Raw genomic sequence first — 57,671 nt, forward strand, 5'->3', positions numbered from 1 at the left:
TAAGATGCTCTTAGATTATGAAAGCCCATTTATCATAAATTTCTCTGAGGTAGATTTTCATAAATCCTTTGAGAAGGATGAAGATATTTATGAATTTATTTGTCAAAGGCTTAACATTAAGCTGGATAAAAAATTTTTATTTAAAACTATTAAAGAGCATATGCTAAAATATGGTGGTTATGTCCTACTTTTAAATACAAAAAAATGTGCCGTTATAACAATTATAAAGGGGGATAAATATGAGGGGAAAATTTACCGTTAGTGAAATGATTTTAATTTCTTTAATTGCAGCTATTTCTATAGTTACAAAGCCTTATCTAAAGGCATTGGCGGCACCACTCCCAATTGCAGGAGTTGTTATGGGAGCTTTTTATATGATGTGGGTAGTGTTTATTGCCCTTTTGATTAATAAAAGGTATTCAGCTACTCTATTTTCCCTTCTTCAAGCAGTTCTTGCATTAGCATTAGGGGTAGCAGGAAAATGGGGATTATGGGTATTTGTGGGTTATACTATTCCTGGCCTTGCAGTGGATTTTATTTTTATGAGCAGAACTTCCAAACTTGTAAAGTCAATATTATCGGGTGCTGCAGCAAATTTTATTGGAAGTTTTATTGCTATGTTAATTTTTACGCCTAATATTGGTAATAAAATATTTTTGCTTGCTCCTTCTATTTTTCAGGGGCAATTGGTGGCTTTTTAGCTTTAAGCTTACATAAATTTATTGATAGAATAGGTTATTACAAAGCAAAAGAATATGGGGAGTGATATAATGTTAAAAGTTAATATTCCGGGATGGAAAGAGATAGAGATTAAAAATGTCGTATTTGATTATAATGGAACAATTGCTGAAGATGGAATAATAAGAAGCGAAGTCAAAGAAAAAATAGAAAAATTGCATGAAATAGGATTAAATATTTTTGTTCTAACAGCAGATACTTATGGATGTGCAAAACAAAGATTAGAAGGCTTACCAATTGATTTAAAGATTTTTGATAATCATAATGCAGCAATAAACAAGAAAAAAATAGTAGATGAAATAGGAGGTAATTTAACTGTTGCTATTGGGAATGGAATGAATGATGTTGAGATGTTTAAAGTAAGTGCACTATCAATAGCTGTTATAGGAAAGGAAGGATGCTGCGTAAAAGCACTATTCGAAGCAGATATAGCAGTTAATGATATATTAGATGCCATTGAACTTTTGCTAAAGCCTGAAAGAATAGTTGCTACTTTAAGAAGATAAAGAAATATATATAGCCATTCTAAATGAAAGGCTGGTTTGGCAATTAGTATGTTCTTTGGTGCAGCAAAGCTAAATTCGGACTTATTAAAGGAGGATCCGATGAGATTACTAGGAACAGCAGCCATTTTATGTGGTGGGAAAAGCACAAGAATGGGATTTGATAAATGTAGCATTAAAGTAAAAGACAGGCTATTATTAGATATAATAATTGAAAAGCTTTCACAAGCCTTTGAAGAAGTTATATTAGTAACTAATGATAAGAGTAGGTTTCCTAATTATAAAAATGTTTATGTGGATGAATATAAAGATTGTGGTCCGGCGGGAGGAATTTATACAGCTCTATTATACTCAAAATCAAAATATTTGTTTGCTATAGGCTGTGACATGCCATTTGTTAATTTAGAATATATAAGTTACATGAAGGGATTGATAAAGGAAAATAAATATGATTGTATTTTAACACAAAAGGGGAATTGGGTAGAACCGTTATATGCCTTTTATTCTGATGATATGATTCCTTTGTTTAAAAGGAGTTTAGAGGAAGGTAGATATAAACTTATTGATATAATAAGCAAATCAAACTATTTCATAGTAGAAGAAAAAATAGCACGAAGTTTTTCAAAATATCTTGAGATATTCAGCAATTTGAATTTTATTAGTGACCTTGAAATATTGAAAAAAGTTTAAAGCATGGAGGTAGAATAAAAGGCTGCTGAGCAGCCTTTTATTCTACAAGGGAAATAAATTCTTCTATTTCTTCTTTAATCATTTCTAAAGATTTTCTCCAGAAATCTTTAGAATGAAGATCAAAGCCCATTATTTTGCCAAGGTCATATAGATTATTTTTACCTGTTAAGGACAAAAGCTTATTATAATCATCAACAAAGCTATTACCGCGACTTCTGTATTCTGCAATCAGTCCCCTTACGAAAAGTTCACCAAAGGCATAAGGGAAATTGTAGTAGTTAGCGTCAGCATAGTAGTAATGGGGTTTGTTTACCCACATATATGGATGTAGATAATTATGATCAAGACCGTCTCCATAGGCTTTTTTCTGGGCGTCTAACATTATTTCTTTTAATTCATTAACGGACAAGGAATGATCTTCTCTTCTTCTGAAAAGTTCATCTTCAAATAAAAATCTTGAGTATATATCAACTATTGTTTGGGTGGAGCTTTGAATAGAATTTTCTAGTATAACTATTTTCTCCTCCTTTGTTGCAACTTTAAGGGCAGCCTCTATAATTAGATTCTCGCAAAAGATAGAAGCAGTTTCAGCAATTGGCATTGGATAGTGTGAATTTGCAAAGGTTTCATTCATTAGGCAGTTGCCATGATAAGCATGACCAAGTTCATGGGCAAGGGTAGTTACATTTGAAAAGCTGCCATCGAAATTAGCAAGTATTCTACTTTCCTTTATAGGATGAAGATTATAACAGAATGCTCCACCGCGTTTTCCTTCCCTTGGTTCTGCATCTATCCATTTGTTTTCAAAGGCGTTATCTGCAAATTCAGATAGTTCTTCGCTAAAGTTTCTAAAGTTATCTACGATGAATTTTCTTGCCTCATCATAACTAAATTTCATATTTACTTTGCCAATAGGTGCAAAAATATCATAGAAGGGTAATCCGTTTTTATGGCCTAATAATTCAGCCTTCTTTCTTAGGTATTTTCTAAAGTAAGGGAGATATTCTTTTATAGTTTCAAGCATTGCATTTAATGTTTCAAGATCCATCCTGCTGCTATCTAAGGTCATTTCAAGAGGTGAAGCATATCCTCTAAGTTTTGCTAAGGTTATAACTTCTCCCTTTATGCCGTTAAGGGCTGCTGCGGAGGAATTTTCTATTTTCTGATATGATTTTAATTCAGCATAATATGCAGTTTTTCTTATATAAGGATCCTCACTGAAGGCCATATTTCTAACGACAGGAAGTGGAAGTTTTTGTCTTCACCGTTTAAGCTGATTTCCACAAGATGGGTTGATGTTAAAAATTCTTGAAGTTTTGCCCAGGCATTTGAACCAGTATTTTTCATTTTAGCGATGATTATTTCTTCCTGTTCTGATAACATATGTTTTGATTGATTGAGTAACTCCTTTAAATGGAATTCATGTTCCTTTATAAATTCTGATGAATTAATGACATCATCTAAATTATCTATCGTTTTTAGCCATCTTTTAAATATTACTTCAGGTTCTGTAGCTTCAGTAATGATCCTTTCAATTTTTTCAAGGGAATTTAATGCGGATTGATTTTTGCATCAACGCTTAGAGAAAGTTCAGCATAGGCCATTATTTTGTATACAAGATCTCCCAGCGTATTGGAATGTTTTAAGTAGTGCTCAATTTTTTCTTTAGCATTTTCTGAAGAGTTCAAGTTATTTTTGCCCATTCCTTTAAATCTTCGATCATTGAAACGACAATTTCATTATCCCGTAAAAATTCGTGGGATTCAAAGGAAGTATAAAGATTATCCAAAGACCACCTCATGTTTATCCCCTCTCTTTTTAGAAAATTATTACAATATCATTGTAAAATATTGGACAAATATGGTCAACAATAAAAAAGTTTTTATTATTTTTGTTATATGTTATAATATAAATGCAAACGATTGCAAAGGAGGATTATTATGCAAGTAAATTGGATGGATAGCGTTTTTCAGATGGTTCAATAAGGTTTGTTAGCAATCCTTTACTTAAGTTGAATGAAAAGATAACTATTTCAATTAGGATGCTCAAGGATTCACCTGTAGAGAAGGCTTACATAAGGTATACTTTAAATGGAGAGGAAAGAGTTGTTGAATTAGAAGAAAAAGATATAAAGGGTAATTTTATTTATTATTGGACAAGAATAAAAATAGAGGAGCCGGTTTTAAAATACCATTTTATCTTATGCACGAGGGATAATGTTTACTATTATAATCAAATGGGGTTATTTGAACATTTTATAACGGAAGATTATGATTTTAAATTAATTGCTGATTTTGAGAAGCCAAGCTGGGTTGATGATGCTATATTTTATCAAATATTTGTTGATAGATTTTATAATGGAAACACTGAAAACGATGTAAAGGATGGAGAATATACATATAGAGGTTTTAGTTCAAAAAGATGAATTGGCAAGACAAGCCAGGTAAATATGAAATATATGGTAACTTAGACTTTTTGGTGGGGATCTTGAAGGTATTGCACAAAAATAGATTATTTGAAGGAGCTTGGTGTAAATGCTCTTTATTTAAACCCCATATTTGAAGCACCATCAAATCATAAATACGATTGTGCCGATTATTTTAGCGTAGATAAACACTTTGGGGGTAATAGGGCTCTAGAGCAATTAAATAAAAACTTCATGAGGAAGACATGAAGATAATATTAGATATATCTATAAATCATACCGGTGATACCCATCATTGGTTTAAAGAAAAAAGGGATTTTTATTATTTTTATGATGATGAAAACTATGAATCATGGTGTGGAGTAAAAAGCTTACCGGTTTTAAAATATGAAAATCCTGAAGTCAGGAATGCGATATATAAAGATGAAAAAAGCGTCTTGAAGTATTGGCTAACGGAGCCCTATTGTATCGATGGATGGAGATTTGATGTTGGACACTATACTGCAAAAGTCAAAGGAAGCACGATTTATAGGGAAATCTGGAGGGAAATAAGAAGGGAATTAAAAACCTTAAACAAAGATGCATATTTGATTGCTGAACATTGGACGGATGCAGAGGAGTATTTACAGGGGGATATGTGGGACTCTATCATGAATTATTTTGGATTCTTTAGACCGGTTAGAAAATATTTAGGGGAAAATGATCTTTTTACAGGCTGGAAAATAAAAAATCCTATGAAGACTAAAAATGGAATCAATTTTTCAAAGGAGGTTATGCAGCATTTTGCAAGGCTTCCTTATATAATACAAGGCATGCAATTTAATCTTTTATCCAGCCATGATGTTCACAGGTTCCACAATTCTCCTACTATAAGTAGAAAAAATATATTAACGGGTATAGTTATGCTTCTTACCTTTATAGGAATACCTTGTATATATTATGGTGATGAAATTGGACTTGAAGGGGATTTAGGGGATCTTAGCAATTGCAGATATCCATTTAATTGGGATGAGAAAAAATGGGATAAGGAAATTTATGAAACATATAAAAGGCTAATCGCATTAAGAAGAAAAGAAAAAGTTTTAATTGATGGATCCTTTAAAATTTTAACAGCCGATGACTCTTCAATATCCTATGCAAGATTTAACGAAGATGAAGCTATAATTTTTATAAATTCCCAAGACAAAGAGGAAAGAACCATTTATATTCCATTATTAACAATTGGAGATTTTAATAATTTTGAGGTTATTTTTAATAATGGAGAAGAAAGTGAAATTGCTTATGAAAATGGTTTAATAGTTGTAAATTTAAAACCAGAACAGACTTATTTAATTAAATTTTATAGATAACAAGGTAAATTATTCTTTTGCCAACCACCTTCCAGTTATATTAAAATATGATTGGAGGGTGGTTTTATGTTGGAAAGAGTTATTCAAGCGGTGAAAAATGGTAAAAGGGCAATTTATCTTGCACCATCAAGGGAAGTTATTTCTTCTGTTAGAGAAAGTATAATTGAAATATTAGGTGGTTTATTTTACATAGATGTTATAACCTTTGATGACCTTGCAAGAAATATAGCAAAGGATAAATTAACATCCAAGGAGCTGATTTCAACAGATTCATCTATTGTTATTTTAGAGGAGATATTAAAAAGCAATTCAGATATTGTTCAGTATTATAAAAAGGTATCAGACAAAAAGGGTTTGTTGTCAGCATTTATAATACTATAAGGCAAATAAAGAAGGCAAATCTAACATCTGAAGAATTTCTAGAAAAGGTTAATAAAATCGATGATGAGATAATAAAGCTAAAATCGAAGGATGTATATGAGGTTTATAAAACTTATAATTCAAAACTTAAAGAGCTGAATCTTTATGACATGGATGATGTAATAAAGGAGGCTATAGACAATATACCCTATTCAAATTATTTAAGGGATATTGACGTTATATTTTTAGACGGATATTTAGATATTTTTAAAAATGAAGAAATGCTATTAAAAGCAATAAAGAAGAATTATCCGTCCATTGAGTTCTATGGGAAAATTCCCTGAAAACTAATACTATAGAAACATTTATTAATGATGAAATCTTGAGGGTTTATAGAGAAATAGGAGCAAATGTTTATTATAACGATGCGCAGAATAAATTTACTAAGTTGGCAAAATCTTTATTTACCTTTGAAAAAACCAACATAGAAATAGATTCATTTAAATTAATAAATGCACCCTGTATAGAAGATGAGATAAGACAGGTTGCAAAAATGATAAAAGATATTTTATTAAATGAAAGGGTGGATTTGGATAAAATAGCTTTAATAACTAATGATATGGAAGACTATGAAGATTATATTATAGAAATATTTGATGAATATGAAATTCCTGTAATGTTATCTGTTCATGAAAAGCTATCTAATGTTCCTCTTATTAGAAATATTTTAAATTTAATAAGTTTAAAAATTGAATTTTATGATGCAAATAAGTTAGAGGATATTCTTTTATCTCCTTATATCTTTGATATAGATGATAAACAAGTTTTAAGGCAAATCCTAAAGGAGGTTTTTAAGGGAGAAAACATAGCTGAATACATTGATAAGCTTATTGAAAATGATGCCGAAAATAAAGAAAAGCTTATACAATTAAGGGCTCTGTTAGATGACATTGCAAATTTAATTAATTTTAATGATGAGGGATATTTTAAGGAATTTAAAGATAATATAGTTGATTTAATTGACAAGCTTAAAATAAAACACAGAATAATAAATGCATATAATAGCGGATTAATCGATCTTGATATTATGACAAGGGATCTAAAAGCCCTGCTAGGCTTTTTAGAATTATTAGAGGACCTTCAAAATGTTTATAAATTCGTAGAAAATAAAATAAATTTTGAGGATTTTTAGAAATAATTAAAGAGAATATAATAAATTCAACAGTAACGATCAAAACGAAACCAAGCTATGGTGTAAAGGTATTATCTCCAGACCTTATTAGAGGAACAAATTATGATTATGTATTTATATTAGGGCTTAATGAAGGAATTTTTCCAAAGGCTATTAATCCTATAGGTATTTATACAACAAAGGAAAAGGAAATGCTAAGTAGCATTGGAGTTAATTTGGGGACAAAGTCCTTTGAACAGGAGAAGGAGAAAATAAGATTTATTTTATCTATCGCTTCAGCTAAAAGGGACTTGTTTTGAGTTATAGAACATCAAAAGAGGATGGCTCCTATACTATAAAATCTCAATATTTAGATGAAATAATATTTGTATTAGACTTAAACAAGAAATTAAATGGAATAAGAGCAAGATGCATGAGGGACAGATTTAGATTTAAAGCAACTGATATTTATACAAAAAAGAACTTATCAGCAGTTATTCTATTGGTTTAAATATAAAAGAAATTGAAGATGTTTTAGCAGGACCTTTCGATTTACATCATATTAAAGCTCATATCGATAAAGGAAGATATATTGAAAGATTAAGATGGATAGAAAAAGTTTTTCTAATTTTGATGGTTTGATTGGAAGGGAAAAGGCTAGTATTTTTAATGAAGAATATCCCTTTAATGCATCAAAAATAAATTATTATTCTAACTGTCCATTCAAATTTTATGTTGAAAATTTACTTCAAATAGAGAACGAAGAGGAGGATGATTTATTTTCAAGCATATCGGAAGGTAATATTTTTCATGAGGTTTTAAAGGAATATTATAAATATTTTATTGATAGAAACTATGAGATTGAATATGATGAAGATTTCATTGAGGATATAATTGAAATATTGATGAACAAAAAGGATTTTTGAAGAAAACATTTTATATAAAAGAAAAAAGCAAGAAATATTAGATGTAATTAAAAACTTTTTAAAAACTGATATAGAATTTATAAATTCTGCTAATTTAAGGCCTATTTTATTAGAACATTCCTTTATTTCAAACGATATTATAAATGGAGTAAAGATAAAGGGGAGAATAGACAGAATTGATATGGAAATAATTAACAGTGAACCTACAGGATATTTCGTTATATATGATTATAAAACAGGGGATGTTTCAAAGAAGAATTTACCTGGGCTTTTAAAGGGAACTGATGTTCAAATTGCAATTTATTCCTATGTCGTTGAAAAAATATTAAGAGAAAAAGGATTTAATCCAAAATTTATAGCTCTTTTATATTACAGCATAAGCAAAACGGCTAAGGACGGTAAACCAAGATTCAGCGGGATCATTATTGAAGAGACTAAGAAGAAAATAAATGTTGCTGGTTCTACTGCCACTTTAATACATGAAAATCTCGATGTAGTCCTTGAACATATAATGAAAAATTTTATTGAAGCAAGAATTGAAAAAATAAGAGATGGGGACTTTATTCTTCCACTTGATTGCCCTAACAATAGAGAATATAGTAAATTCAACTGCCCCTTTGAAGGTGTGTGTAGATTTGATTTTGATAGAATAGCACAAAAGGTTAGGTGATGTTATGGATATTAATTTTATAAAAGAAGTTTATGAGGTAAATGATGAACAGGCAAGGGCTCTTGATATAAACAAAAACATAGCCCTCCATGCCGGGGCAGGATCTGGAAAAACAAGAGTTTTAACAAGGAGATTTTTAAGGATTTTATTAGAAGAAAACTGTGGAGTAGACGATATAGTTGCTATTACCTTTACGAAAAAGGCAGCCCTTGAGATGAAGGAGAGGATATTAGATTTAGTTAATCAGTTTCTAATGAAGGGTGAGGATAGTTTAAAAAATAAATTAAAAAGAATCAAAGAAAATTTGGATGGAGCAAATATTTCAACCTTTCACAGCTTTTGTGACAAGATTATAAGGGAATATTATTATAAAATTGGTCTTGAACCGATGTATCAGATAATCGAAGAGGTTGATTCAGAAACAATTTTATCGAAATTAACGGGTGAAATTCTAGAGGAGTTTTTAAGGGATAAAAGATATTTTGAAAACTTTGATTTTTTATTTGATGAATTTGGAGTAGATTATGTTTCGAGTGGGGCTTTGGGTTTTGAAGTTAGAAAAATATATAAAAAATTAGAGAAAAGGCAGATGATATTGAAACAAAGGTAAGGAAAATAACCTGTGATAATTTAATTAGGTTTTATGGAATTAATAATGAAACTTTGGATAAATATCAAAAGATTCAAGGCCTATTTTTGGAACTAATTAATGAGCTTGATAAAAGATATACGGCTTTTAAGCTTCAGGAGGGACTTGTGGATTTTAATGATTTGGAAATATTTACTTTAAAACTTTTGACGGATTATAAAGAAGTTAGGGAAGCTTTAAGAAAAAGATATAAATATTTCTTAGTAGATGAATTTCAAGATACAAATGATATTCAGTTAAATATTCTTTATAATCTTGTGGCTGATGATGAAGGAAAAATTGAAAATGGAAAGCTATTTGTCGTTGGGGATATAAAACAGTCCATATATGGTTTTAGAGGAACTAACTATAAAGTATTTGATAAAATAACTAAGAAAATTCAGGAGAATGGGGATAAGCTCCTTTTATCGACTAATTATAGATCCCATGATAGTTTAGTTAAAATAATCAATGAACTTTTTAATGATTTGCTACCTAATTATGATTCATTGATTGCTTCTGGAAATATTGATGGGGAGGCCTTGTTTGATTTTTGCTTTTTGAAAAGGAGGAAACGACTTCTAATCAAAAGAGCAATGAGGCTGATATTATAAAGAAAAAATTAAAATCAGAAAAGGTTACATTAGATGAACTTAAGGTTTTTGTGAAAACGACAATATATGTGCAAGAGGTAGAAATGAAGAACTAAGTTATATTATCCAAAAGATAAGGGAACTTATTGAGAAAGGGTTTGAATATAAGGAAATTGCTATCCTTTTAAGGGATAGGAGCAATATAGATGAGTTTGAAAGGGAACTTAAAAAGAACAATATCCCATATACTTTAGTTGGTGGGATTGGATATTTTGAAAGGCAAGAAATAATGGATATTATAAATATCATAAAATACTTTTATAATCCTAATGATGAAGTTGCCCTTTTAGGTTTTCTAAGGAGTCCATATGTAGGAATATCAGATGATCTTGTTGTTGAGGTAATAGATGAAATTAGAAAAGGTAATGATTTAGCTAAGATATCAACAAGGGAAATTTTTGATGATGTAACGAAAACAATTTTAAAACAAATAGATTACATTAAAAAGTTGGTTCCTTTTTATACTACAACCAGATTAGTAAAAACTGTCATAGAAGAGTTTAAAATTAAAGAGATACTTTTAGCACAAGAGGGAGGAATTCAAAAATACAGAAATATTGAAAAGTTCGTTGAGATAGTAAGAGATTTTGACAGCAAGGGCATTTTTACTCCCTTTGATTTTATAGACTATATAAACAATCTAAAAACCATATCTACAAAGGAGGGGAAGCCTTTTTAGATACTGAAGAAAGCGATGCGGTAAAGATTATGACTATCCATGCATCAAAGGGTCTGGAGTTTGAAGTAGTTTTTGTTCCTGGACTTGATAGAAAGTTAAAAAGGAGTATAAAGGAAATTTTGTTTACGATGATGAGTATGGAATAATAGTTAATCATGAATTAAAGGATGTAGAAGATAATTTATTTAAAAAATAAAGCAAAGGATTGATGAAGATGAAACGTATGAAGAGTTAAGGATTCTTTATGTTTCAGCAACAAGGGCAGTAAGGGTTTTAGCTCTTTCAGGATATAAAAAGGATGAAAAAACAGTAACTTACATAAGTAAATTAGCAGAAAAAATTTAGATGAATTTAAAAATCTAACAAGCCAATTTGAAAATTTTAAAAAAGTAAAAGAAAAAATGCCAGTCGAAGAAACAGAAGAAAAGATAGATTTATGTAAAAAGTTAAGTTTTAAAATAGATTTTTCATCTAAGGCTACGATTAGTATTTCGAGATATATGACATATAAAGAGTGCCCAAGAAAGTATTACTTTAAATATATAGCCAAGATAGACCAAGATGATTTATTAGATTATTATGAGGATCTAAGTGAAAAGAGGGGATAAAACTGATTAATTCCATGAAAAAGGGGACTTTAATTCACGGTATTTTAGAAGATTTAAATAAAAATGCAGAATATAATATTCATAAAAAAATTAAAGAGGTATTAGGGGCTGAAAGCCAAGAAGTAAAAGAAGAAGTTGAAAGATATATTGATAATTTTCTAAAAATAGAGGAAGAATACAAGTCTTTATGTCGTGGTAATAAAGTGAAAAGCGATGCAGAATTGAGCTTTAAAGTTCCCCTACCAAACAGTAGCTTATCCGTTTTTGGGATAATAGATAGGGTAGATATTTTTGAGGAGGACGGTAGCTTAAATATTAATATAATTGATTATAAGACTAACAAGATAAAGAGGGATGAGGACATAAATAAAATAATTGAACATTACAGGCCACAATTTATGATTTATTCCTATGCTTATAATGCTTTTTTAAATAACTTATCGATAGGATTAAAGAAAATAAATAATTATTTATACTTACTTGATATAGGTAAAATAGTTAAGATTGATTATAGTCAAGAAGATTTAGAGTTTATTTTAAATGACATTAAGAATATATTTTCAAACATAGAAAAATCAAATTTTAATGATTTAAAATCTTTAGGATGCATTGGAAATTGCAAATATAATGTTTTTGTGGTCTAAAATAAAAATTGAATATGAATAAAAAATAAAGTATAATTTTGAATAGGTTTGTTTTTTTAATCTATATTGAAAGGAGAATAATATGGAAAAACGAATGTTAACTCCACCTGAAATAGTGGATGAGGCAATCAATGTAGGCGTGAAAAAATCTAAAGGAAGCTTTTATACTACTCTTTTAGGTGCAATTTTGGCAGGGGCATATGTAGCCCTTGGAGCAGTTTCGGCTGCAGCAGCATCCCATAGTATAGAAAATTATGGACTTGCAAAATTTGTTGCAGGAGCGATATTCCCTGTTGGCCTTATGATGATTATTTTTAACGGTGCAGAATTGTTTACCGGAAACACGTTATTGCTTGTTGGACATAAGGATGGGAAGATACCCTTTACTAAAGTTTTAAGAAACTGGGGAATCGTTTATTTAGGTAATATCATAGGCTCTATCTTAATTGCATATTTAGCCTATGCAGGTGGGGTATTTGATGCTAACGGAGGGAAGCTTGGAGGCTATTTTATTAAGATTGCTGCATATAAAGGAGGACTTAAATTTTCCACTGCCTTCTTCAGCGGTATTTTGTGTAATATAGTTGTTTGTCTTGCTGTTTGGGCTCAATATGCAGCAAAGGATATAATATCCAAGGTATTTGCAATATGGTTCCCTATTATGGCCTTTGTAGTTGCTGGATTCGAACACAGCGTTGCCAACATGTTCTATTTTACTGCAGGTATTTTGGCAAAATTAAACCCTGTTTATGCAGAAGCATTACAACTTCATTCGGACAAGCTTGCTAAGGTAGATATAGCTCATGCAATTTCAAATATCATTCCAGTAACATTAGGGAATATTGTTGGTGGAGGAGTAATAGTTGGTTTATCATATTATTATTTATATAAAAAGTCATCAGTAAAAGTTGAAAATGTCCAAAAGGCGGTGTAGTTTGTAAAAAATATTTTAAGCAGAGGGTAAAATCCCTCTGCTTACATTTTGTAGAGTTTTGGGCAGACTATAAAAACAGGGAGGTGACAAAATGGATAAAGATAGAACTAATGAAGTTTTTATAAGCAACACCTATCCGCCAATAGCCTTTCATGTAAACGACATAAATAACAGCAAAATTCAGCATGATTCCTATGAGGTTTATGTAGATGGTGAGTATATAGGAGAGAAAATTTTATTTGCCCAAAACGAAAAACCTGAAGATATACCTGCATATTTAACAAAAGAAGGATATAAAGATTTTCAATTCCAGATAGAAGGTAATAAAATATTTATAAATACTATTAATAGAAAAATCTCAGAAGAAATGAGAAATCACTTGGAGGTATATTTGAATATTAAATAATAAGAATGAGGAAAATTATGTTGAATAGTGTCGCATTTTATAATATTTTTTAGTTTTTTCATCCTAAATTACAACAAATTTTTAAGGGGATAAATGATAAAATTTATTCAAAAGAAAATTATGTGGGGTGGGGAGAATGCAAATTAAAACAGAGCTTTATCACTGTTATGTGGTTGATGATAATTTTAGAAACATATTGTTTAGATATTACTTAGTTGAAACCAGCAAGCTAATAAATTTTAAGGAATATTATGTTAATGTTGTTGGATATGGTGTAAGTATAACATCAGAAGAAGTAGTAGAGGAGACTGGAGAAATTTTATATGAGGAAACAATAGAATTTGTTACTCCATACAAGGAAAAAATGGTAAAGCTTATTGATGAACTTGCAAGAAATCAAGTATCGCCGATTCATTTGATTGATGTAATTGGAGAAATATGCGATAATTGGTCCTCTGACTTTGAGGAGGATTTGAAACAAAAATATATTAAATATGCAATAGCTTAAATATGGAGAATTTTCTCCATATTTTTGCTTTTGCAACAATTTATTTTATAATTTAAGTAAGGAGAAGGTGAGTATGATAATTGGGGTTGGAGTAGATATAATTGAAATAAAAAGAATCGAAAGGGCTATAGAAAGGAATAAAAGATTTTTACTAAAGATATATTCTGAAAGAGAATTAGAAGAGTTAAAGGGAAAAAATATTGAAAGCTATGCAGGTTACTTTTCAGCAAAGGAAGCCGTGTCCAAGGCTTTAGGAACAGGTATTTTAAATTTTAAGTGGACTGACATAGAAATAGTAAAGGAAAATTCAGTTCCAAAGGTTGTTTTGAATAATAATGCAAAAAAGATTTCAGAACAAAAAGGGATAAAAAGGATCCATATATCGATATCACATTCTAGAGAATATGCTACTGCTTTTGCAGTTGCGGAGGGATAAGATGAAGGTTGTTAATGCAAATGAGATGAGGGAAATAGATAAAAGGGCAATAGAAAAATATAAAATACCTGGGATTATATTAATGGAAAATGCAGCTTATGGTCTTTTGGAGGAAATAGAAAGATTAAATGGAAAAAGAATAACAATTGTTTGTGGAACGGGTAATAATGGTGGAGATGGTTTTGCCCTTGCAAGACTTTTACTTATAAGAGGTTATGATGTAGAAGTTTTTGTTTTCCAGACCTTGAAAAGGTAAAAGGGGATGCTAGGATAAATTTAGATATTTTATTAAATATGGGGATAAAAATTTATAATGATTTAAACAAACTGGAAAATAGCATACGATATTCTGACGTTATTGTAGATGCTCTTTTAGGAACAGGACTATCAGGAGATGTTAAAGAGGAATTAAAAAAGTTATTGATGCCATTAATAAAGGTAGGTTGAAACTTTCAGTGGATATCCCATCAGGAATAAATAGCGATACAGGAAGTATTATGGGAACTTGTGTATTTGCAGATATTACAGTAACTTTTGAATGCTTAAAATTAGGCCATATCCTATTAGAAGGTAAAGAAGCCTCTGGAAAGGTTATAGTTAAAAAAATTGGTATTCCTGTTAGTTGTATTGAAGAGCAAAGTATTAAAATATTTACAAGTGATAAAGAATATCCAATATCTCTAATTAAAAAAGAAGGTTGGATACTAATAAAGGTGATTATGGAAAGGTTGCAATTATTGGTGGTAATTATAAAATGTCAGGAGCCATAATACTTGCTTTAAAGTCTGCCTTGAGAAGTGGTGCAGGACTTGTTTACGGGGTTTTTCCAAAAACTATTTTGGATAGAGTAGGGGCATTAGTTACAGAGGCAGTATATTTTCCATGTGAAGAGAAACATGAACATATATTTTTAGACGATTACAGTTTAAATATTTTATTTCAAAAGTCAAGTGCTATTGGATTTGGAGTTGGCATAGGGAACTTTGATGAACTTTTACATCCACTTCAATATATTTTAGAACATTATGAAGGCCCTTTAGTGATTGATGCGGATGGACTTAACGTCCTATCAAGAAATAAAACTATATTAAAATCGGCAAAATCTAAAGTTATATTAACTCCACACCCAGGTGAAATGGCAAGATTAACTGGTTATGATATCGATTATATAAACAAAAATAGGATAAATGTAGCAAAAAGTTTTGCAAAGGAGTATAATTCAATTGTTCTTTTAAAAGGCTCTAGCACTAGTTGTTACTGATGGAGAGCTTATATATATAAATAGAACTGGTAATCCTGGTATGGCAACGGCAGGAAGTGGAGATGTGTTAACTGGAGTTTTAGTTTCACTTTTAGGGCAGGGATATAGTCCCTTTGAAGCTGCAATATTAGGTAGTTTTATTCATGGAATATCTGGAGACAGGGCATATCAGAAGCATGGCTATGGATTAACGGCTATGGATTTGGTTGATAATTTGGGATTTTTATTTAAAAAGACATAGGCAGTATAAAATTAGAATAATATTTTATTGAAATAAGATTTATGGTGATTTTGTGTTCTATAAAAAAGTTATCTTTTTGGTTATAATTATTTTTGTTTTTTACATCTTGTTCGAGAAAAATTGCCTATGAAGACGTAAAAAGAGATTACAAGATATGAAAAGCTATGCAACACAAGCAGATATAGATATATATGGTAACAAAGGTGTATCACATTATAAAGTGGTTCAGTATTTTAAAGAACCCAATCTTATTAGAATTGAAACAATTGTTCCATCCTTTTTGAAGGGGAAAATATTGGTATATGATGGAAAAAGATATACAATCTACCACCCGATAATTGAACAAAGGTATTTTCTTGAAAATTTAAAAGATGATGATGTTTTTATATTTTTAGGGGTTATCGACAAAAGGATTTTTTAAAGGAAAATTCGATCTTTAGCAGTAAAAGGGTTGATGGAAAAGAATATATTACGATAAAAAGTGAGCTTGATGAATCGAGTGCTTATCGTAAATATGTAGAGATATATTTTAATTCTGTAAATTTAATACCTGAGATAATGACCTTTTATGATGAAAAGGAAAACATAAGGGTAAATATCGTTTACAAAGAGTTTAAATATAATCCTACAATTCAAGAGGGGTTATTTAAAATACAATAGACAAAGCAGGGGGAAGGGTATGTTTGACAACGTAAGACCATATTATGCAGAAATAAACCTTGATAATTTTAGGCATAACTTCAGGGAGGTTAAAAGGTTAGTTAAGGACAGAAAAATATTTGGAGTTATTAAAGCAGATGGATATGGACATGGTGCTGTGGAACTTGCAAGGGTTTTAGAAGAGGAAGGTGCTGACTTTTTGCAGTTGCAGTAATAACAGAGGCCATTGAACTTAGAAAAAATGGCTTTAAAAGGCCTATTTTAGTTATGGGATTTACACCTCCAACCTTTGCAAAAGAAATTGTAGAGTATGATATTACACAGGCAGTATTCAGTTTTGAGTTAGCAAAGGCATTATCAGATGAGGCTGTAAAGCAAAATAAAGTGGCAAAGATTCATATTAAGATTGACACAGGAATGGGAAGAGTAGGGTTTATTCCTAACGAAAAGGCTTTAGATGAGATAGAAAAAATTAATAATCTGCCCAACTTAAAATTAGAAGGAATTTTTAGTCATTTTTCATCCGCAGATGAAAAGGATAAGTCCTTTACTAATTTGCAACTAGATCGTTTCATAAAGACCATAAAAGCTTTAGAGGAAAGAGGTATTACATTTGAATTAAAGCATCTAGCTAATAGTGCCGGGATTATAGATGTAGAGGAGGCTTATTTTGATGCCGTAAGGCCGGGAATTATGCTTTATGGTTATTATCCTTCAAATGAAGTTGATGTTAATAGGGTTGATCTAAAGCCTGTAATGACGTTAAAGGCTAAAATTGTTCATGTCAAAGAAGTTGATAAAGGAACTCCAATAAGCTATGGTAGAAGGTTTATTACAGAAAGAAGAAGTAAGATTGCTACACTACCCTTTGGATATGCTGATGGGTTTACAAGGCTATTTTTTCAAAAGGCACAAGTTATAGTAAACGGTGTTCTTGTTCCTGTCGTAGGTAGAATATGTATGGACCAATGCATGATAGATGTAACTGATTGTGGAAATGTTAATGTAGGTGATGAAGTGATCATTATGGGGAATTTTAATGAAATTAAAAACGATGCAGATGTATTAGCTCAAAGGCTTGGAACAATAAGTTATGAAATTTTATGCATGGTTTCAAAGCGTGTTCCAAGGGTTTATGTTGAGAAGGGGAAAATAGTAAAAATAAAAAATTATGTGTGACATAATTTTATAATAACATGGAAACAATGTTAAAGAGGTATAAATATTTCTACTTGTGGCAATTATAAAGTAGTGTTATAATAAAGTGAGTATTTATAAGATACATAGGTTAATTGTTTTTAGGAGGTAATACGATGGCAAATAATAAAAAGATCCTAATTAGCCTCCCTGAATATTTGCTAGATGAATTAGATGAATTTGTAAATATAAATACCTTCAAAAATAGAAGCCAATTAATAAGAGAAGCAATCATATCATATATAAAGGAGCGCAAGAGAATAGAAATGATTGAAGCTATGAAAAATGGTTATGTTGAAATGGGAAAAATAAATATAGAGCTTGCAGAATGTGGTATTACTTTAGAATGTGAAGAATTAGCCGAATATGAAGCAAGTTTGGCGGAGAGTGATAATTCAAATGGCTCAACCGGTGAAAAGAGGAGATATATTTTATGCTGATTTGAGCCCAGTTGTTGGCTCGGAACAAGGCGGGGTAAGGCCTGTTCTTGTTATACAAAACGATATTGGAAATAAATATAGTCCGGCGGTCATCGTTGCTGCTATAACATCTCAAATTAATAAGGCTAAATTGCCGACACATGTAGAGATTAGTAGCGATGAGTATGGTTTAAATAAGGATTCTGTTATTTTGCTTGAACAGATACGAACGATAGATAAAAGGCGCTTAAGGGACAAACTTGGTCATATTAGTGATGAAATGATGAAACAGGTGGATTATGCCCTTAAGATAAGTTTAGGGCTTGTTGATATATAGGGCACTTAAGATTATTCTTAAGTGCCTATCAATATGTAAAATTATACCAGGGAGGGAAGATGATGAGAGATATCCAAAAGCTTAAGGAAATAGCAGTAACCTTAAGAAAAGACATCATTAAAATGCTTACAGAATCAGCATCCGGTCATCCAGGAGGTTCATTATCAGCAGTAGAAATATTGACTGCTCTTTATTTTAGTGAAATGAGGGTGGATCCTAATAACCCAAGATGGGAGGATAGGGATAGATTTGTATTATGCAAAGGACATGCGGCACCTGTTCTTTATGCTACCCTCGCAGAAAAGGGATTTTTGATAAGTCCCATCTAATGACATTAAGGAAATTAGGATCAATACTACAAGGACATCCTAATATGAATGATACACCAGGTGTAGATATGTCAACAGGGTCATTAGGTCAGGGGCTATCGGTTGCTAATGGTATGGCTCTTGCAGCAAAGCTCGATAATAAGGATTATAGAGTTTATGCACTATTAGGTGATGGAGAAATAGAAGAAGGACAGGTTTGGGAAGCTGCAATGACAGCTGCTCACTATAAACTTGATAATTTAACAGCCTTTTTAGATCACAATGGCTTACAAATAGATGGTCAAGTTACTGAAGTAATGAACGTAGAGCCGGTTGATGAAAAGTTTAAAGCCTTTGGATGGCATGTTATTGTAATTGATGGACATAATTTTGAAGAGATATTTAAGGCTATTGATGAAGCAAAGTCAGTAAAAGGAAAACCTACAATGATTATAGCAAACACTATAAAGGGAAAAGGCGTATCATTTATGGAAAACGCTGTAGGTTGGCATGGAACAGCACCAAGCAAAGAACAATGCGAAAAGGCTTTAGCTGAACTTGGAGGTGAAAACAATGCCTAATTTAGCAACTAGAGAGGCTTACGGTAAAGCTCTTGTAGAACTTGGAAAGGAAAATAGAAATGTAGTTGTTCTTGATGCAGACCTTTCTAAATCTACAAAAACTGCTGATTTTGCAAAGGTTTTTCCAGAAAGATTTTTTAATATAGGTATAGCAGAGGCAGACCTTATGGGAACTGCGGCAGGACTTGCAACATGCGGTAAAATTCCATTTGCCAGCACCTTTGCAGTATTTGCAACAGGAAGAGCCTTTGAACAGATAAGAAATTCAATATGTTATCCTAATTTAAACGTTAAGATTGCAGCAACACATGCCGGTATAACAGTAGGAGAGGATGGAGCATCCCATCAATCTATAGAGGATATATCTCTTATGAGAACAATTCCAAATATGACTGTTATTGTTCCATGCGATGATGTTGAAACAATGGCAGCAATAAAGGCTGCAGCAGAATACGTTGGACCTGTTTACATTAGACTTGGACGTTCATCAGTTCCAACAATCAATGATGAACATACATATAAATTCGAAATAGGAAAGGTAGTTAAATTAAGAGAAGGTAAAGATGTAACGATTTTTGCAACAGGAATTATGGTGAGTGAGGCTCTGAAGGCTTATGAAATGCTAAAGGAAAAAGGCTTTGAAGCTGAAGTTATAAATATCCATACGATAAAACCAATCGATGCTAAGGCAATAGTTGAATCGGTAGCTAAAACAGGCTGCGCTGTAACATGCGAAGAACACAATATTATAGGTGGTCTTGGAAGTGCTGTTTGTGAAGTTCTTGCTGAAAACAAACCTGCACCAGTTGTTAGGGTTGGAGTTAAGGATACATTTGGCGAATCAGGAAAGCCAGCAGAACTTATGAAACATTATGGTCTTACTGCAGAAAATATAGTAGAGGCCGCTTTAAAGGCGATGAGCAAAAGTAGTATTCCGGGGTTTTCCCGGATTTTTTGTCGATAAGCTAGTTGTTTAACTTATAAAAATATGGTATATCTATAATAACGGGGGATGAATAAATGAAAAAAATAAGATTATTCATTAACGACGCTTTAAAAGCTATGGGAATAGGGTTTGCTATATCATTAATAATTTTGTCTATTTCCTGGGCAATATGTTTTATTGTGTATAAAGGCAATACATTTTTAGTGTTTAATGGTGTCAAAAATTCTCTTTATTATATAGGTATTTTAATACTCTTTTTAAGTGCAGCTTTTTTATTCAGAGGGATGCTACAAGGCCGTTAAATTATGAAGATGAATGGAAAAAGCATTTTAAGGTTTTAAATCTTGGATTTGTTATATTGTTTATTGGAATTGCTATTAACGTTGCTGGAATGGTAATTCAAAATATAATAGAAAAGTGAAGGAGGGACAGCTTTGAAGAAAATTAAGGAATATATTTTAATAACAATAGGATTAGTTTTTGTAGCAGCAGGTATTGAATATTTTTGGTGCCTAATGATTTGGCTGCAGGTGGAGTTAGCGGTCTTGCTATTGTTATAAATTATTATTTTCCATCTATATCCGTTGGAACCTTTATGCTTGCTGCAAATATAATATTATTTATTGTAGCATTTATATTGATTGGACCAAGCTTTGGAGCGAAGACCATTTATGCAAGCTTGGGATTGTCTGGAATTATATGGGTTATGGAAAAATTTTTCCCTATAGCAAAGCCTCTTACAAATAATCTCCTTTTAGAACTTATATATGGCATTTTAATTTCCGGAGTTGGTATGGGAATTGTTTTTAACCAGAATGCTTCAACAGGTGGAACTGATATCATAGCTAAAATTTTAAATAAGTTTTTCCATTTTAACATTGGAAAAGCACTTTTAATTTCAGATTTAGTTGTAACTTTAGGTGCTTTAATAACCTTTGGTGCTGAAAAGGGTATGTATGCTCTTTTAGGTGTTATACTAAGCGGTGCAGTAATAGATGAGGTGATACAGGGTATTAATACTGTAAAGGAAGTTAAAATAATAAGCAGCAAGAATGAAGAAATCAAAAATTCATATTAGATGAATTAGGAAGAGGAGTTACAATATATTATGCCCGTGGAGGTTTTACAAATGAAGAAAAGGATATGCTGGTTGTCCTACTAAGTAGAAGAGAATTTATTCGGCTTAGGGAGTTTATAAAAGATATCGATGAAAGAGCCTTTATAACTGTAAGCAATGTCCATGAGGTCTTTGGAGAGGGATTTAAAAGCTTTGATTAATGCTCCGACACAAAATTTTGGTGTCGGAATTTTTTGTTGCAAATTGTTAAATAACAAAATATTTTGTGTTATAATACATGTAGGACAAAAGTCGAAGCAAGGAGATGTGTGTATGATAGAGTTTAAGAATGTTTCAAAGGTATATGGAAATAATCATATAGCACTTTCAAATATAAACTTAAATATTAAAAAGGGAGAATTCGTATTTTTAGTTGGGCCAAGTGGAGCAGGCAAAACAACATTTATTAAGCTTTTGTTAAAAGAAATTGAACCGACAAACGGTGAAATTATTGTAAATGGAACTGATATTACACAGCTTAAAAGAAAAAAGATACCTTATTATAGAAGAAGCATTGGGGTGGTTTTCCAAGATTTTAGACTTTTATCGGACAAGACTATTTATGAAAATATAGCCTTTGCTATGGAGATTGCTGATGCAAGCTCAAAGGATATAAAAAGAAGGGTTCCGCAGCTTTTAGCTCTGGTAGGTTTAATTAATAAAGAAAAACTCTATCCTCATCAATTATCCGGCGGTGAGCAACAAAGGGTTGCTATTGCAAGGGCCCTTGCGAATAACCCAAGTTTAATTATTTGTGATGAGCCAACGGGAAATCTTGATCCGGATAATTCATGGGCGATAATGGAGCTTTTGAATGAGATAAACAAAAGTGGGACAACCATTGTTATGGTAACCCATGCCAAGGATATAGTTGATAAAATGAAAAAAGGGTAATTGCACTTGAAAAGGGAGTTATAATCAGAGACGAACAAAGGGGCGTTTATGGATATGAAGATTAAAAGGATTAAATATTATTTTATAGAAAGCATTAAAAATTTAGCAAGAAACAGGGTAATGGTTGTTGCATCAATAGGAACCGTTGCAGCATCACTATTTATATTAGGTATATTTCTTATATTAGCTTTAAATGTCAATAATGCAGCTGAAAGCATAGGAAAGACTTTAGAAATAAAGGTGTATTTAAAGGATGAAGTAACTACCCTAAAAGGATGGAAATTGAAAGAGATATTAAAAATATAAAAGGTGTAACTGAAGTGGTTTATATCTCAAAGGAACAGGCATTAGAGGATTTAAAGAAAAAGCTTGGTGAAAACAAAGCTATTGCAGAGGGATTTGAAATGGATAATCCTCTGCCACAATCTTTGTAATCAAAGTTGAAAAACCCGAACTTATATCAAAGGTATCATATGAAATATCAAAATTAGATGGTATTGAAAAGATATATGATGGGAAAGGCATAGTTGAAAAATTAATTAAATTTACCAACATAGTAAGAGTTGCAAGCTATTTTCTTATGGGAATCCTTGCAATAATTTCGGCCTTTTAATATCAAATACAATAAAACTTGCTGTTTATGCAAGAAGACGTGAAATAAGTATAATGAAATATTTAGGGGCAACCGATTGGTTTATAAAGTGGCCTTTTGTAATCGAAGGAATTTTATTAGGACTTTTAGGGTCTGTATTGTCAATTTTAGTTTTGTTTTTCTCATACCAATACTTAACAAACAATGTATCTTTGAATTTACTTTTATTTAATTTTGTTTCAGCTCAAAGCCTTTTATCTTTTGTATTACAAAAATTTATCCTAATGGGAGCATTGATTGGAGGTTTTGGAAGTTATTTAGCAGTTAAAAGATACCTTGTTTTATAAAATTCCGATGGGGGTTCGAAAGTGCACAAAAGAATAGCCAGCTTTTTATTGTTAACAATACTTTTAGGCACATTGGCTGTTAGAGCAGATGAGCTTACAAACAAAAAGAAACAATTGAATGAAGTAAAATCAAATATTAAGGAATTGAAGAGTAAAATTGAAGAAATAAAGGACGAAAAAGAAGATGTAATCCAAAAATTAAAGAATATGAAAATAAAGTAACAAGAATTCAAAATGAAATAGAGGATTTGAATGATAAAATTAAATCAAAGAAGGATGAAATAGAAACAACCAATAAAGAACTTGAAAAGGCAATTGAGGATTTTGAAACAGAAAAGGACCTTTATGCAAAAAGGCTTAGGGCTTTGTATATAGAAGGTAATGTAGGCTATATTGATGTTCTTTTAGCATCTGAAAGTTTTTCCGATTTTATTTCGCAGTATGAGATTTTTAACAGGATTATTGAATACGATAAAAATCTTTTAAAGGAAATGAAGGAAAAGCAGGAGGATATAAAGGCTAAAAGGAAAGACTTGAAAGTCAAAAGAAGCAGCTTTTAGTCCTTCAGCAGAACCAGATGAATAAAAAATATGAACTTGCCCAGGCAACAGAAGAGCAAAAGAGCTACTATAAAAAACTAGAAGCAAATCAAAATGAACTTGAAAGATTGCTTGATGAAGAACTTAGAGAGTCTAAAAGACTTGAAGCACAAATTAGAGAGCTTCAGGCAAAACTTGCCCAAAGAAATGGGGATCCAAATCATATTCTGGGTCTAAAACAGGAATAATAAAGGTGAGCGACATAGGTTATATGCCTAAGGTTACATCATATTTTGGCAATAGATTTCATCCGATCTTAAAAAATGGAAAATGCATACAGGGATAGACATTGGTATTCCAAGTGGGACTCCCATTTATGCTATGTCTGATGGGGAAGTAATTATTGCCCAATATCTTAATGGCTATGGATATACAGTTGTTATTGACCATGGTGGAGGAGTTACATCCCTCTATGCCCATCTATCGAAAATTCTTGTAAAGGAAGGTCAGGAAGTAGAAAAAGGACAAATGATTGCAAAATCCGGAAGCACAGGTTATTCAACAGGACCGCATCTTCATTTTGAAGTGAGAATAAATGGGGATCCTGTAAATCCTGAACCTTATTATATCGTTGGACAATAATTTGCCGTTATAAAAACATATAATAAATAATATAATAACAAAAGAAGACTTGACTTTCGAGGTGTTAATTATGAATAAAAATATAAAGTTAAAAAATGCTATAATTGCCATCATAATAACTAATTTAATAACTGTATCCCTTGTTGTGCTTTTACCCATACCATTTTTGGTGGAAAAAGACTTATTTCAAAGGATCTATATGATTTTATAAAAAGGTATGATAAACTTTTAAAAGTTGAGAATCTTATAAAAAACAATTATGTGGATAAAAAGACGATAGATGAGAATAAGTTGATTGAAGGTGCTATAAATGGGATGGTTGATTCAATTGGAGATCCGTATACAGTTTATTTAGATAAACAGCAATTTGAGGATCTTTTAACACAAACCAGAGGAAGCTATGGTGGCGTTGGAATAGTTGTAGGGGAAAAAGAGGGGAAATTGACAGTTATAGCTCCTATTGAAGATAGTCCTGCTGAAAAGGCAGGTATTAAGGCAGGAGATATAATATTAAAGGTTGATGGAAAAGAAATTTCAGCAAAGGAACTTGAAAAGGCCGTTTCAATGATGAGGGGCAAGGAAGGAACAAAAGTTATTCTAACTATTTTTAGAGAAGGAAAAGGAGTAAAGGACTACGAGCTTACAAGATCTATAATTGTTTTAAAAACAGTAAAAAGCCAAGTTTTAAAGGGAGATATAGGATATATAAGGATAACTTCCTTTGATGAAAATACTGCTGATGAGTTTGAAAAGGCCTTTGAAAAATTACAAAAACAAAACATAAAGGGACTTGTGCTTGATTTAAGGGATAATCCCGGTGGACTTTTAGATACATCAGTTGCCATTGCAGATATGATATTACCACAAGGAACAATAGTTTATACGATAGATACCAATGGCAAAAAGGATGTTTGGAAATCAGATCCTCAAAATATAAATATGCCTTTAGTCGTATTAGTAAATGAGGGAAGTGCAAGTGCATCTGAAATTTTATCAGGAGCAATTAGAGATTTTAAAGCAGGAACATTAATTGGGACTAAAACCTTTGGTAAGGGCCTTGTTCAAAATATTATCGACCTTAAGGATGGAACAGGGCTTAAGGTTACAATTGCTAGATATTATACTCCATCAGGAGAGTGTATTCAAGGAAAGGGCATTATGCCTGATATAGTTTATGATTTACCTAAGGAATTGAAGGATAAACAGTTGCCAATTGATGAGGATCCACAAATAAAAAGGCAATTGAAGTGTTGATGTCTAAAATATGATGGGTGTCATTAAGGCACCCGCTTATTAATATTCATGGGAGGTTATATATGGGTTTATTAACATTGATTAACTTTGCCATTAAGGCCTATGCACAGGGGGTTGTTGGCTTCTTATTTCAACCGATTGCATGGATATTTTTATTTATTTTGTATATTCAGTATAAAAGAATGTATGCACTACAAAGGGAAGTTTATTATGGAGACTTTAAATATAGCGTTAAGGATATGATGACGACTGCAATATTAGCCGGGCTTTTAGCCGGATTAGTTGCAAATATATTGATAACGTTAGTAGGAATTACATTTTCAAATAGTGTAGGACTGCAGATAGTTGTTTTAATTTCACTGCTTCTTTTGGCTATAAATCCAAGGTATGTATGTTTGTCATATTCAGGAGGATTATATAGTTTATTTTTATTAATAAGTCTAGGCTTAATTCAAAAGGGCATAATAAAATCTAATATATTTATAGAAATAATAAACTTAATAAAAATAGATATTCCATCGTTATTAGCTATCGTGGGGATAATGCATTTTATAGAAGCTATTTTAATGTGGTTTGATGGACATAGGGCAGCTATTCCTGCATTTATAAAAGGGATGGGGAAATTACAGGAATATATGTCCTTCAAAGGTTTTGGCCGATTCCGCTTATTTTTTCTTTTTAACTGCTGGTCCTATTCCTCAAGGGGATTTAATTACAACGCCCGATTGGTGGCCTTTAATAAAGCCCACATTAACAAACATTGACGTAAGAAATGCTATATTTATGGCTGTTCCTGTATTTGCTATGCTTGGATATGGAGATTTTGCAATTTCCACTGATGTTAAAACAAAGGTTAAAAGAACATCTTCTCTATTGGCTTTATTTAGCGGCATTTTGATTGGCTTATCACTTGTTGCTACTAAAGTATATATATTTAATTATATTGCAGCTATTTTTTCACCACTTGCCCATGAAGCTTTAATATTATATGAAAGATATATAGAAAAAACGGACGTCCTTTGTGGAGAAGAAGGGAAGAAGGGGTAGTTGTTTTGGATTCCATGCCTAATTCTCCTGCCGAAAAGATGGGCATTACTGCTGGTGACATTATAATATCAATTAACAATCAACCTATAAGGGGATTAGAAGATATTATTAATTTTTTCCAAAACTACAATAATTATATTTGGGTAGAAACTATTGATATTTTTGGAAAAAGAAAGGTATATGAATATAGGGATTATCAAAATGGCATTGATGAACTTGGAATATTGACTATTCCTAAATATAGTTTTAATGTTCCAATAATAGAAGATAGAGGTGGATTATTTAACATAATTAAATCCAAGTTTAGAAAACAATAAATGGCTGCCTATTAAGGCAGCCTATATTTGTGGGTATATATTCAAGTTATTGAAAAAATTACAAATAAGTTTTAAAATATAATTAGAATATTATAAAGGATGGCAAATATGAAAAATTTTATTAAAGAAGTCTTTATATTTCTGGCAAAATCCATATTAATTCTATTAGTTGTTATAGCATTGACTTATTTTGCTTCGTGGAAATATGATTATAATTTCTCAACTTTGTTATTTTACATTGGATTAATGTTTATTCTTATAGGCTGTTTCTCATGGTTGGGGAGACTTAGGATGGAAACTAGTCAAGCTTACGTATTAACAAAGACAATCACCAATGCAGGCACATCTAAGAATTCACATTTAGACTATTTATCAAGGGATACAAGTCTTCATTTTTTACTAATTATGGCTTGGATAGGAATATGGTTGATTGTTTTGAGTTATTTTTTAACTTGATTTTGATTGGAGTGGTAAATAAATGTTTATTAAACGCATATCAGTCTATATTTCCCTTTTACTTTGCATCTTTATTTTTTCCTCCTGCCAAAGCCCAAACGTTCTAAAACCTGATACCCCTGAAAATACAGTTTGGCTTTTAAAAGAGCTGTTGACGATGGTAAATATGATAATTTGAATAAACTTTTTATGGATGAGAGAAAGAATGCTGTTTCAATAGATACCTTTAAAAAACTAAAGGAAATTTCAACGCCCGGCGCAAGTTTTAAGCATTATCAACTTTTGACTTTTACAAGCGGTGAAATGGTGCTCATAAGATTGAGCCCTAACAAAATCGAAGGAGAATACAGAATAGAGGATGTAATAATAGTTCCAGAAGAAGCAAAGAAATTGTTTATGGAAGGAAAATGAAAATTTTTGAATTGACAAAGATTTGCTAAATGAATGGATTAAAGATGCAAATGGAAGAAGTTATTGATAGATATAATTTAACTTTTATTTTAAGAGCTTATATAGGCTCTTTTTTATTTTGTATTATGCTTTTCTACATAATATTTTTTACAGTAAAAATGTCGAATAAAGTAAATTAATATAATATTGTGCAATGATGTGTAATATTATATAATGAAATTTGTGTGATTTTAAATAATAATAAAATATAACTTAAAATCACGTTTAAATTTCACAAAAGGTGTAAGTTGGATGGGAGGGAAAACTATGAAGCAAACTAAAGAAAGTAAAAAAACTAGGCAAGGGTCTATAAAAACGATGATATTTGTTATTCCTTTAATTATTGTGTTGGTTGGGGAAATATTAATAGGAGCTATATCAACATATATAATGAGAGAAAGTATACTTAATGAAATGAGAAGAAATGGCTTTATTATTTTGCAGCAAGTAATAGATAGGATCAAAGATAGCCACAAATCTTTAGCTAGCTTAAATGATTCAATGGAAGAAAAATTATATATTAATAAGTATCAAGAGATTGTTGATGACTTGGGGAAAGAAGATAATATAGTATATGCTTTGTTTATTGACAAGAATTTAAGAGCAGTAGCCCACAGTAATAAAGAAAGAATAGGAATTGAGCTTAGCGATGAAGGTAGCAAAACAGCAGCAGTAGATGGAAAGCCTTATAGTTCTATATATTTTTATGAGGCTAAAAAAGTAAAGGTTTATGATGTCTTGTTACCTGTTTTTATTGATGGTAAACATATTGGAGCAGTAAATATTGGTTTTTCTATGGAAAAGGTTCAAGCAGCGATAAATAAAAATATAATGATTTTTATTGTAGTAGGGCTTATAGTTTTTGGATTGATGGCTATAGCTTTATATATTTCGTCAAATACTTTAATTAAAGCAATTTATAGATTAAAAGAAAAAATGCAGGTTATAGCATCAGGCGATTTAACGATTAGCACAATCAATGAAAATTATAAAAGAAATGACGAAATTGCTCAAATGGGAATTGCGATGGACAATATGATAAACAATATGAGGGAAATTATTGCAAGTGTTAAGGATAAATCAAGGGATTTAAGTATCAGTTCAAATTCTCTTTCAGCAACTTCAGAAGAAATGGCGTCATCATCGCAGGAACTTGCAAGGACGATGCAACAAGTTGCCGCAGGAGCATCAACACAGGCTAATGATTTACAGGATATTGTAAATCTAATGGGTAGATTGACTAACAATATAGAAAATGTGTATAAGGAACTTCAGAATGTAAAAAATGAAACGAACACAACAACAGATAGAGCAAACCACGGCAAAAAGGAAATGGATAAGCTTGTTAAATCTATAGAAGAAATAAGAAATGCCTTTGAAGTTGTTGTTACAAAAGTTAGCAACCTAACAAACTCAGTAAAACAGATAAGCAATATAACTGATGTAATAACTTCAATATCAGAACAAACAAATCTTTTAGCATTAAATGCAGCGATTGAAGCAGCAAGGGCAGGAGAAGCAGGAAGAGGATTTGCAGTTGTTGCTGATGAGGTAAGAAAGCTGGCAGAAGAGTCTAAAAAGTCGACAAGTGAGATAGTTGAGCTTGTTGAGTCAATACAATTAGATACTGAGGAAGTTATAAATACATCTAATGAAGTTGAAAGCTTTATAAAATCCCAAACAAGCTCTGTAGAAAATACCGTTGGAGCATTTGCTGAGATTCTAGAATCTATTGAAAATATTGCACCACTAATGAATAAGACATATGAAGCTATGGATGAGATAGTAAAATCAAAGGATGAAGTATTATCAAAACTTGAAACAGTAAGTGCTATTACTCAGGAAAATAGTGCAGCTTCAGAAGAAGTCGCAGCATCTTCAGAAGAACTTTCAGCATCCTCTGAAGAAGTTGCGGCAACTGCTCAAAATTTAAATACAATGGCAAAGGACTTGGATGAAATTGTAAGCAAATTTAAAGTATAAAGCTGTGCAGTAAGGTGTTACCTTACTGCCTTAAATTTATAAACATAATGGGGGATTCTGTTGGATTCATTAGCTTCCAGGACATATCAGAACGTTTTTATAGAAAGTAAAGAAGAATTAAAAAATATACTTCAAAATATTAATGGAAAATCAATTATTGTTGCATATATTGATATTGATAATTTTAAATATATTAATGATATTTATGGTTATGAGATAGGAGATCGGATAATCATTAATTTAGGACTTAAACTAATAGATATTGGAAAAGGCTCATTTGAGGTCTTCAAGCTTAATGCTGATGAGTTTATTTTGGTTTTTAAAAATTACTCAATGAATAGAGTAACAAAAATTATTGATAAAGTAATTAAAATTTGTAAGGAATTATATATATTTGAAATGAAAGAGATAATTACAAACATAAGCGTAGGAATATATGAAGTTCAAACTAAAGAAGAATTAAATGAAATCTTAAGAAAAGCAGAACTTGCAATGCATTTTTCAAAAATTAATGGAAAGTCAAGATTTACGATATATACTAAAGAGATAGAAGAATATATGAAAAGAAAAACAAGGTTGATTATAGAGTTAAAAAAGGCAATAAATAATGATGAATTTTATGTATTATATCAACCAATCTATAATTTGAAAGAAAAAAAGATAAAAAAGGTTGAAGCACTTGCAAGATGGAAAAATGATACTTTAGGAGAAGTATCGCCAGCAGAATTTATCCCTGTTTTAGAAGAATTGGGTATGATTAATGAATTTGGTATTTTGATAGTAGAAAAGATATTTAAACAAATAAAAAAATGGAAGGAAGACAATCTAGATATAAATGTTAATATTAATATATCACCTTTGCAGTTAAAATATTTTCATAAGAATGGCGAACTTAACATTCTGAAAGATAGATATCAAATAGATTTTAAAAGAATAACCTTTGAGCTGACAGAAGGACAACTTAAGGATTTAGATGAAGAAGATAAAAATACTTTAATGGGTTTAAAAGAAATGGGAGCTAAGATATCATTAGATGATTTTGGAAGAGGGTATTCTCAGCTATTTAATTTGTTTACCTTACCCATAAATGAAATAAAGGTAGATAGGGATATTATAAAATCTATAGAAGATGATTATAGAACGAGAAAGATGCTTGAATGCTTTATCAGATTAACAAAGGAATTTGGCTATGATATAGTAGGCGAAGGAGTAGAAACAAAAAGTCAATTGATTTTATTAAATGAGATGGGATGTAACTGTATTCAGGGCTATTATATTAGTAAACCTATAAGTGGAGCAGAAGTTTTAGATTTGGTTAATAAAAATACGTTAATAGAAGTATAATAGTTTTCGGGTGATACTATGAATAACTTAAGCATAAATATAAAGCCTGAATTTTTGTTGTTTTTACCTAAAGATAAAAAGTTTTTAGAAGATGAAGTTAACTTAGCTTTATCGATTTTACTATTTATAAGAAATAAAGTTACATTAGCAAAGGCGGCAGAATTAGCGGGTAGAAGTTTAGAAGAATTTATAGAAATTTTAAAAGAGCATGAGATTCCATGGGGTGAATATACCGAAGAACAATATGAAAAAGATCTTGAGACTATAAAGTATTTAACTAAAGAGTAACAGAAGTCGCCCACTTCTATAAGTGGGTGATGAATGTTGATTGATAAATTCTTTTTATGATATAATCAGTATTACAGGAAGGAGGTGTAATTTTGCTAAAGGCTTATAAATACAGGATATATCCAACAAAAGAACAAGAAGAATATTTTGCTAAAGTATTTGGTTGTGTAAGATTTATATACAATAAAATGCTCCATGACAAAATAGAATACTATAAAAAACAGGAGAAATGCTAAACAATACACCTGCACAATATAAAAAGAATATTCTTTTCTAAAAGAAGTAGATAGTCTTGCACTTTCCAACGCACAACTTAATTTAGAAAAAGCATATAAAAATTTCTTTAGAGATAAAAAACAGCCTTTCCAAAGTTCAAGAAAAAGAAAGGTTACCAGTCTTATACTACAAATAATCAAAATGGGACAGTAACACTTGAAGGTAGTTATCTAAAAGTTCCAAAGTTAAAGACAAAAATAAAAATAAAACAACACAGACAATTTGAAGGAAGAATTAAATCCGTAACTATATCAAAAACGCCAACAGGCAAATATTATGCTTCTATACTTGTAGAAGAAGAAATTAAAGAATTACCTAAAATAGATAAAAAAGTAGGTATAGATTTAGGAATTAAAGAATTTGCTATTTTATCTGATGGAACAAAGGTAGAAAATCCAAAATGGTTAAGAAAAACAGAAAAAGAATTAAAATTATACAAAAATCATTATCAAGAAAGCAAAAGCAAAGTAAAAACTATGAAAGAACAAGGCAAAAACTTGCTAAATTATACGAAAAAATATCAAATCAAAGAAAAGATTTTCTTCACAAATTATCTTCTAAAATTATACACGAAAACCAAGTGATAGTTTTAGAAGATTTACAGGTAAAAAATATGCAACAAAATCATAAATTAGCCAAAGCAATAACAGAAGTATCATGGGCAGAATTTAGAAGGATGTTAGAATATAAAGCAAGATGGTATGGCAGAGAAATAATAATAGCACCACAAAATTATGCATCAAGTCAAACATGTAGTGAATGTGGATATAAAAATCCTGATGTAAAGAATTTAGCATTGAGAGAATGGAAATGTCCAAAGTGTGGTGCAGTTCATGATAGAGATATAAATGCAAGCAAGAATTTGCTAAAATTAGCCATGTGATTGGTATATATGGGGAAGGAACAGCCCTTTGAGCGTGGGTAATCTGGTAACAGAAGTTACCTTGACCACGAAGCCACCACTTCTATAAGTGGAGGTAGTTCACTTGGAGATAATGCTTTAGGAAAAGAAAATATTTGAATAGTAATTTATAAAATGATTAACATAACAGCCCTCAATTGCATATTATAAATCAGAATTCTATTTTTGGGGGATAATATGGTAAAATCAAGACACTATCTTGCAAGTGCAAACACTTCCGCAGGTTTTGTTAATTATTTTGACTATGTTTTAAGGGATGCCCAAAGGGTTTACATTATAAAAGGAGGCCCTGGAACAGGCAAATCAACCTTTATGAGACTTATCGGAGAAGAACTTTTAAAGGAAGGAATGAACGTTGATTTTGTTCACTGCTCAGCTGATAAGGATTCACTTGATGCAATTGTAATTAACGATATCAATGTTGTAATTGTCGATGGAACTGCACCCCATGTTATTGATCCTAAATATCCTGGGGCAGTTGAGAGATTGCTTGATTTTGGCGAGTATTGGGATATAGATTACTTAAGAAGTAGAAGGGATATTATAAAATTTTATATTGATGAGATAGAAAATCAATACAAAGCATTTTTTAAACATCTTAGAGTTGCTAAATCAATTCACGATAAATGGGAAAAGGAATATTTAAAGGGAATGGATTTTAATAAGGCAAATGAAATCACTGATAGGTTAATTGATGAAGTTATTAAAGGTTGCACCCATAAAAAACCTAAAGAATGGCATAGGTTTGCTGGGGCTATGACACCACAAGGACAAGTATGCTATTATGACAATTTAACGCAGGATATTAAAAATAGATATATAGTAAAGGGAAGACCGGGGACAGGAAAATCAACAATGACAAAAAAGATTGCTCAGGCTGCACTTAATAAAGGTTACGATGTTGAATTTTATCATTGTGCCTTTGATCCATCAAGCATTGATATGATAATAATTAGAGAACTAGATTTTGCTCTACTTGATGGAACTGCACCCCATGTTTTTGAACCTGAACTTGATGATAAGGTTGTTGACATGTTTACTTGTATTGATACGAATATCGTCCATGAGAATGAAGACCCAATAAAGGCAATCGAAAGGGAATATGCTGAGGAGATAAATAAAGCTAAGAAGATTTATACTAACATTAAACAGCTCCACGATGAACTGGAAAAATATTATATCAATGCAATGGATTTTAATAACGTCAATGCATTAAGGATACGAATAACTAAGACATTGATAGAAATGTATAATACAATGAGCTCTAAAGGCGTTTAATCCTTTAGAGCTCATTTTCTTAAAATCCAGCAGCTTTTTTAATCATTTCTTGATGATCTTTGTCTACTGCACCATCCTTATGTCTTCTACTATTTAAAAAGTGTATATCAATGTGGCCGTCCATTCCGTTTCCTTTTATTTTATCTAAATTCATTCCACGGCCGTAACCACCTGAACGACCATTTACTATTTTTCCTTCTGGTGCTGAGTCAACGCCTGCATGGGGCATAGATGTCATAGATGCTGCAATTCTTCTTCCATTAACTTCAACGATAACAGGGCGCCTTTCCCAAGAAAATCCATTCCATATGTCCTTTATTATTTCCGTATCTTCCTTTGAAGCTGCCTCAACGTCGGCATGTAAATGTCCATATGTTCTTATAACATAAAAGGATTTTCCTGTTAAAGGTCTATAACCCTGGCTTTAGAACCTATAGAAAATACTTCCTTTGCTACTGACCAATCTAAAAGTTCACCGTATCCAGCTGCACTTCTTGAAGCTACGATTCTTCTGGTTGTCGACTTAGTTGATAATCTTTTTTAGCAGTGGACTTAGTTGTAACTTTTTTGGAGCCTTCTTTTTATTAGAAGTGGCTATTTTTGTTTTGCTAGTTTTTGATGTTTTACTTTTTGTAGTAGTATTCTTTTTCTTTGAAGTTGTTTTTGAAGAAGATTTATTAACTTTTTCGTTGTTGTGTCTGCTGAAGATTTCTTTACGGCCCTTGAAGTCTTTTTAGAAGGTGCAGCCTGGACGCTTGTCCATGTCTCTCCGTTAAAAATTAGCAAAATAATTAGTAAGATTGATATGAGCTTTTTCATTTGTATCACCTCTCTATGCCTACGAGGTTAGTTGACGGGTTCGGGAAGAGAGTGTCCCTACCAAATAATTGGATTCACCCCAAAGGATAATCCCCCGTTGTCCAAAAGGACATTCGGCAAAATTTCTCTTATATTATCCCTTATTTATTGAGGCTTGTCAATAGAAATTAATGGAACATATTTACATTATTTTCTTCAAGTGGAACTTTAACTTAAAGTGAATATGTTAAAGTAAAAAATTTAACAAAAACTTACATTTGTAAATTCCTGTATAAAAATGATGGCTTGATCGACAAGAAATTATTGTTACTTGCTAATAATTATATTTAGTGTAAAATTATATTTGACTATAAAAAGATAAAGGAATATAATCAAATTGCGAACATTTGTTCTTGAGGTGAAAATATGGGTGAATTTAAAATAGTTTCAAAATTTAAACCAACAGGCGACCAGCCTGAGGCTATAGAAAAGCTGGTTGATGGAATATTAAGGGGAGATAGATGTCAGACTCTTTTAGGGGTAACAGGTTCTGGTAAGACTTTTACTATGGCAAATATAATAGAAAGGGTTCAAAAGCCTACTTTAGTTATTGCCCATAATAAAACCCTTGCTGCACAGCTTTGTAACGAGTTTAGAGAGTTTTTCCCTAATAATGCTGTTGAATATTTTGTTAGTTACTACGATTATTATCAACCTGAAGCTTATGTTCCTCAAAGCGATACCTACATTGAAAAGGATGCATCTATTAACGATGAGATAGATAAATTAAGACACTCGGCAACATCGGCTTTGTTTGAAAGGCGGGATGTTATTATAGTTGCATCCGTTTCATGTATTTATGGCCTTGGAGATCCCTTTGAGTATAAAAACTTAGTTTTATCATTAAGGGTTGGAATGGAAAAGGATAGGGACGATGTTCTTAGAAAACTTATAGATATTCAATATCAAAGAAATGATATAGATTTTCATAGAGGAACCTTTAGAGTTAGGGGAGATGTTGTTGAGATTTTCCCAGCATCCTCCAATGAGAAGGCAATAAGGGTTGAGTTTTTGGAGATGAGATAGATAGAATTTGTGAGATAGATTTCTTAACTGGAGAAATATTAGCAGAGAGAAATCACGTTTCCATCTATCCGGCATCCCACTATGCCACATCAAAGGAAAAAATTGAAAGGGCAATTGAATCGATAGAAAGGGAGCTTGAGGAAAGATATAAAGAACTTATGGACAATGGGAAACTTCTTGAAGCCCAAAGATTAATACAAAGGACTAAATATGATATTGAGATGCTAAGGGAAGTTGGATACTGCACAGGCATAGAAAATTATTCAAGGCACTTTGATGGAAGACAACCTGGACAGCCGCCATATACTCTATTAGACTATTTCCCAGATGATTATCTTTTGTTTATAGATGAAAGCCATGTTACTATCCCACAGCTTAGAGCAATGTATGGTGGAGACAAATCAAGAAAAGATAACCTTGTTGAATATGGTTTTAGACTTCCTTCTGCCTATGATAACAGGCCTTTAAAGTTTAACGAATTTGAGAGAAAGATAAATCAAGTAATCTTTGTAAGTGCAACACCGGCTGAATATGAAATAAAAAATTCAACTCAAGTTGTAGAACAAATAATAAGGCCGACAGGTCTTGTGGATCCTGAAATAATAGTAAGACCAGTAAAAGGGCAAATAGATGACCTTATTGGTGAGATATCTAAAACTATTGAAAGAGGATTTAGAGTCCTTGTTACTACTCTTACTAAAAGAATGGCGGAGGATTTAACTTCTTATCTTAAAGAGGCAGGAATAAAGGTTAGATATTTGCATTCTGATATAGATACTATTGAAAGGATGAAAATAATTAGGGATTTAAGGCTTGGAGAATTTGATGTATTAGTTGGGATAAATCTTTTGAGGGAAGGATTAGATATTCCTGAGGTTGCCCTTGTTGCAATTTTAGATGCTGATAAGGAGGGCTTTTTAAGGTCACAAACGTCGCTAATACAGACAATTGGAAGAGCTGCAAGAAATGCTGAAAGCAAAGTTATCATGTATGCAGATACTATTACTGATTCAATGAAACGGGCAATAGATGAAACAAATAGAAGGCGCAAAATACAGATGGAATATAACAAAAACATGGTATAACTCCAAAAACTATTATAAAGCCTGTATTTGAAGTTATTGAGGCGACAAAGCCGGTTGAAATTAAGGATATAGATTTAAATGAGGAAAACAAGGAACTTCTTATAAAAAATATCGAAGAACAAATGCACAAGGCAGCAAAAGAACTTGACTTTGAAAGGGCTGCTAAGTTAAGAGACCTTTTATTCAAGCTTAAAAAGGAAAAGGAGAGATAGGATGTCTCAAGATAAGATAATAATTAAAGGTGCAAGAGAACATAACTTAAAGAATATAGATGTAGAAATTCCAAGAAATAAATTGGTTGTATTAACAGGACTTTCGGGTTCAGGAAAATCTTCCCTTGCCTTTGATACTATCTATGCAGAAGGGCAAAGAAGATATGTAGAATCCCTTTCAGCCTATGCAAGACAGTTTTTAGGTCAGATGGATAAACCGGATGTTGATTATATAGAAGGTTTATCCCCTGCAATTTCAATCGACCAAAAACCACCAGCAGAAATCCAAGATCAACTGTTGGAACAGTTACAGAAATATACGATTACCTTAGATTATTATATGCAAGAATTGGTGTTCCCCATTGTCCTAATTGTGGAAAAGAAATTAAACAGCAAGCTGTTGACCAAATGGTGGATAAAATATTAGAGTTCCCTGAAAGAACAAAGCTTCAAATTTTAGCACCTATAGTTAGGGGAAGAAAGGGAGAACATGTTAAGGTATTGGAAAATATAAAAAGAATGGTTTTGTCAGGGTAAGGATAGGCGGTGAAATTTATGAACTTAACGAAGATATTAAATTAGAAAAAAACATAAAGCACAATATAGAAGTTGTTGTAGATAGAATAGTAATAAAAGAAGGAATAAGGTCAAGGCTTACCGATTCAATTGAAACTGCCCTAAAACTTGCTGAGGGTTTAGTTATAGTGCAAATAATAGACGGCGAAGAATTTTTGTTCAGTGAAAAATTTGCCTGCCCAGACTGTGGCATAAGCATAGGGGATCTTGAGCCTAGGATGTTTTCCTTTAACAGCCCATTTGGTAAGTGTCCAGAGTGTGATGGATTAGGCATCATGATGGAAATTTCCCCTGAGCTCGTAATGGACAGAAGCTTATCGATAAAGGAAGGGGCCATCAAACCCTGGGGGACGTTAGATGAATCAGGATGGACCTATGCAGTTGTTAGGGGATTATCGAAACATTATGGGTTTAGCTTAAATGAGCCTCTTGAAAACATAGATGAAAGGGCAGTAGATCTGCTTTTATACGGCAGCGATGGAGAAAAGTTTAAAGTAGAATTTACAAGGGATAATGCGAAGGGAGAAATGCTTTATTCCTTTGAAGGTATTATTCCAAATCTTCAAAGAAGGTATAGGGAAACAAATTCTCAGTATATTAGAGAAGAAATTGAAGGCTATATGTCGGTTAAAAAATGTCCACTTTGTAAAGGCGCAAGGCTTAAAAAGGAAAGTCTTGCTGTAACCGTTGGCGGGCTTTCCATAGCCCAGTTAAGCGACCTTACTATAAGGGAGCATCTTGAATTTCTTGAGAAATTGAACTTAACGGAAAAGGAAACAATAATAGCAAATCAAATACTAAAGGAGATAAAGGCAAGGCTTAAATTTTTAGTGGATGTAGGGCTAGATTATTTAACTTTATCAAGGGCAGCATCTACATTGTCAGGTGGTGAATCCCAAAGAATAAGGCTTGCTACCCAGATAGGCTCTGGACTTGTTGGAGTTTTATATATACTTGATGAACCAAGCATAGGGCTTCATCAAAGGGACAACGATAAACTTCTTGCAACTTTAAAGCACTTAAGAGACTTAGGGAACACATTGATAGTCGTTGAACACGATGAGGATACTATAAGGGCTGCAGATTATGTTATAGATATAGGACCTGGTGCAGGGCAGCATGGAGGATATGTTGTGGCAGCAGGAACTCCTGATGAGATTGCCCAATGTGAAAACTCTATAACAGGTCAATATTTAAGCGGAAAAAGGAAAATTGAAGTTCCAAAGGAAAGAAAAAAGCCAAACGGAAAATGGATTGAAGTTAAAGGTGCAAGGGAAAACAATTTAAAGAATATAAATGTTAAATTTCCCTTGGAGTCTTTACATGTGTTACAGGTGTTTCAGGATCTGGTAAAAGCACCCTTGTAAATGAAATACTTTTCAAGGGTATTGCAAAAAACTTTATGGTTCAAAATATGAAGTTGGCGCCCATGACGATATACTTGGAATAGAATACATCGACAAAGTTATAGATATAGACCAATCGCCCATAGGAAGAACTCCAAGGTCAAATCCTGCGACATACACAGGAGTGTTTGATCTTATAAGGGAAGTATTTGCTCAAACACCGGAGGCAAAAATGAGGGGATATAAGCCTGGACGGTTCAGCTTTAATGTAAAGGGCGGAAGGTGTGAAGCCTGTGGTGGAGATGGAATAATTAAAATAGAAATGCAGTTTTTATCGGATGTTTATGTCCCATGTGAAGTATGCAAGGGTAAAAGATATAACAGAGAAACGTTGGAGGTGAAATATAAGGGCAAGAATATTGCTGATGTATTGGATATGACAGTAGAAGAAGCCCTTGAATTTTTCGAAAACATTCCAAGGATTAAATCAAAGCTTCAAACCCTTTATGATGTTGGTTTATCCTATATTAAACTTGGCCAACCTTCTACCCAATTATCCGGAGGAGAGGCTCAAAGGATAAAGCTTGCCTATGAGCTTTCAAAAAGAAGCACAGGAAAAACCCTTTATATTTTGGATGAGCCTACAACAGGACTTCATATGGAGGATGTTAGAAAGTTAATTGAGATTATTTATAGATTAGTAGAAACAGGCAACACAGTAGTTGTTATTGAGCATAACCTTGATGTAATAAAGTGTGCTGATTATATTATAGACTTAGGTCCTGAAGGTGGCGACAGAGGTGGACAGGTTATTGCAGAAGGAACTCCAGAAGATATAATAAAAAATGAAAAGTCTTATACAGGGCAGTATTTAAGAAAATATTTGGGATAAAGAGCAGCTGAGGCTGCTCTTTATTTTTAGAAAAATATGGTAAAATATATATAGGAGTTTAGTTTTGGAGGTATTGCTGTGAAAACTTTATTAAAAATTATATTGATTCCAATATTTCTTATTTTATTTTTTATTCCCTTACTTTAACCTATTATAAAATAAATCCACCAATAAAACTTACGGATAGGGTGTGGCTGGACAAAAGTATCCTTCTTGAAAATCCTAATAATGACTGGCATTTTTACTATGGAATATACAATCCAAGTATGTTTGATTTAAAGATAAAGGATGTGAAAGTTAATTTGAAAAATGTTAAAGTTGAAAAATTGGGTCTTCGAGATGTAACCAATAACCCAGAAGAAACATTTAAGGAAATAGATGAAACAAACCCTTTTGTTTTAAAAAGGAAGTCCAAAGCACAGATTTTAGTGGTATTTAGAATATATGGATTAAACTCAGAACTTGAAAATATTGTATTTGATTATACTTTATTAGGTATTCCTTTTAGACAGAGGATAAAAATTGAATTGTTTGCTGATAAAGAACAAAATACGAATGACGGTTTTCAGGTTGTTATCGATGAAATAAAGAATAATGAAAATATTACTTTGATTGCTAAAGATGTTTCAGAGGAAAAGCTGTTGAGTCAAAATGATAGGAAAAGACTTATAGAAGCTTTAGAAAAATCTAATATAATAAATGACGATGACTTTTTACAGGTCAAGCCATATCACCTGCCTTTCCACTTTATATGCTTAGATTTGGAAATAAAGAAATTTTGTTTATAGATAAAACAAAAATTTTAGTTAGGGATCCGAAGTATTTTAGTTTTTATCTTGTTCCAAAGGATATCTGGAATGAGATGGAAAGAATACTTCCTGTAAATAAGCTTAATGATGTTAATGATTTAGTATTTTTATTTAAAGCTGAAAAATTAAAGATAGAGGATATTGAGAATGAAGTTATCAATGGAGATTACACATATATAAAAGAAAAGATAATAAGAACCTTAAGAACTGCAGAGGCGGTTGGTGAATTACAGAACAAAGAAGGTGAAAAATTGATTCTAAAATTCCAAATAAATGGTAAGGAATATGCTATTTACGTCTATAATGATGGTTTTATATATAACAATAATTTTTATGAGAAGAAGGGAATTAAAGAGGATATAGAACTTGCATTACAAGCAGTATAATATCTTATTACAAGACTTGCACTTGCAGGTCTTGTTTTTTGTGGATATAATATACTTAAATAATCAGGGGGATTAATTTGAAAAAATTTTTATTTTATGGTTTTATGCTTTTGATTTTGCTGATTTTTTCTTGGCAGGACAAATTATTTACTTTGGCTATAACAGTAAACCCAAAAAGGCAGATTGCATTATAGTTTTAGGGTGTAAAGTTCGGGGAAATGAACCTAGCCACTTTTTAAAGGCGAGGTTAAATTTAGCCATAGAATTATTTGAAAATGGATATGCAAAATATATAATAGTTTCTGGAGGTCAAGGTAAGAACGAAAATATTTCTGAAGCTGAAGCTATGCAAATATATCTTAAAAGGAAGGGTGTAAAAGAAAAATATATAATAAAAGAGGATAAATCATATTCGACCTATGAAAATTTACTTAATTCAATGGAAATAATGAAATATATGGGTTTTAAAGATGCAATAATAGTATCCAATAAATATCATTTAAAAAGGGCATCTTTAATAGCAAACAAACTTGGAATTAGGGCAAGCTATGCAGGATGCTTTGTTACAGACTGGCTCTACTTTGAAATAACTGGATTTATTAGGGAGATACTTGCTCTTTTAAAGTTTTATATTTTTAACATGTAGGTGATTTTATGAAGGAAATTGCTATGATTTTAAAATTTATTGTTATCGGACTTATATATTTAGTTATTTTTAGAATTATTAAGATAATGTATTTGGATTTAAAGGGTATAAACAGGATAAAAGCTCATAAAAAGAATTTGCATTGGAAATTAATGATGCTCCTGAGGATATTGGTATAACTAAAGGCTCACTATATATTATTCATAAAGTTATGAGCATAGGAAGAAACTTTGATAACGATTTAGTTATTAAGGATCCATATGTTTCAGGTAACCATGCAAAGATATTCGTAAAAGATGATAGACTATTTATTGAAGATTTAGGCAGCACTAATGGAACATATGTAAATGGGAGGAGAATAGATAAGATTGAACAGATCGAAGAAGGCGATATAATCGATATAGGAAGGATATCCTTAAAAGTTCTTGAATAGGAGATGGCTCTATGGTTAATTTAGAAAAGTCCATACTAAAAAATATATATTTAATTATAATTTTATTATTTCTTATTCTTTCTCTACATCGAGGAACTTTTGAAATAGCTCCATTCATTTATGGTGCTTTTTCTATTATTTTAATTTTCTATGGCCATTTTATAATCAAAAGATTTTATCCCAATGTCGATAAATATCTTTTTATAATTTCGGCTTTTATTGTTCAGTTTGGACTTGTTATGCTTTATAGGTTGGATCTTCAAAGGGCGGTAAGGCAAATGGCTTGGTTTGCAGTTGGTGTTACAGTATTTATATTTGTTCTTTTATTGTTTCCCAACATCAAACGATTAGAAAAATATTCCTTGACATTTGCCCTTTTAACTATAATTATACTAACTTTACCATTATTTTTGGGAAGGGAAATTAAAGGTTCTAAAAACTGGATTCAGATTGGTTCTTTTAGCTTTCAGCCGTCGGAACTTGGGAAATTGTTTATAATATTTTATTTATCCGGCGTAATCAAAAAATAAACGACTATAAAGATGTTTTGAGATACTCTATTCCAGTAGTTTTATCTATAATCATTTTTGTCCTTGAAAAGGATTTAGGATCAGCCCTTATGTTTTTGGTATTTTCATGACTATGCTTTATATTGGCACATCAAGAATTAGCTATATATTATCCGGTTTAGGATTGTTCGGCATTGGTGGATTTTTAAGCTATTTTATGTTTGATCATGTTAAAAGAAGGGTAAATATATGGCTAGATCCATGGAAGGATAAATATGGTGCAGGGTATCAGATATGCCAGTCTTTAATTGCAATTGCAAGCGGTGGTTTGTTTGGAACGGGACTTGCAGGAGGACATCCAGAGGTAATTCCTGAAGTTCATACGGATTTTATTTTCTCTGCCATATCAGAGGAGTTTGGACTTTTAGGGGCTATTGCCTTACTTATATTATATCTTCTTTTAATTTATAGGATGTTAAGGACGGCCCTTTATGCTAAAGATGATTTTTCAAGACTTGTTGCTGTTGGTATAGCAAGCATGTTTGCGTTTCAGGTATTTGTTATAGTTGGCGGAGTTACTAAAATGATTCCTCTTACAGGTATTACTTTGCCATTTGTTAGTTATGGAGGAAGTTCTATGACTATTAGTTTTCTTTCTATAGGGATACTTCAAAAGATTTCAGAAGTGGGGAATAGCGATGAATGAAGAAAAACTTCTTAGAAATATAAAGGCTCTTATAGTATTTTTTTCTTTAATTTTTTGGTTATAATAGGTTATTTAACTTATTTTAATCTATATTTATCAGAAAATATTGTTAGGGACAGTTCAAATCCAAGGATAAAATTATCCGAAGAGGACGTTTTGAGGGGAGCGATATTTGACAGGAATGGGAAGCAGATAGTATATAGTAAGAGAACCAGAGATGGCCAAAAAGATACTACAAAGATGGCGAAATATTTGCTCACGTTGTAGGTTATAATAGCTATATTTATGGCAAAACAGGAATAGAGCTTTTATATAATGATGCTCTTTCAGGCAAAACATTTTATTACGATTTATTAGGGAGCATTTTTAGAAAGTTTGCCCAAACATTTGAAGGTGAAAAGCGGGGAAGCAACGTTGCACTGACGATAGACTATGCTCTTCAATATAGGGCCTATAAATTGCTCGGTAGCGATAAAGGGGCAATTGTTGTATTAAATCCAAAGACGGGTGAGATTTTAGCTTTAGTATCTAAGCCATCCTTTGACCCTGAAAGTATAGATAAAAATTTTAAAAAATATAAAAAGGATGTTGAGGGGAATCCATTTTTAAATAGAGCAACTCAAGGGTTTTATCCACCAGGCTCAACCTTTAAAATAATTACAGCAGCTGCCGCGCTGGAGAACATCAAAAACATAGAAAATGAGAAATGGCTATGCACCGGGAAGCTAAAAATAGGGGACTATGTTCTAAAGGATTTTAACTCAGAAGCCCATGGGAAAATAGATTTGAAGAAAGCTTTTACTAAGTCATGCAATTTTACCTTTGGCAGTTTAGGAATGGAGCTGGGATTTAATAATCTTAATCGTGAAGCTGAAAAATTTTTATTTAATAAGGATATAGTCCTTGAGGATTTAGCTATAAGAAAGTCTACATATAATTTAGAAGATAAAAACAGTAGAGCACTTTTAGCTCAATCTGCAATAGGACAGCATGGAGTTGCAACAAATCCACTGCAAATGGCACTTGTTGCAGCAACAATTGCTAATAAAGGAATAATGATGAAACCATATTTAGTAAAAGAAATTAAAGATGAGTATGGTGTAGTATTAGAAAGAAAGAAACCTCAAGTCTTAACAAGGGCCATCGACAAGGAAACAGCTGAGAAGATAAAGGAATATATGATTGATGTAGTTAACAAAGGAACTGGCGTTAGAGCAAAATTGTCTAATATAGTTATAGCAGGTAAAACTGGAACGGCAGAGATTCCAAATAGCAGCGAAACTCATTCATGGTTTGTTGGATTTGCACCCGTTAATAATCCACAGATTGCCTTTGCAATAATCGTTGAAAAAGGAGGAACAGGCGGTAAAAGAGCGGCTGAAATAGCAAGGGAGCTTGTAAGTGAATATTTTAAATAAGGGGGAGAGGTTGTCTCTTCCCTTTTTCTTTGATAAGACAATTTAGCTACAAACACTTGTTCGATAGATAGTTTTGGTATATACTATAGGTAAAGTTTACATAAAGGGGAGTTAACATGACGGGAAAAACCCATGTTGGGATTGGAGTAATATCTGCAGTAGCATTATCGCAGTATAAGATGGTAGAATTATCATTAGGAGGACTTTTAGTTTGTGCTATAGCCTCCCTTTTGCCTGATATAGATCATCCTAAAGCTCTCTTGAATAAATATATACTTCCTATTAAAAATAAAGCAGTAAAGACGACGATATATTTTACATTAGGGGTATTTTTCTTGCTTTTAAACTTTTTTTATTTAAACTTAAAATACGTAGAAACTATAGGGATATTTTTTGTTTTAACAGGTTTTTCTTCCCATAGAAATGGAATAACCCATAGTTTAACCGGTCTTTTATGTTTTGGTGGCACCTTTGGTTATGCTGCAAGGATATATGGTTTTAAGGAATATATAGTGCCTTTTTTATAGGATATGGGCTACATTTAATAGCTGATATGTTTACTAATAGAGGTGTTCCTCTTTTTATCCCTTTAAAAGAAAAAATACAAAATGCCAATAACCTTTGCAGTAGGGTCCTTTTGGGGCAATCTATTTGAAGGCCTTATAATCTCCATTGGCCTTATTTATCTTACCTTTAAACTTCCTGAAATATTATTAAAATAAATAATTTTAGGAGAGTGGAAGTATGTTTGATATAAATGAGGCGCTAAAAAATCTTCCGGATAGCCCAGGAGTTTATATAATGAAGGATGAAAATGGAGAAATAATTTATATAGGAAAGGCTGTATCTTTAAAGAATAGGGTAAGACAGTATTTCCAAAACTCTAAAAACCAACATCCTAAAGTTAGGGCTATGGTAAGCCAAATCAAGGAATTCGAATATATATTAACAGATAATGAACTTGAAGCATTAATTCTCGAATGCAACCTTATAAAAAACATAAACCCAAGTATAATATTTTGCTTAAGGATGATAAGCACTATCCATATATAAAAGTGACACTAAATGAAGAATATCCAAGGGTATTGATGGTAAGAAAGCTTGAAAAGGATGGGGCAAAGTATTTTGGTCCCTTTACCGATGTTTCTGCTGTAAAGGAAACATTGATGTTAATAAAAAACTATTTAAGATTAGGACATGTAATAGAAATGTTAGTTTTGGGATTGAGGTTGGGCGCCCCTGTTTAAATTATCATATTGGGCTTTGCCTTGCACCTTGTAAAGGCGATGTTAAAAGGGAAACTTACATGCAGATGATAGAAGGTATAATTAAGCTATTAAATGGAAAACATGAAGAAATAATTAAGGAATTGGAAGATAAAATGTTAAAGGCATCAGAGAACCTAGAATTTGAAAGAGCAGCAGAGTATAGAGATCAAATAAATGCCATAAGGAAAATTCAGCAAAAACAAAAGATTATATCATCGGCCCTTGAAGATGAGGATGTTGTAGCTCTTGCAAGGGATGAAAATGGTGCCTGCCTTCAGATGTTCTATATAAGGGGTGGAAAGCTTTTAGGTAGTAAAAACTTTTACTTTAAAGATGCTGATGATATAGATGAGCTCTTATCACAATTTATAGTTCAATATTATACAAGTGAAGAATACATTCCAAGGGATATTGTTCTGCAGAGGGATATTCCAGAAATAAGTATAATAGAGTCTTATTTATCAAGGCAAAGAGGAAGTAAAGTAAAGATAAGGGTTCCTAAAAGGGGGATAAATTAGACCTTGTTGAAATGGCTAAAAAAATGCAGAGGCAGCCCTTAATCAGGTTAAGGCAAAAATAATAAAAGAAAGGCAAAAACCTTTGGTGCTCTTGAGGAGCTTAAAGCAATCCTTGGATTGGAAAAGTTGCCAATTAGGATAGAGGCCTATGATATTTCAAATATTAGTGGCGTAGATATGGTAGGTTCTATGGTTGTATTTGAAAACGGAAGGGAAGCTAAAAAGAGTATAGAAGATTTAAAATAAAAAACGTCAAAGGGCAAAATGACTATGATGCCCTAGAGGAGGTTCTAAGAAGAAGGTTTAATAGGTATTTTGAAGAAATAAAAAATAAGGATAACCCTAAAAATAAGTTTAATAAACTACCTGATCTTATCCTAATGGATGGAGGGATAGGTCAAGTTAATGTGGCGTTGAAGGTTTTAGAAGAATTCGGACTTAACATAGAAGTTGCAGGGATGGTTAAGGATGAAAAACATAAGACAAGGGCATTAGTTTTTAATGGTGATGAAATTTCTATTTTAAAGGATTCCAATGCCTTCAGACTTATATATAAAATCCAAGAGGAAGTTCATAGGTTTGCTATTGAATATCATAGAAGCTTAAGATCAAAAAGCGTTATTAAGTCTGAACTTGATGAAATTGAAGGAATTGGACCGAAAAGAAAAATGGAACTTATTAAACATTTTAAAAGCATAGAAAACATAAAAAATGCTACAATTGAAGAGCTAATGATGGTAAAGGGTATGAATAAAAATATAGCACAAAAGGTTTATGAATATTTTCACAGTTAATTTATTAACATTGAAGATAGCTCTTTTAGATGTTAAAATATAAAAGGTTTATTTTTGATTATAATGGGGTGATTGAATTGATTAAACCTTTAATAGATACACATACTCATACAATAGCGAGTGGTCATGCCTACAGCACTTTGATTGAAAATTGTTTGGAGGCAAGTAAAAGGGAATTAAATTAATAGCTATGACAGATCACGGCCCCGCCATGCCAGGAGGACCTCATAAATTTCATTTTGGCAATTTGAAGGTTATACCTCAATTTATCCATGGGGTTGAAGTTTTAAAGGGTGTTGAGCTAAATATAATAGATTATGAAGGAAATATAGATCTTGATGAAGGACGATTAAGCAAATTAGATTTTGTAATAGCAAGTTTGCATGATGTATGCATAAGTCCAGGTAGTGTAAAGGATAATACAAGGGCATTAATTGGTGCAATTAAAAATAAATATGTTCATGCGATAGCCCATCCTGGAAACCCAATTTTTGAAATTGATATAGATGAGGTTCTAAAGGCTGCAAAGGAATATAATGTTCTAATTGAGATTAATAACAGTTCCTTTACAACATCAAGACCGGGAAGTTATGAAAACTGCAAAAGAATAGCATATAAGGCCCTTGAAAATGGCAACCTTTTAACGACAGGAAGCGATGCTCATATCTGCTATGAAGTAGGATTGCTTGACAAGTCGGTTTCTTTATTGGAGGAACTTGGGGCAGATGAAAAATATGTAATTACTACTGATGTAGAAAGATTTAAAAAATTTTTGGAAGAAAAAAGAGCTTTTTAACGTTGGAGGAGAATTAGATGAAACTGCCAGACAGGTTTTTAGATAGGATGAAATTTCTTTTGAAGGATGAATTTGAAGCTTTTTAGGAAGCTACAAAGAAGATAGATACCAAGGGATTAGAGTAAATACTTTAAAGATAGACTATGAAGAATTTTTTAAGATATGTCCCTTTGAGATAAAGGGAGAAGTTCCATGGGCAAAAATGGACTTTATATAAGTGAAGAAAAACCAGGAAGGCATCCATATCATGCTGCAGGACTTTACTATATTCAAGAGCCCAGCGCAATGTCTGTAACACCTCAGCTTAACATTAAGCCTGGAGAAAGGGTTTTAGACCTTTGTGCATCGCCTGGGGAAAATCCACTCAGGCTGCCTGTTACTTAAATGGAGAGGGTCTCTTGGTTTCAAACGAAATAAAGCTTAAAAGGGCACAGATACTTGTTCAAAATATAGAAAGAATGGGCATAAAAATGCAATAGTTACAAATAATTCACCAGAAGAGCTAGAAAAGGTATTTGTAGGGTATTTCGATAAGGTAATAGTTGATGCACCTTGTTCAGGAGAGGGCATGTTTAAAAAGGACAAAGATGCTCTGAACCAATGGAGTGAGGAAAATGTTTTAGGATATCAATCAATGCAAAGGGAAATATTAAAAAGTGCAGCAAAAATGGTAAAGCCTGGTGGATTAATAATATACTCAACATGCACCTTTTCTGTTGAGGAGAACGAATTCATAGTAGATGAATTTTTAAAGAAACATAAGGAATTTGAACTTATTAACATAGAAAAAAACTATGGTTTTAGAGAAGGGTTTTTGAAATTTTAGGCAACGAAGAACTTAAAAAGACAGCAAGGCTCTTTCCACACAGACTAAAGGGTGAAGGACACTTCTTGGCATTATTTTATAAAAAGATGGGGAGGTAAAATCTCCTCAAAGGATAAAATCCAATATAAAAAAGCAGAACATATCGGACTTTAAGGAATTTGAAAACAATTATCTTAACAAAAAATTTGATGATGATAGACTTTTTTGAGGGGAGACAGACTATATTATCTTCCGGAAAATTCCTTTGATTTTACACCCCTTAATGTGTTAAGGCCAGGGATTTTGCTTGGTGAATTTAAAAGAATAGGTTTGAGCCGGACTATTCCTTAGCAGCATCTTTAAAGCCGCATGAAGCTAAATTAAATATTAGTTTATCCAGTAAAACAAATGAAGTGGATAAATATATCGAAGGTTATACCTTGAATTTTGATTTAGAGGATGGCTGGTATCTTGTTGATGTTGATGGGTATTCTTTATCCTGGGGAAGATGTCAAAGGGTATTTTAAAAAATTATTTTCCAAAGGCTTTACGTTGGTAATTACATTAAATTCGTTTAAATATATTATATAGTAAAGGACTAAAGGAGTTGAGAAAAAAGATGGATATAAAAAACGAACTTGAAAGGATATTAGGTTCTGGACAAGTTTTAATAGATGAGCCGATGAAAAATCATACATCCTTTAAAATTGGAGGTCCTGCTGATTTTTTAGTTATTCCAAATAGCAAAGAAGAACTTGTAGATTTAATAAAATTTTTAAGGAAGAAAAATATAAAATATTATTTAATAGGCAACGGATCTAATCTTTTAGTTTCGGACAAGGGAATAAGAGGGGTTGTAATAAAAACAACAAGTTTAAATAAAGTTGAGGTAATCGGTGAAAGGGTAATCTCAGAAGCAGGAGCATCCCTTGCAAAGGTTTCAGCAGAGGCATTAAGAAACTCTCTAAAGGGGATGGAATTTGCATCCGGAATACCCGGGAGCATAGGTGGAGCTGTTTTTATGAATGCTGAGTGCCTACGGCGGTGAAATGAAGGATATAGTAGAAAGAGTAATGGTTTTAGATAGGGAAGGGAATGTTAGGAATTTAAAAAATGAAGAGTTGGAATTTGCATATAGGTTTAGCAATGTTCAAAAAATGAATATATAGTTTTAGAAGTAGAATTAAAATTAGAAAAGGGAAATTTTGATGAAATAAAGGCACTTATGGAGGACTTAAATAGGAGAAGAGCAGAAAAACAGCCTTTGAATTATCCAAGTGCAGGAAGTGTATTTAAAAGACCAGAAGGATATTTTGCTGGAAAACTTATAGAAGATGCAGGATTAAAGGGAGCTAAAGTTGGCGGTGCGATGGTTTCAGAAAAGCATGCAGGATTTATAATAAACTTTGACAATGCTACATGTGAAGATGTTCTAAACCTTATTAAACTAATCCAAACAAAGGTATATGAAAAGTTTGGGGTCATGCTTGAAACAGAAGTAAAATATCTAGGTGAATAGGAGCATAGCTCCTATTTTTTTGTTTGCAAAATATTAAGAAAAATGAGATAATTAAAATTGTCAAGAAAATTTAAAAAATAGGGGGATGGCAATGAAACTAAGAGAATCTGTTTTAAGGCTAAAACCTTATACGGCAGGTAAACCAATTAATGAAGTAAAAGAGAATTGGGGCTTAATGATATTATTAAATTGGCATCAAATGAAAATCCTTTAGGTTGTTCACCTATGGTTACGAAGGTAATAAACGAATTAGCATACCAAGTTAATTTATATCCTGATGCTGCAAATTTTGATTTAAAAGGGAATTAGCTGAAGAATTAGGAGTAAAACCTGATAATATATTTTTAGGAACAGGTTCTGATTCGATTATAAGGGCGATATGCTCTATTTTTATCGATCCGGGCGATGAAAGCATAATGGGTGAAGTTTCCTTCCAAAGATATGAGGATAATACAAAGATAATGGGTGGGAATGTTGTAAAAATTCCTATGAAAAATCATAAACTTGATGTAGAAAAAATGGTAGATGCTATTACAGAAAGAACTAAAATATTGTGGTTTTGCACACCAAATAATCCCACCGGACCAGTTATAAAAAAGGATGAACTTTTTAGCATCATAGATAAAATTCCAAAGGATGTTATTTTTGTAATGGATGAGGCGTATTATGAATATGTGGATGATCCAGATTATCCTCAAACCATTCCTTTGCTTGGAAAATATCCCAATATGATTATTTTAAGAACCTTTTCAAAGGCCTATGGACTTGCAGGATTAAGGGTTGGTTATGGAATTGCAAATGAAAATATAGCAAAATATATAAATGCAGTTGTAGGTCCCTTTGATGTTAACTTGATTGCCCAAAATGCAGCACTTGCAGCATTAAAAGATAAAGAATTTTTAAGGAAGGTCGTGGAACTTAATAAAAAATCAAGGGAGTATTTTTATAAAGAATTTAAAAGTATAGGACTTGAATATATAGAAAGCCAAGCAAACTTTGTAATGGTTGATTTAAAGGCTGACGATAAGATGGTATTCAATGAACTCCTAAAAGAGGCGTGATAGTAAGGCCAGGACATTTATTCGATATGCCAGGGTGGATAAGAGTTTCAACTGGAAGGATGGAGCAAAATGAAAGATTTATATCAGCATTAAAAGAAGTTTTAAAAGGGATGCACTAAGCATCCTTTTTATATGGTTTTGACATATATTGCTATGTTATGTATAATTAGCATATGATTTAAAATAAAAGAAGGAGTGATTGTATGAAGAGGCTTTTTACAGTCATTATTTTATCAATGATGATTTTATTTTCTGCTTGTTCAAAGGTTACTAAGCAGAATAACAAAATATACACAACTATTTATCCTGTATACTCAATAACGAAATTTATTGCAGGAGACAAATTAGAAGTTGAAAGAATAGTTAAAGGAACTGCGGAACCTCATTCCTTTGAACCTCAAACTCAGGATATTGCTGAAATGATGGAATCAAGAGCAGTGTTTTATATAGGGCATATCGATGAATGGGCAAAAAGGCTTCAGAGGGCAGCAATGTTAAAGTTGTTGAGGTATCCGAAGGTATAAATAAAATAGAAGAGGATCCTCATGTATGGACGTCACCTAAAAATGCAATAATTATAGCTGAAAACATAAAAAATACATTGATAGAGATAGATTTTGTTAACAAAGATTATTATGAAGAAAACTTTAATAAGTTTAAATTTGAAATGGAAAGAATCAATGAAAAGTTTGAAAAGGAAAAAGCTAATTTAAAAAGGGATGTTTTTGTAATTGCTCATCCTGCCTTTGGCTATTTAGCGAGGGATTTTGGATTAACGCAGGTAGCTTTAACAGGGCAGGAGGAGGTTGAGGAGCCTTCACCAAATGAGGTTGCAAAGGTTATTGATTTTATTAAAGAAAAGAATATAAAATATATATTATTCGATAGGACAGAAAATGAAAACATAATAAGACCGGTTGTTGAAGCGACTGGGGTAGAAAAACTTGAAATATTTGGCATGGGTGCTGTCTCTCAGGATGTTGAAGAAAAGGAAAATTATGTTACACTTATGGAAAAGAATATAGATAATATTATAAAAGCATTAAAGGAATGAAGGTGTCGTATATGATTGAGCTTATAGATGTTTCTTTTGGCTTTGAGGAAAAAATTGTTCTTAAGGATATAAACTTGAAAATAGAAAAGGGAGAACTTTGCACTATAGTAGGTCCAAATGGTTCAGGAAAGAGCACATTGGTTCATGTTATTACAGGTGTATATAAACCTTATAAAGGAATAGTAAAATTGTTTGGACGGGAAGATTATAAGGAACAAAGGAGAAAAATCTCCTTTGTTCCTCAAAAGGTTTCAAGCTTTAATCAGCTTTTTCCTATCAGTGTTAAGGAAACTGTCCTTTTAGGATTAGTCCCACAAAAGGGATTTTTTAAGAGGTTTAACAAAGAGGACTTTAAAAAGGCAGATGATATTTTAAAAAATTAGATTTATATGAAATGAAGGATAAACAGCTTGGTAAACTTTCTGGTGGACAGCAGCAAAGAGTTTTTATAGCAAGGGCTCTTATATCAGAGCCAGAAATATTGATATTGGATGAGCCTACGGTGGGAATAGATTCAAAATCAGAGGAAATCCTATATAATCTTTTACTTGAACAAAAGAACAATAATACAACGATAGTTATGGTTACCCATGATATTTTTGCAATAAAGGATTATGCAGATAAGGTTGTTTGCATGAAGGATGGGGAGATTTTAACTATATGTGGTGCAAAGGAATTTTCAGCAAAAAATACAAACAAATATATCTTACGGATTAAAGGAAGTGTTGGCATGTTAAGATATGCTTTTATGCAAAGGGCTTTTATAGCTGGAATTATAATTTCCATTATAGCGCCACTTATTGGAAATTATATTATGTTAAAACGCTTTTCACAAATTGGTGATACATTATCCCATAGTGCCATTTTAGGGGTTGCTTTAGGCTTATTAATCGGTATAAACCCACTTATTGGAGCTCTTGTTATAACAATATTTTTGCGATAGCACTAGAAAGATTACGAAAAGAATTTAAGGGATTTGCAGAAATTTCATTATCAATGATTACAATGGCCTCTTTAGGCTTTTCAGCCATTATATTTAGTAGGATAAAAAGCTCCGCAAATGTAATGAATTATTTGTTTGGAAGTATTGTTGCTATATCACAGGCAGATTTAATTTTGATTTTATTAATTGCAATTCCTTCCGTGTTGTTAATCCTGATTTTTCAAAAGGAGCTTTTATATATTTGCTTTGATGAGGATGGAGCTTATGTTTCTGGAATTAATGTAAAGCTTTTAAATCTTGTTTTAAATATTTTAGTTGCTCTTGTTATTGGGATTTCCTTAAGAATCGTAGGAGGATTTTTAATTTCAGCCCTATTAGTTATCCCTGGAGCAATATCCATGAAACTTGTATCAAACTTTAGAAAACTTCAACTATATTCAGTGCTGATTTCGCTATTTTCTGTTGTCTTTGGAATTATTTTATCTTTTTACCTAAATATATCTCCTGGTGGAAGTATTGTGGTTATTTTCACATGTTTATATGTAATAACAGAGTTTAAAAAAGGCATGTAAGTCTTAACCTTACATGCCTTAATTTATATAATTTTTGTAATAAAAATGTGATATAATAATTAATGTAATTTTCTTATACGGAGGATGAATATGAGGGTTATAGCGGATTATCATACTCATACGAAATATAGTCATGGAAAAGGAAGTATTAGGGATAATATTGTTGAGGCAATAAATAAGGGATTAAAAAGATAGTTATAGCCGATCATGGACCTGGACATTGGCTTTATGGGGTTAGTAAAAGGGATTTGTATAAAATGAGGGATGAAATTGAGAGGCTAAAAACAGAATTTAAAGAAATTGAAATACTTCTTGGAATTGAGGCTAATATAATTAGTGTCGATGGAGAGCTGGATGTCGATGATGAGGTCATATCGCTTTTAGATGTTCTTCTTGCAGGCTTTCATAATGGAGCCTTTTTAAAGGAGTAAGGGATTGGAGGGAGCTTTATTTTAAAAATAAGCTGTCTAGGATAGTTCCCACTCTTCAAAGAGATGCTAGAATAACCAATACAATTGCTATGGTAAAGGCCATAAAAAATTATAATATTGATATAATTACACATCCAGGTGCCAAGGTTGATATAGACACTCGTGAGATTGCAAAGGCTGCTGCAGAAAGGGGAACGCTTTTAGAAATTAATAGCAGTCATGGATTTTTAAATGTTGATTATGTTAAAATAGCTATGAAGGAAAACGTTAATTTTGTTATAAACAGTGATGCCCATAAACCTAAGGATGTTGGCAAAGTTGATGATGGGATAGCAATAGCATTAAGAGCCGGGTTGCCATTTGATAGAATAATAAATATTGAATCTTGAGGGGGATTTTAAATGAATTTTGTTATAGTAACAGGTCTATCAGGTGCTGGAAAATCTCAGACTATAAGATTTTTAGAGGATTTTGGATATTTTTGTATAGATAATCTTCCGCCTGCCCTTATACCCAAATTTGCTGAAATATGTTATCAAACAGGTGGCAAGATTGAAAAAATAGCAATAGTTGTTGATATTAGAGGAAGAGAATTCTTTAACGATCTTTTCATGGCGTTAAAGTCGTTGCAAAGTATGGGTTATAATTATGAAATATTATTCCTAGAGGCAAAGGATGAGATACTGGTAAAAAGATATAAAGAAACAAGAAGAAATCATCCTTTAGCTCACGACGGAAACATATTTGAAGCCATAAGAAAAGAAAGGTTAAAGCTCAATGAGGTAAAAAACAAGCAAAGCATATTATAGACACATCGGATCTTTTGCCAAGACAGCTAAGGGAAGAACTTGAAAGGATCTTTGTAAGTGGAGAAAACTTTGAAAGTCTTGTGATTTCTGTTCAATCCTTTGGATTTAAATATGGTATACCTATTGATGCAGATATAGTATTTGATGTTAGATTTTTACCAAATCCATATTATATAGAAGAATTAAAAAGATTTTCAGGATTAGAAGAAAATATAAGGGAATATGTCTTAAGTAGCACCGAAGCCAAAGAATTTTTAGAAAAAGTAACTGATTTATTTGAGTTTTTAATACCTAACTATATAAAAGAAGGAAAGTCAAGGTTAGTCATAGCAATCGGATGCACAGGGGAAGACATAGATCTGTAGTTCTTGCAAGTGAAGTTTATAAAAGACTCAAGGACAATGGGCATACTGTTTTAATAAATCATAGAGATATTTCTAAGGATGTATCAGGAGAGGTAGGAAAATGAGTTTTTGGGATTGGTTTAGACCTGGACTTAAATTAAAAAGATGGGTATTTCTTGGGGACTTGGGTTATTTATTTTAGCTTATGGACTTTCAAATATTTTAATTATGAGAAATAATTTTAATATATATTTGTTTTATAACGTTTTAATAATTATTCTTGGGATTATCTTACTTTATATTTCGTTAAAATTACTAATTAAAAATATGCTTATTTTAGTTGGATGTAATACATCAAATGGCCTTAAGAAAAACTTTCAGGAAAAGCTCTATGAACAAAGACTTCTTATAAGAGGGCCAAGGATAGTCGCGATTGGTGGGGGAACAGGACTATCTACAATGCTAAGGGGACTTAAGGAATATACATCAAATATAACGGCAATTGTTACTGTAGCTGATGATGGTGGGGGAAGCGGAATTTTAAGGGAGTCTTTAGGAATGCTACCACCAGGGGATATTAGAAATTGTCTTGTTGCATTAGCAAATACGGAGCCTCTTATGGAGGAGCTAATGCAGTATAGGTTTAAGGATGGAGATTTAAAGGGTCAAAGTTTTGGAAATTTATTTATAGCTGCCATGAATGGTATTTCAAGTAACTTCCTTGAAGCAATTAAAAAGATGAGCGATGTTCTTGCTGTTCAAGGAAAGGTTTATCCTGTTACATTGGAGAATGTTACTCTGTGTGCTAAGCTTGATGACGGAACTATAATAAAGGGAGAATCTAAGATTCCTTATGAGGTTTTAGAAAGAAGTTCAAAAATCGATAAGGTTTTTCTAGAACCAATAAATCCCAAGCCCCTTGAAGAGGCACTAGTTGCTATTGAAAATGCTGATTGTATTGTAATTGGGCCTGGAAGTCTTTATACAAGCGTTTTGCCTAATTTGGTTATAAAAGAAATAGCGGAGAGGATAAAAAAGTCAAAGGCTATAAAAATATATGTATCTAATATTATGACCCAACCTGGTGAAACGGATGATTATACTCTATCTGAGCATGTTAAAGCCATTGAAAAACATTGTGGTAAAGGCCTTGTAGAATTTGTTATTGCAAATAACGGTAAAGTCCCGGAATTTTATTATGAAAAGTATAAAAAAGATGGACAATATATGGTGGTTAATGATATTAAAAACTTACCGGAAAATATTAAGGTTATCGAAGAGGATCTTGTTGATATTAACAAATATGGGTATTTAAGACATAACACAAAAAAGCTTGCAGAAACAATAATGAAAATTATCTTAAAGCAGGTTTTCCCAAAGGATAAAAAGAGAATAGTAGATTATTTTTATTTATCAGAAAGAATAAGGATGAGAAAGCAGGAGGTGTAACGGTGTCTTTTTCTGCCGAAGTAAAAAATGAACTGAGTAGAATTATTGATGAAAAGAAGTGCTGCCAAATGGCTGAGCTTGCAGCAATTATTAAATTAAGCGGCAGTATTAATATAAATGCAAAACAGGGGCTAAGCTTTAAGGTTACAACTGAAAACCCTGCTATTGCAAGAAGGATTTTTCTCTATTAAAATCTCTTTTTGATGTCCATGCAGATGTAATGGTAAAGAAAAATAATATATTAAAGAAAAATAATATTTACTATGTGGTTGTTTCTGCAGATATGAATTCCAATGAGATCTTAAAAAGTTTAGGTGTTTTAAAGGAATATCATGATGGTACCATAGGGTTTAATAATAAAATTAACGTGGATTTAATTAAA

Annotated in this window: 64 protein-coding genes, 22 pseudogenes and 1 riboswitch (2 of these 87 only partly in view); of the genes and pseudogenes, 83 read left to right on the plus strand and 3 right to left on the minus strand. The window is 31.9% G+C overall.

Annotated elements, in window-relative coordinates; genetic code table 11:
• The 4 genes from PWK10_RS02285 to PWK10_RS02300 all read left to right on the plus strand — a co-directional run.
• On the plus strand, positions 1 to 262 hold the 3' portion of the coding sequence (locus PWK10_RS02285) for a hypothetical protein (protein WP_274767251.1). The gene continues 53 nt to the left of window position 1, outside the view; only the last 262 of its 315 coding nucleotides appear in the window; its start codon lies beyond the left edge, outside the window; the stop codon is at positions 260 to 262.
• Complete coding sequence (locus PWK10_RS02290; RefSeq protein ID WP_274767252.1) at positions 240 to 701, plus strand: ECF transporter S component; 462 nt, start codon at positions 240 to 242, stop codon at positions 699 to 701. The genes PWK10_RS02285 and PWK10_RS02290 overlap by 23 nt, the downstream gene beginning before the upstream one ends.
• A gap of 69 nt (positions 702 to 770) precedes the next feature.
• A complete protein-coding gene (locus PWK10_RS02295; RefSeq protein ID WP_274767253.1) occupies positions 771 to 1,244 on the plus strand; it encodes an HAD family hydrolase in 474 nt (157 codons plus the stop codon).
• A 36-nt stretch (positions 1,245 to 1,280) separates the two neighbouring features.
• Positions 1,281 to 1,931, plus strand: coding sequence for a molybdenum cofactor guanylyltransferase (locus PWK10_RS02300; protein ID WP_274767254.1), 651 nt, complete (start codon positions 1,281 to 1,283; stop codon positions 1,929 to 1,931).
• 37 nt (positions 1,932 to 1,968) lie between these two features.
• On the opposite strand, the pseudogene PWK10_RS02305 reads toward PWK10_RS02300, so the two are convergent.
• Positions 1,969 to 3,738 (minus strand): annotated as a pseudogene (locus PWK10_RS02305) (M3 family oligoendopeptidase).
• 204 nt (positions 3,739 to 3,942) lie between these two features.
• Between PWK10_RS02305 and PWK10_RS02310 the strand changes: the two are divergent.
• From PWK10_RS02310 to PWK10_RS02550, 49 genes and pseudogenes are all read left to right on the plus strand, one after another.
• Entirely contained in the window at positions 3,943 to 4,356 is a 414-nt protein-coding gene (locus PWK10_RS02310) for a hypothetical protein (protein ID WP_274767255.1), read from the plus strand.
• A gap of 90 nt (positions 4,357 to 4,446) precedes the next feature.
• Positions 4,447 to 4,640: pseudogene (locus PWK10_RS02315) on the plus strand (alpha-amylase family glycosyl hydrolase); the annotation flags it as partial.
• The gene (locus PWK10_RS02320; RefSeq protein ID WP_446715328.1) at positions 4,626 to 5,705 is read left to right on the plus strand and encodes an alpha-amylase family glycosyl hydrolase; all 1,080 of its coding nucleotides are present in this window, start codon (positions 4,626 to 4,628) and stop codon (positions 5,703 to 5,705) included. The pseudogene PWK10_RS02315 and the gene PWK10_RS02320, both read left to right, overlap by 15 nt.
• Before the next feature lie 66 nt (positions 5,706 to 5,771).
• Positions 5,772 to 6,086 carry a hypothetical protein gene (locus tag PWK10_RS02325; protein ID WP_274767257.1) on the plus strand — a complete coding sequence of 105 codons (315 nt, stop codon included), beginning with the start codon at positions 5,772 to 5,774 and terminating at the stop codon, positions 6,084 to 6,086.
• Between the two features lie 5 nt (positions 6,087 to 6,091).
• Complete coding sequence (locus PWK10_RS02330; protein WP_274768070.1) at positions 6,092 to 6,409, plus strand: hypothetical protein; 318 nt, start codon at positions 6,092 to 6,094, stop codon at positions 6,407 to 6,409.
• Between the two features lie 38 nt (positions 6,410 to 6,447).
• Positions 6,448 to 7,257, plus strand: a complete 810-nt coding sequence (locus PWK10_RS02335; RefSeq protein ID WP_274767258.1) for an exodeoxyribonuclease V subunit gamma — start codon at positions 6,448 to 6,450, stop codon at positions 7,255 to 7,257.
• 295 nt (positions 7,258 to 7,552) lie between these two features.
• Entirely contained in the window at positions 7,553 to 7,747 is a 195-nt protein-coding gene (locus tag PWK10_RS02340; RefSeq protein WP_274767259.1) for a hypothetical protein, read from the plus strand.
• Between the two features lie 94 nt (positions 7,748 to 7,841).
• The gene (locus tag PWK10_RS02345) at positions 7,842 to 8,162 is read left to right on the plus strand and encodes a PD-(D/E)XK nuclease family protein (protein ID WP_274767260.1); all 321 of its coding nucleotides are present in this window, start codon (positions 7,842 to 7,844) and stop codon (positions 8,160 to 8,162) included.
• A 79-nt stretch (positions 8,163 to 8,241) separates the two neighbouring features.
• Complete coding sequence (locus PWK10_RS02350; protein WP_446715329.1) at positions 8,242 to 8,832, plus strand: PD-(D/E)XK nuclease family protein; 591 nt, start codon at positions 8,242 to 8,244, stop codon at positions 8,830 to 8,832.
• A gap of 4 nt (positions 8,833 to 8,836) precedes the next feature.
• Entirely contained in the window at positions 8,837 to 9,442 is a 606-nt protein-coding gene (locus tag PWK10_RS02355) for a UvrD-helicase domain-containing protein (RefSeq protein WP_274767261.1), read from the plus strand.
• 38 nt (positions 9,443 to 9,480) lie between these two features.
• Positions 9,481 to 10,074, plus strand: a complete 594-nt coding sequence (locus PWK10_RS02360; protein WP_274768072.1) for a UvrD-helicase domain-containing protein — start codon at positions 9,481 to 9,483, stop codon at positions 10,072 to 10,074.
• A gap of 64 nt (positions 10,075 to 10,138) precedes the next feature.
• Positions 10,139 to 10,792, plus strand: coding sequence for a 3'-5' exonuclease (locus PWK10_RS02365; RefSeq protein WP_274768073.1), 654 nt, complete (start codon positions 10,139 to 10,141; stop codon positions 10,790 to 10,792).
• On the plus strand, positions 10,765 to 10,938 hold the full coding sequence (locus PWK10_RS02370) for a 3'-5' exonuclease (protein WP_274768074.1): 174 nt from the start codon (positions 10,765 to 10,767) through the stop codon (positions 10,936 to 10,938). The genes PWK10_RS02365 and PWK10_RS02370 overlap by 28 nt, the downstream gene beginning before the upstream one ends.
• A gap of 255 nt (positions 10,939 to 11,193) precedes the next feature.
• Positions 11,194 to 11,400 (plus strand): PD-(D/E)XK nuclease family protein, encoded by a 207-nt coding sequence (locus PWK10_RS02375; RefSeq protein WP_274767262.1) that lies wholly within the window; start codon positions 11,194 to 11,196, stop codon positions 11,398 to 11,400.
• Between the two features lie 14 nt (positions 11,401 to 11,414).
• A complete protein-coding gene (locus PWK10_RS02380) occupies positions 11,415 to 12,044 on the plus strand; it encodes a PD-(D/E)XK nuclease family protein (RefSeq protein WP_274767263.1) in 630 nt (209 codons plus the stop codon).
• An 82-nt stretch (positions 12,045 to 12,126) separates the two neighbouring features.
• Positions 12,127 to 12,978 (plus strand): formate/nitrite transporter family protein, encoded by an 852-nt coding sequence (locus tag PWK10_RS02385; RefSeq protein WP_274767264.1) that lies wholly within the window; start codon positions 12,127 to 12,129, stop codon positions 12,976 to 12,978.
• A gap of 91 nt (positions 12,979 to 13,069) precedes the next feature.
• The gene (locus tag PWK10_RS02390) at positions 13,070 to 13,384 is read left to right on the plus strand and encodes a hypothetical protein (RefSeq protein WP_274767266.1); all 315 of its coding nucleotides are present in this window, start codon (positions 13,070 to 13,072) and stop codon (positions 13,382 to 13,384) included.
• A gap of 136 nt (positions 13,385 to 13,520) precedes the next feature.
• On the plus strand, positions 13,521 to 13,892 hold the full coding sequence (locus tag PWK10_RS02395) for a DUF6514 family protein (protein WP_274767267.1): 372 nt from the start codon (positions 13,521 to 13,523) through the stop codon (positions 13,890 to 13,892).
• Between the two features lie 73 nt (positions 13,893 to 13,965).
• Positions 13,966 to 14,328, plus strand: coding sequence for a holo-ACP synthase (acpS, locus tag PWK10_RS02400; protein ID WP_274767268.1), 363 nt, complete (start codon positions 13,966 to 13,968; stop codon positions 14,326 to 14,328).
• A gap of 82 nt (positions 14,329 to 14,410) precedes the next feature.
• A pseudogene (locus PWK10_RS02405) lies at positions 14,411 to 15,098 on the plus strand (NAD(P)H-hydrate epimerase).
• A pseudogene (locus tag PWK10_RS02410) lies at positions 15,083 to 15,830 on the plus strand (NAD(P)H-hydrate dehydratase). The pseudogenes PWK10_RS02405 and PWK10_RS02410 overlap by 16 nt, the downstream one beginning before the upstream one ends.
• Before the next feature lie 154 nt (positions 15,831 to 15,984).
• Positions 15,985 to 16,251: a hypothetical protein gene (locus tag PWK10_RS02415; protein WP_274767269.1), complete on the plus strand. Its 267-nt coding sequence runs from the start codon at positions 15,985 to 15,987 to the stop codon at positions 16,249 to 16,251.
• Positions 16,252 to 16,509: 258 nt separating this feature from the next.
• Positions 16,510 to 17,669: pseudogene (gene alr / locus PWK10_RS02420) on the plus strand (alanine racemase).
• Between the two features lie 134 nt (positions 17,670 to 17,803).
• Entirely contained in the window at positions 17,804 to 18,127 is a 324-nt protein-coding gene (locus tag PWK10_RS02425) for a CopG family ribbon-helix-helix protein (protein ID WP_274767270.1), read from the plus strand.
• Positions 18,087 to 18,443, plus strand: coding sequence for a type II toxin-antitoxin system PemK/MazF family toxin (locus PWK10_RS02430; protein ID WP_274767271.1), 357 nt, complete (start codon positions 18,087 to 18,089; stop codon positions 18,441 to 18,443). The genes PWK10_RS02425 and PWK10_RS02430 overlap by 41 nt, the downstream gene beginning before the upstream one ends.
• A 59-nt stretch (positions 18,444 to 18,502) precedes the next feature.
• A pseudogene (locus tag PWK10_RS02435) lies at positions 18,503 to 19,332 on the plus strand (transketolase).
• Positions 19,325 to 20,296: a transketolase family protein gene (locus PWK10_RS02440; protein WP_274767272.1), complete on the plus strand. Its 972-nt coding sequence runs from the start codon at positions 19,325 to 19,327 to the stop codon at positions 20,294 to 20,296. The pseudogene PWK10_RS02435 and the gene PWK10_RS02440 overlap by 8 nt, the downstream one beginning before the upstream one ends.
• A gap of 56 nt (positions 20,297 to 20,352) precedes the next feature.
• Positions 20,353 to 20,580, plus strand: coding sequence for a hypothetical protein (locus PWK10_RS02445; RefSeq protein ID WP_274767273.1), 228 nt, complete (start codon positions 20,353 to 20,355; stop codon positions 20,578 to 20,580).
• 132 nt (positions 20,581 to 20,712) lie between these two features.
• Positions 20,713 to 21,556: pseudogene (locus tag PWK10_RS02450) on the plus strand (YitT family protein).
• Between the two features lie 112 nt (positions 21,557 to 21,668).
• Positions 21,669 to 22,354: pseudogene (gene ftsE, locus PWK10_RS02455) on the plus strand (cell division ATP-binding protein FtsE).
• The gene (locus tag PWK10_RS02460) at positions 22,338 to 22,595 is read left to right on the plus strand and encodes a hypothetical protein (RefSeq protein ID WP_274767274.1); all 258 of its coding nucleotides are present in this window, start codon (positions 22,338 to 22,340) and stop codon (positions 22,593 to 22,595) included. Before ftsE ends, PWK10_RS02460 begins: the two are co-directional and overlap by 17 nt.
• On the plus strand, positions 22,565 to 22,723 hold the full coding sequence (locus tag PWK10_RS02465) for a permease-like cell division protein FtsX (RefSeq protein ID WP_274767276.1): 159 nt from the start codon (positions 22,565 to 22,567) through the stop codon (positions 22,721 to 22,723). The genes PWK10_RS02460 and PWK10_RS02465 overlap by 31 nt, the downstream gene beginning before the upstream one ends.
• Before the next feature lie 178 nt (positions 22,724 to 22,901).
• A complete protein-coding gene (locus tag PWK10_RS02470) occupies positions 22,902 to 23,228 on the plus strand; it encodes an FtsX-like permease family protein (RefSeq protein WP_342455680.1) in 327 nt (108 codons plus the stop codon).
• Between the two features lie 21 nt (positions 23,229 to 23,249).
• Complete coding sequence (locus PWK10_RS02475) at positions 23,250 to 23,450, plus strand: hypothetical protein (RefSeq protein ID WP_274767277.1); 201 nt, start codon at positions 23,250 to 23,252, stop codon at positions 23,448 to 23,450.
• Positions 23,451 to 23,476: 26 nt separating this feature from the next.
• Positions 23,477 to 23,788, plus strand: a complete 312-nt coding sequence (locus tag PWK10_RS02480; protein ID WP_274767278.1) for a coiled-coil domain-containing protein — start codon at positions 23,477 to 23,479, stop codon at positions 23,786 to 23,788.
• A gap of 17 nt (positions 23,789 to 23,805) precedes the next feature.
• A complete protein-coding gene (locus PWK10_RS02485) occupies positions 23,806 to 24,015 on the plus strand; it encodes a hypothetical protein (RefSeq protein ID WP_274767279.1) in 210 nt (69 codons plus the stop codon).
• Between the two features lie 133 nt (positions 24,016 to 24,148).
• Positions 24,149 to 24,409: a M23 family metallopeptidase gene (locus PWK10_RS02490; RefSeq protein ID WP_274767280.1), complete on the plus strand. Its 261-nt coding sequence runs from the start codon at positions 24,149 to 24,151 to the stop codon at positions 24,407 to 24,409.
• 70 nt (positions 24,410 to 24,479) lie between these two features.
• A complete protein-coding gene (locus tag PWK10_RS02495) occupies positions 24,480 to 24,620 on the plus strand; it encodes a hypothetical protein (protein ID WP_274767281.1) in 141 nt (46 codons plus the stop codon).
• Positions 24,621 to 24,670: 50 nt separating this feature from the next.
• The gene (locus PWK10_RS02500) at positions 24,671 to 25,663 is read left to right on the plus strand and encodes a S41 family peptidase (protein WP_274767282.1); all 993 of its coding nucleotides are present in this window, start codon (positions 24,671 to 24,673) and stop codon (positions 25,661 to 25,663) included.
• A gap of 62 nt (positions 25,664 to 25,725) precedes the next feature.
• A complete protein-coding gene (locus PWK10_RS02505) occupies positions 25,726 to 26,427 on the plus strand; it encodes a hypothetical protein (RefSeq protein ID WP_274767283.1) in 702 nt (233 codons plus the stop codon).
• A gap of 19 nt (positions 26,428 to 26,446) precedes the next feature.
• Positions 26,447 to 26,710, plus strand: a complete 264-nt coding sequence (locus PWK10_RS02510; RefSeq protein ID WP_274767284.1) for a hypothetical protein — start codon at positions 26,447 to 26,449, stop codon at positions 26,708 to 26,710.
• A 5-nt stretch (positions 26,711 to 26,715) separates the two neighbouring features.
• Positions 26,716 to 27,027, plus strand: a complete 312-nt coding sequence (locus PWK10_RS02515) for a PDZ domain-containing protein (protein ID WP_446715282.1) — start codon at positions 26,716 to 26,718, stop codon at positions 27,025 to 27,027.
• A gap of 588 nt (positions 27,028 to 27,615) precedes the next feature.
• On the plus strand, positions 27,616 to 27,894 hold the full coding sequence (locus PWK10_RS02520; protein WP_274767285.1) for a hypothetical protein: 279 nt from the start codon (positions 27,616 to 27,618) through the stop codon (positions 27,892 to 27,894).
• A gap of 306 nt (positions 27,895 to 28,200) precedes the next feature.
• Positions 28,201 to 29,916, plus strand: a complete 1,716-nt coding sequence (locus PWK10_RS02525; RefSeq protein ID WP_274767286.1) for a methyl-accepting chemotaxis protein — start codon at positions 28,201 to 28,203, stop codon at positions 29,914 to 29,916.
• A 60-nt stretch (positions 29,917 to 29,976) separates the two neighbouring features.
• On the plus strand, positions 29,977 to 31,260 hold the full coding sequence (locus PWK10_RS02530) for a putative bifunctional diguanylate cyclase/phosphodiesterase (protein WP_274767287.1): 1,284 nt from the start codon (positions 29,977 to 29,979) through the stop codon (positions 31,258 to 31,260).
• A gap of 18 nt (positions 31,261 to 31,278) precedes the next feature.
• Complete coding sequence (locus PWK10_RS02535) at positions 31,279 to 31,548, plus strand: UPF0175 family protein (RefSeq protein ID WP_274767288.1); 270 nt, start codon at positions 31,279 to 31,281, stop codon at positions 31,546 to 31,548.
• 92 nt (positions 31,549 to 31,640) lie between these two features.
• Positions 31,641 to 31,784: a helix-turn-helix domain-containing protein gene (locus tag PWK10_RS02540; RefSeq protein WP_274766689.1), complete on the plus strand. Its 144-nt coding sequence runs from the start codon at positions 31,641 to 31,643 to the stop codon at positions 31,782 to 31,784.
• A gap of 378 nt (positions 31,785 to 32,162) precedes the next feature.
• Positions 32,163 to 32,707: pseudogene (locus PWK10_RS02545) on the plus strand (RNA-guided endonuclease TnpB family protein).
• Between the two features lie 216 nt (positions 32,708 to 32,923).
• Entirely contained in the window at positions 32,924 to 34,024 is a 1,101-nt protein-coding gene (locus tag PWK10_RS02550; protein WP_008908808.1) for a PRK06851 family protein, read from the plus strand.
• A gap of 19 nt (positions 34,025 to 34,043) precedes the next feature.
• Here PWK10_RS02550 and PWK10_RS02555 read toward each other — a convergent pair whose 3' ends face one another.
• Both PWK10_RS02555 and PWK10_RS02560 read right to left on the minus strand, forming a co-directional pair.
• Complete coding sequence (locus PWK10_RS02555; protein WP_274767289.1) at positions 34,044 to 34,262, minus strand: hypothetical protein; 219 nt, start codon at positions 34,260 to 34,262, stop codon at positions 34,044 to 34,046.
• 356 nt (positions 34,263 to 34,618) lie between these two features.
• On the minus strand, positions 34,619 to 34,843 hold the full coding sequence (locus tag PWK10_RS02560; protein WP_274767290.1) for a hypothetical protein: 225 nt from the start codon (positions 34,841 to 34,843) through the stop codon (positions 34,619 to 34,621).
• Between the two features lies 1 nt (position 34,844).
• Positions 34,845 to 34,972: riboswitch (cyclic di-AMP (ydaO/yuaA leader) on the minus strand.
• A 276-nt stretch (positions 34,973 to 35,248) separates the two neighbouring features.
• Between PWK10_RS02560 and uvrB the strand changes: the two are divergent.
• The 30 genes and pseudogenes from uvrB to whiA form a co-directional block, all read left to right on the plus strand.
• Positions 35,249 to 37,205, plus strand: a pseudogene (gene uvrB / locus PWK10_RS02565) (excinuclease ABC subunit UvrB).
• A 1-nt stretch (position 37,206) separates the two neighbouring features.
• A pseudogene (gene uvrA, locus PWK10_RS02570) lies at positions 37,207 to 40,019 on the plus strand (excinuclease ABC subunit UvrA).
• A gap of 188 nt (positions 40,020 to 40,207) precedes the next feature.
• Positions 40,208 to 40,807, plus strand: a complete 600-nt coding sequence (locus PWK10_RS02575) for a hypothetical protein (RefSeq protein ID WP_274767291.1) — start codon at positions 40,208 to 40,210, stop codon at positions 40,805 to 40,807.
• Entirely contained in the window at positions 40,798 to 41,214 is a 417-nt protein-coding gene (locus PWK10_RS02580; RefSeq protein WP_274767292.1) for a hypothetical protein, read from the plus strand. Before PWK10_RS02575 ends, PWK10_RS02580 begins: the two co-directional genes overlap by 10 nt.
• A 130-nt stretch (positions 41,215 to 41,344) precedes the next feature.
• On the plus strand, positions 41,345 to 41,860 hold the full coding sequence (locus PWK10_RS02585; RefSeq protein ID WP_446715283.1) for a YdcF family protein: 516 nt from the start codon (positions 41,345 to 41,347) through the stop codon (positions 41,858 to 41,860).
• 142 nt (positions 41,861 to 42,002) lie between these two features.
• Complete coding sequence (locus PWK10_RS02590; RefSeq protein WP_274767293.1) at positions 42,003 to 42,293, plus strand: FHA domain-containing protein; 291 nt, start codon at positions 42,003 to 42,005, stop codon at positions 42,291 to 42,293.
• A gap of 11 nt (positions 42,294 to 42,304) precedes the next feature.
• On the plus strand, positions 42,305 to 42,823 hold the full coding sequence (locus tag PWK10_RS02595; RefSeq protein WP_274767294.1) for an FtsW/RodA/SpoVE family cell cycle protein: 519 nt from the start codon (positions 42,305 to 42,307) through the stop codon (positions 42,821 to 42,823).
• Positions 42,824 to 42,935: 112 nt separating this feature from the next.
• Complete coding sequence (locus tag PWK10_RS02600) at positions 42,936 to 43,508, plus strand: FtsW/RodA/SpoVE family cell cycle protein (protein ID WP_274767295.1); 573 nt, start codon at positions 42,936 to 42,938, stop codon at positions 43,506 to 43,508.
• A gap of 236 nt (positions 43,509 to 43,744) precedes the next feature.
• Positions 43,745 to 43,837, plus strand: a pseudogene (locus PWK10_RS19345) (hypothetical protein); the annotation flags it as partial.
• Between the two features lie 129 nt (positions 43,838 to 43,966).
• Positions 43,967 to 44,926, plus strand: coding sequence for a peptidoglycan D,D-transpeptidase FtsI family protein (locus PWK10_RS02605; protein WP_274767296.1), 960 nt, complete (start codon positions 43,967 to 43,969; stop codon positions 44,924 to 44,926).
• A 116-nt stretch (positions 44,927 to 45,042) separates the two neighbouring features.
• Entirely contained in the window at positions 45,043 to 45,453 is a 411-nt protein-coding gene (locus tag PWK10_RS02610) for a metal-dependent hydrolase (protein WP_274767297.1), read from the plus strand.
• Positions 45,454 to 45,479: 26 nt separating this feature from the next.
• Entirely contained in the window at positions 45,480 to 45,581 is a 102-nt protein-coding gene (locus PWK10_RS19350; protein WP_446715284.1) for a hypothetical protein, read from the plus strand.
• 89 nt (positions 45,582 to 45,670) lie between these two features.
• A pseudogene (gene uvrC, locus PWK10_RS02615) lies at positions 45,671 to 47,506 on the plus strand (excinuclease ABC subunit UvrC).
• A gap of 80 nt (positions 47,507 to 47,586) precedes the next feature.
• Positions 47,587 to 48,302: pseudogene (locus PWK10_RS02620) on the plus strand (phosphatase).
• A 136-nt stretch (positions 48,303 to 48,438) separates the two neighbouring features.
• Positions 48,439 to 48,686 (plus strand): annotated as a pseudogene (locus PWK10_RS02625) (hypothetical protein).
• 82 nt (positions 48,687 to 48,768) lie between these two features.
• Positions 48,769 to 49,128 (plus strand): annotated as a pseudogene (locus tag PWK10_RS02630) (SAM-dependent methyltransferase); the annotation flags it as partial.
• Positions 49,129 to 49,332: 204 nt separating this feature from the next.
• Complete coding sequence (locus PWK10_RS19355; RefSeq protein ID WP_446715285.1) at positions 49,333 to 49,458, plus strand: RsmF rRNA methyltransferase first C-terminal domain-containing protein; 126 nt, start codon at positions 49,333 to 49,335, stop codon at positions 49,456 to 49,458.
• Between the two features lie 62 nt (positions 49,459 to 49,520).
• Positions 49,521 to 49,634 (plus strand): methyltransferase RsmF C-terminal domain-like protein, encoded by a 114-nt coding sequence (locus PWK10_RS02635; RefSeq protein ID WP_274767299.1) that lies wholly within the window; start codon positions 49,521 to 49,523, stop codon positions 49,632 to 49,634.
• A 92-nt stretch (positions 49,635 to 49,726) separates the two neighbouring features.
• A pseudogene (gene murB, locus PWK10_RS02640) lies at positions 49,727 to 50,626 on the plus strand (UDP-N-acetylmuramate dehydrogenase).
• A gap of 91 nt (positions 50,627 to 50,717) precedes the next feature.
• A complete protein-coding gene (locus tag PWK10_RS02645; RefSeq protein ID WP_274767300.1) occupies positions 50,718 to 50,840 on the plus strand; it encodes a hypothetical protein in 123 nt (40 codons plus the stop codon).
• A gap of 124 nt (positions 50,841 to 50,964) precedes the next feature.
• Positions 50,965 to 51,687, plus strand: a complete 723-nt coding sequence (locus PWK10_RS02655; RefSeq protein ID WP_342455681.1) for a pyridoxal phosphate-dependent aminotransferase — start codon at positions 50,965 to 50,967, stop codon at positions 51,685 to 51,687.
• Entirely contained in the window at positions 51,684 to 51,806 is a 123-nt protein-coding gene (locus tag PWK10_RS02660; protein ID WP_274767302.1) for a hypothetical protein, read from the plus strand. The genes PWK10_RS02655 and PWK10_RS02660 overlap by 4 nt, the downstream gene beginning before the upstream one ends.
• A gap of 120 nt (positions 51,807 to 51,926) precedes the next feature.
• Positions 51,927 to 52,741 (plus strand): annotated as a pseudogene (locus PWK10_RS02670) (metal ABC transporter substrate-binding protein).
• A gap of 11 nt (positions 52,742 to 52,752) precedes the next feature.
• Positions 52,753 to 53,124 carry a metal ABC transporter ATP-binding protein gene (locus tag PWK10_RS02675; RefSeq protein ID WP_274767305.1) on the plus strand — a complete coding sequence of 124 codons (372 nt, stop codon included), beginning with the start codon at positions 52,753 to 52,755 and terminating at the stop codon, positions 53,122 to 53,124.
• An 11-nt stretch (positions 53,125 to 53,135) separates the two neighbouring features.
• A pseudogene (locus tag PWK10_RS02680) lies at positions 53,136 to 54,256 on the plus strand (iron chelate uptake ABC transporter family permease subunit).
• A 257-nt stretch (positions 54,257 to 54,513) separates the two neighbouring features.
• On the plus strand, positions 54,514 to 54,687 hold the full coding sequence (locus PWK10_RS02685) for a hypothetical protein (RefSeq protein ID WP_274767306.1): 174 nt from the start codon (positions 54,514 to 54,516) through the stop codon (positions 54,685 to 54,687).
• 89 nt (positions 54,688 to 54,776) lie between these two features.
• The gene (locus tag PWK10_RS02690) at positions 54,777 to 55,076 is read left to right on the plus strand and encodes a hypothetical protein (protein ID WP_274767307.1); all 300 of its coding nucleotides are present in this window, start codon (positions 54,777 to 54,779) and stop codon (positions 55,074 to 55,076) included.
• A 12-nt stretch (positions 55,077 to 55,088) separates the two neighbouring features.
• A pseudogene (gene rapZ / locus PWK10_RS02695) lies at positions 55,089 to 55,965 on the plus strand (RNase adapter RapZ).
• Positions 55,962 to 57,289, plus strand: a pseudogene (locus PWK10_RS02700) (gluconeogenesis factor YvcK family protein). Before rapZ ends, PWK10_RS02700 begins: the two co-directional pseudogenes overlap by 4 nt.
• A 2-nt stretch (positions 57,290 to 57,291) precedes the next feature.
• A pseudogene (whiA, locus tag PWK10_RS02705) lies at positions 57,292 to 57,671 on the plus strand (DNA-binding protein WhiA) (it continues 568 nt past the right edge of the window).

The organism is Caloramator sp. Dgby_cultured_2 (genome assembly GCF_028872215.1).
Classification (GTDB): domain Bacteria; phylum Bacillota; class Clostridia; order Clostridiales; family Caloramatoraceae; genus Caloramator; species Caloramator australicus.

Bases quoted from the DNA above. Each gene is read 5' to 3' on its own strand.
- PWK10_RS02555 (WP_274767289.1), bottom strand. From the start codon at position 34,262: ATGACATCTATGCCCCATGCAGGCGTTGACTCAGCACCAGAAGGAAAA.
- PWK10_RS02495 (WP_274767281.1), top strand. From the start codon at position 24,480: ATGAATAAAAATATAAAGTTAAAAAATGCTATAATTGCCATCATAATA.
- PWK10_RS02325 (WP_274767257.1), top strand. From the start codon at position 5,772: ATGTTGGAAAGAGTTATTCAAGCGGTGAAAAATGGTAAAAGGGCAATT.
- PWK10_RS02290 (WP_274767252.1), top strand. From the start codon at position 240: ATGAGGGGAAAATTTACCGTTAGTGAAATGATTTTAATTTCTTTAATT.
- PWK10_RS02445 (WP_274767273.1), top strand. From the start codon at position 20,353: ATGAAAAAAATAAGATTATTCATTAACGACGCTTTAAAAGCTATGGGA.
- PWK10_RS02600 (WP_274767295.1), top strand. From the start codon at position 42,936: ATGCTTTATATTGGCACATCAAGAATTAGCTATATATTATCCGGTTTA.
- PWK10_RS02675 (WP_274767305.1), top strand. From the start codon at position 52,753: ATGATTGAGCTTATAGATGTTTCTTTTGGCTTTGAGGAAAAAATTGTT.
- PWK10_RS02505 (WP_274767283.1), top strand. From the start codon at position 25,726: ATGGGTTTATTAACATTGATTAACTTTGCCATTAAGGCCTATGCACAG.
- PWK10_RS02560 (WP_274767290.1), bottom strand. From the start codon at position 34,843: ATGAAAAAGCTCATATCAATCTTACTAATTATTTTGCTAATTTTTAAC.
- PWK10_RS02595 (WP_274767294.1), top strand. From the start codon at position 42,305: ATGGTTAATTTAGAAAAGTCCATACTAAAAAATATATATTTAATTATA.
- PWK10_RS02345 (WP_274767260.1), top strand. From the start codon at position 7,842: ATGGATAGAAAAAGTTTTTCTAATTTTGATGGTTTGATTGGAAGGGAA.
- PWK10_RS02355 (WP_274767261.1), top strand. From the start codon at position 8,837: ATGGATATTAATTTTATAAAAGAAGTTTATGAGGTAAATGATGAACAG.
- PWK10_RS02550 (WP_008908808.1), top strand. From the start codon at position 32,924: ATGGTAAAATCAAGACACTATCTTGCAAGTGCAAACACTTCCGCAGGT.
- PWK10_RS02490 (WP_274767280.1), top strand. From the start codon at position 24,149: ATGTCTGATGGGGAAGTAATTATTGCCCAATATCTTAATGGCTATGGA.
- PWK10_RS02380 (WP_274767263.1), top strand. From the start codon at position 11,415: ATGAAAAAGGGGACTTTAATTCACGGTATTTTAGAAGATTTAAATAAA.
- PWK10_RS02610 (WP_274767297.1), top strand. From the start codon at position 45,043: ATGACGGGAAAAACCCATGTTGGGATTGGAGTAATATCTGCAGTAGCA.
- PWK10_RS02390 (WP_274767266.1), top strand. From the start codon at position 13,070: ATGGATAAAGATAGAACTAATGAAGTTTTTATAAGCAACACCTATCCG.
- PWK10_RS02415 (WP_274767269.1), top strand. From the start codon at position 15,985: ATGAAAAGCTATGCAACACAAGCAGATATAGATATATATGGTAACAAA.
- acpS (WP_274767268.1), top strand. From the start codon at position 13,966: ATGATAATTGGGGTTGGAGTAGATATAATTGAAATAAAAAGAATCGAA.
- PWK10_RS02485 (WP_274767279.1), top strand. From the start codon at position 23,806: ATGAATAAAAAATATGAACTTGCCCAGGCAACAGAAGAGCAAAAGAGC.
- PWK10_RS02690 (WP_274767307.1), top strand. From the start codon at position 54,777: ATGGTAAAGGCCATAAAAAATTATAATATTGATATAATTACACATCCA.
- PWK10_RS02685 (WP_274767306.1), top strand. From the start codon at position 54,514: ATGAGGGATGAAATTGAGAGGCTAAAAACAGAATTTAAAGAAATTGAA.
- PWK10_RS02395 (WP_274767267.1), top strand. From the start codon at position 13,521: ATGCAAATTAAAACAGAGCTTTATCACTGTTATGTGGTTGATGATAAT.
- PWK10_RS02295 (WP_274767253.1), top strand. From the start codon at position 771: ATGTTAAAAGTTAATATTCCGGGATGGAAAGAGATAGAGATTAAAAAT.
- PWK10_RS02525 (WP_274767286.1), top strand. From the start codon at position 28,201: ATGAAGCAAACTAAAGAAAGTAAAAAAACTAGGCAAGGGTCTATAAAA.
- PWK10_RS02535 (WP_274767288.1), top strand. From the start codon at position 31,279: ATGAATAACTTAAGCATAAATATAAAGCCTGAATTTTTGTTGTTTTTA.
- PWK10_RS02430 (WP_274767271.1), top strand. From the start codon at position 18,087: ATGGCTCAACCGGTGAAAAGAGGAGATATATTTTATGCTGATTTGAGC.
- PWK10_RS02375 (WP_274767262.1), top strand. From the start codon at position 11,194: ATGCCAGTCGAAGAAACAGAAGAAAAGATAGATTTATGTAAAAAGTTA.
- PWK10_RS02460 (WP_274767274.1), top strand. From the start codon at position 22,338: ATGGATATGAAGATTAAAAGGATTAAATATTATTTTATAGAAAGCATT.
- PWK10_RS02385 (WP_274767264.1), top strand. From the start codon at position 12,127: ATGGAAAAACGAATGTTAACTCCACCTGAAATAGTGGATGAGGCAATC.
- PWK10_RS02440 (WP_274767272.1), top strand. From the start codon at position 19,325: ATGCCTAATTTAGCAACTAGAGAGGCTTACGGTAAAGCTCTTGTAGAA.
- PWK10_RS19350 (WP_446715284.1), top strand. From the start codon at position 45,480: ATGTTTACTAATAGAGGTGTTCCTCTTTTTATCCCTTTAAAAGAAAAA.
- PWK10_RS02510 (WP_274767284.1), top strand. From the start codon at position 26,447: ATGGCTGTTCCTGTATTTGCTATGCTTGGATATGGAGATTTTGCAATT.
- PWK10_RS02645 (WP_274767300.1), top strand. From the start codon at position 50,718: ATGAAACTAAGAGAATCTGTTTTAAGGCTAAAACCTTATACGGCAGGT.
- PWK10_RS02465 (WP_274767276.1), top strand. From the start codon at position 22,565: ATGGAAATTGAAAGAGATATTAAAAATATAAAAGGTGTAACTGAAGTG.
- PWK10_RS02425 (WP_274767270.1), top strand. From the start codon at position 17,804: ATGGCAAATAATAAAAAGATCCTAATTAGCCTCCCTGAATATTTGCTA.